The 55602-nt window shown below is 65.6% G+C and carries 57 protein-coding genes (1 of these 57 only partly in view); 23 read left to right on the top strand and 34 right to left on the bottom strand.

Annotation, left to right across the window (positions count from 1 at the left end; translation table 11 throughout):
- Window positions 1-71, top strand: partial view of an aspartate kinase gene (locus tag LJE63_08335; protein ID MCG6906618.1) — the final stretch only. The gene continues 1198 nt to the left of window position 1, outside the view; only the last 71 of its 1269 coding nucleotides appear in the window; its start codon lies beyond the left edge, outside the window; its stop codon occupies window positions 69-71.
- A gap of 49 nt (window positions 72-120) precedes the next feature.
- On the opposite strand, the gene LJE63_08330 is transcribed toward LJE63_08335, so the two are convergent.
- Window positions 121-807 (bottom strand): orotidine 5'-phosphate decarboxylase, encoded by a 687-nt coding sequence (locus LJE63_08330; protein MCG6906617.1) that lies wholly within the window; start codon window positions 805-807, stop codon window positions 121-123.
- Between the two features lie 337 nt (window positions 808-1144).
- Here LJE63_08330 and selA point away from each other — a divergent pair, with 337 nt between their 5' ends.
- The 10 genes from selA to moaA all read left to right on the top strand — a co-directional run bounded on the left by selA (window position 1145) and on the right by moaA (window position 11669).
- Entirely contained in the window at window positions 1145-2572 is a 1428-nt protein-coding gene (gene selA, locus LJE63_08325) for an L-seryl-tRNA(Sec) selenium transferase (GenBank protein MCG6906616.1), read from the top strand.
- Window positions 2569-3927: a tetratricopeptide repeat protein gene (locus LJE63_08320; GenBank protein ID MCG6906615.1), complete on the top strand. Its 1359-nt coding sequence runs from the start codon at window positions 2569-2571 to the stop codon at window positions 3925-3927. Before selA ends, LJE63_08320 begins: the two co-directional genes overlap by 4 nt.
- Before the next feature lie 22 nt (window positions 3928-3949).
- The gene (locus LJE63_08315) at window positions 3950-4537 is read left to right on the top strand and encodes a D-sedoheptulose 7-phosphate isomerase (GenBank protein ID MCG6906614.1); all 588 of its coding nucleotides are present in this window, start codon (window positions 3950-3952) and stop codon (window positions 4535-4537) included.
- 28 nt (window positions 4538-4565) lie between these two features.
- Window positions 4566-5525, top strand: coding sequence for a hypothetical protein (locus LJE63_08310; protein ID MCG6906613.1), 960 nt, complete (start codon window positions 4566-4568; stop codon window positions 5523-5525).
- Between the two features lie 149 nt (window positions 5526-5674).
- Window positions 5675-5905 (top strand): zinc ribbon domain-containing protein, encoded by a 231-nt coding sequence (locus tag LJE63_08305; protein MCG6906612.1) that lies wholly within the window; start codon window positions 5675-5677, stop codon window positions 5903-5905.
- Entirely contained in the window at window positions 5905-6837 is a 933-nt protein-coding gene (gene hemC / locus LJE63_08300) for a hydroxymethylbilane synthase (protein MCG6906611.1), read from the top strand. The genes LJE63_08305 and hemC overlap by 1 nt, the downstream gene beginning before the upstream one ends.
- Window positions 6838-6840: 3 nt before the next feature.
- Complete coding sequence (gene cobA / locus LJE63_08295; GenBank protein MCG6906610.1) at window positions 6841-8361, top strand: uroporphyrinogen-III C-methyltransferase; 1521 nt, start codon at window positions 6841-6843, stop codon at window positions 8359-8361.
- Window positions 8362-8499: 138 nt separating this feature from the next.
- On the top strand, window positions 8500-9669 hold the full coding sequence (locus LJE63_08290; GenBank protein ID MCG6906609.1) for a M20/M25/M40 family metallo-hydrolase: 1170 nt from the start codon (window positions 8500-8502) through the stop codon (window positions 9667-9669).
- Window positions 9653-10630 carry a glucosyl-3-phosphoglycerate synthase gene (locus tag LJE63_08285; protein MCG6906608.1) on the top strand — a complete coding sequence of 326 codons (978 nt, stop codon included), beginning with the start codon at window positions 9653-9655 and terminating at the stop codon, window positions 10628-10630. Before LJE63_08290 ends, LJE63_08285 begins: the two co-directional genes overlap by 17 nt.
- Before the next feature lie 46 nt (window positions 10631-10676).
- The gene (gene moaA / locus LJE63_08280) at window positions 10677-11669 is read left to right on the top strand and encodes a GTP 3',8-cyclase MoaA (GenBank protein MCG6906607.1); all 993 of its coding nucleotides are present in this window, start codon (window positions 10677-10679) and stop codon (window positions 11667-11669) included.
- A 187-nt stretch (window positions 11670-11856) separates the two neighbouring features.
- Here moaA and LJE63_08275 read toward each other — a convergent pair whose 3' ends face one another.
- Window positions 11857-12444 carry a GIY-YIG nuclease family protein gene (locus LJE63_08275; protein ID MCG6906606.1) on the bottom strand — a complete coding sequence of 196 codons (588 nt, stop codon included), beginning with the start codon at window positions 12442-12444 and terminating at the stop codon, window positions 11857-11859.
- A gap of 1 nt (window position 12445) precedes the next feature.
- On the bottom strand, window positions 12446-12916 hold the full coding sequence (locus LJE63_08270) for an ATPase P (protein ID MCG6906605.1): 471 nt from the start codon (window positions 12914-12916) through the stop codon (window positions 12446-12448).
- A 183-nt stretch (window positions 12917-13099) separates the two neighbouring features.
- On the opposite strand from LJE63_08270, the gene LJE63_08265 reads away from it, so the two are divergent.
- Complete coding sequence (locus LJE63_08265) at window positions 13100-14326, top strand: LL-diaminopimelate aminotransferase (protein MCG6906604.1); 1227 nt, start codon at window positions 13100-13102, stop codon at window positions 14324-14326.
- Window positions 14327-14354: 28 nt separating this feature from the next.
- Here the strand turns inward: LJE63_08265 and LJE63_08260 are convergent, their stop codons facing one another.
- Both LJE63_08260 and LJE63_08255 read right to left on the bottom strand, forming a co-directional pair.
- On the bottom strand, window positions 14355-15803 hold the full coding sequence (locus tag LJE63_08260) for a diadenylate cyclase (GenBank protein ID MCG6906603.1): 1449 nt from the start codon (window positions 15801-15803) through the stop codon (window positions 14355-14357).
- A gap of 6 nt (window positions 15804-15809) precedes the next feature.
- Window positions 15810-16268, bottom strand: coding sequence for a DUF2914 domain-containing protein (locus LJE63_08255; protein ID MCG6906602.1), 459 nt, complete (start codon window positions 16266-16268; stop codon window positions 15810-15812).
- 236 nt (window positions 16269-16504) lie between these two features.
- On the opposite strand from LJE63_08255, the gene LJE63_08250 reads away from it, so the two are divergent.
- The 3 genes from LJE63_08250 to acnA all read left to right on the top strand — a co-directional run bounded on the left by LJE63_08250 (window position 16505) and on the right by acnA (window position 21005).
- Window positions 16505-17482 (top strand): serine/threonine protein kinase, encoded by a 978-nt coding sequence (locus LJE63_08250; protein ID MCG6906601.1) that lies wholly within the window; start codon window positions 16505-16507, stop codon window positions 17480-17482.
- A gap of 211 nt (window positions 17483-17693) precedes the next feature.
- Complete coding sequence (locus LJE63_08245; GenBank protein ID MCG6906600.1) at window positions 17694-18149, top strand: universal stress protein; 456 nt, start codon at window positions 17694-17696, stop codon at window positions 18147-18149.
- A gap of 108 nt (window positions 18150-18257) precedes the next feature.
- Entirely contained in the window at window positions 18258-21005 is a 2748-nt protein-coding gene (acnA, locus tag LJE63_08240) for an aconitate hydratase AcnA (GenBank protein ID MCG6906599.1), read from the top strand.
- Between the two features lie 19 nt (window positions 21006-21024).
- On the opposite strand, the gene LJE63_08235 is transcribed toward acnA, so the two are convergent.
- From LJE63_08235 to LJE63_08190, 10 genes are all read right to left on the bottom strand, one after another.
- Entirely contained in the window at window positions 21025-23349 is a 2325-nt protein-coding gene (locus LJE63_08235; GenBank protein ID MCG6906598.1) for an ATP-binding protein, read from the bottom strand.
- Window positions 23339-24529 carry a hypothetical protein gene (locus LJE63_08230; protein ID MCG6906597.1) on the bottom strand — a complete coding sequence of 397 codons (1191 nt, stop codon included), beginning with the start codon at window positions 24527-24529 and terminating at the stop codon, window positions 23339-23341. Before LJE63_08230 ends, LJE63_08235 begins: the two co-directional genes overlap by 11 nt.
- 359 nt (window positions 24530-24888) lie before the next feature.
- Window positions 24889-25287 carry a fluoride efflux transporter CrcB gene (crcB, locus tag LJE63_08225; protein ID MCG6906596.1) on the bottom strand — a complete coding sequence of 133 codons (399 nt, stop codon included), beginning with the start codon at window positions 25285-25287 and terminating at the stop codon, window positions 24889-24891.
- Between the two features lie 35 nt (window positions 25288-25322).
- Entirely contained in the window at window positions 25323-26309 is a 987-nt protein-coding gene (locus LJE63_08220) for a threo-3-hydroxy-L-aspartate ammonia-lyase (protein ID MCG6906595.1), read from the bottom strand.
- A 22-nt stretch (window positions 26310-26331) separates the two neighbouring features.
- Complete coding sequence (locus LJE63_08215) at window positions 26332-26802, bottom strand: EVE domain-containing protein (GenBank protein MCG6906594.1); 471 nt, start codon at window positions 26800-26802, stop codon at window positions 26332-26334.
- 98 nt (window positions 26803-26900) lie between these two features.
- Window positions 26901-27848, bottom strand: coding sequence for a hypothetical protein (locus tag LJE63_08210; GenBank protein ID MCG6906593.1), 948 nt, complete (start codon window positions 27846-27848; stop codon window positions 26901-26903).
- Window positions 27848-28540, bottom strand: coding sequence for a hypothetical protein (locus LJE63_08205; protein ID MCG6906592.1), 693 nt, complete (start codon window positions 28538-28540; stop codon window positions 27848-27850). Before LJE63_08205 ends, LJE63_08210 begins: the two co-directional genes overlap by 1 nt.
- The gene (locus LJE63_08200; protein MCG6906591.1) at window positions 28537-29106 is read right to left on the bottom strand and encodes a cob(I)yrinic acid a,c-diamide adenosyltransferase; all 570 of its coding nucleotides are present in this window, start codon (window positions 29104-29106) and stop codon (window positions 28537-28539) included. Before LJE63_08200 ends, LJE63_08205 begins: the two co-directional genes overlap by 4 nt.
- Before the next feature lie 287 nt (window positions 29107-29393).
- On the bottom strand, window positions 29394-31031 hold the full coding sequence (locus tag LJE63_08195) for a B12-binding domain-containing radical SAM protein (protein MCG6906590.1): 1638 nt from the start codon (window positions 31029-31031) through the stop codon (window positions 29394-29396).
- A 102-nt stretch (window positions 31032-31133) separates the two neighbouring features.
- On the bottom strand, window positions 31134-31337 hold the full coding sequence (locus LJE63_08190; protein MCG6906589.1) for a DUF6485 family protein: 204 nt from the start codon (window positions 31335-31337) through the stop codon (window positions 31134-31136).
- Window positions 31338-31581: 244 nt separating this feature from the next.
- On the opposite strand from LJE63_08190, the gene LJE63_08185 reads away from it, so the two are divergent.
- Window positions 31582-32103: a DUF4124 domain-containing protein gene (locus LJE63_08185; protein MCG6906588.1), complete on the top strand. Its 522-nt coding sequence runs from the start codon at window positions 31582-31584 to the stop codon at window positions 32101-32103.
- Window positions 32104-32139: 36 nt separating this feature from the next.
- Here the strand turns inward: LJE63_08185 and LJE63_08180 are convergent, their stop codons facing one another.
- The 6 genes from LJE63_08180 to LJE63_08155 all read right to left on the bottom strand — a co-directional run bounded on the left by LJE63_08180 (window position 32140) and on the right by LJE63_08155 (window position 36992).
- Window positions 32140-32778 carry a RecX family transcriptional regulator gene (locus LJE63_08180; protein ID MCG6906587.1) on the bottom strand — a complete coding sequence of 213 codons (639 nt, stop codon included), beginning with the start codon at window positions 32776-32778 and terminating at the stop codon, window positions 32140-32142.
- Window positions 32779-32812: 34 nt separating this feature from the next.
- Entirely contained in the window at window positions 32813-33214 is a 402-nt protein-coding gene (locus LJE63_08175) for an NFACT RNA binding domain-containing protein (protein ID MCG6906586.1), read from the bottom strand.
- Window positions 33215-33220: 6 nt separating this feature from the next.
- Window positions 33221-34363: a THUMP domain-containing protein gene (locus LJE63_08170; protein MCG6906585.1), complete on the bottom strand. Its 1143-nt coding sequence runs from the start codon at window positions 34361-34363 to the stop codon at window positions 33221-33223.
- A gap of 4 nt (window positions 34364-34367) precedes the next feature.
- Complete coding sequence (locus LJE63_08165; GenBank protein MCG6906584.1) at window positions 34368-35354, bottom strand: tRNA-dihydrouridine synthase family protein; 987 nt, start codon at window positions 35352-35354, stop codon at window positions 34368-34370.
- 20 nt (window positions 35355-35374) lie between these two features.
- Entirely contained in the window at window positions 35375-36409 is a 1035-nt protein-coding gene (locus LJE63_08160) for a hypothetical protein (protein ID MCG6906583.1), read from the bottom strand.
- A gap of 94 nt (window positions 36410-36503) precedes the next feature.
- Window positions 36504-36992: a YchJ family protein gene (locus LJE63_08155; protein MCG6906582.1), complete on the bottom strand. Its 489-nt coding sequence runs from the start codon at window positions 36990-36992 to the stop codon at window positions 36504-36506.
- A gap of 157 nt (window positions 36993-37149) precedes the next feature.
- On the opposite strand from LJE63_08155, the gene murJ reads away from it, so the two are divergent.
- Window positions 37150-38718 carry a murein biosynthesis integral membrane protein MurJ gene (gene murJ / locus LJE63_08150; protein ID MCG6906581.1) on the top strand — a complete coding sequence of 523 codons (1569 nt, stop codon included), beginning with the start codon at window positions 37150-37152 and terminating at the stop codon, window positions 38716-38718.
- On the opposite strand, the gene LJE63_08145 is transcribed toward murJ, so the two are convergent.
- From LJE63_08145 to LJE63_08135, 3 genes are read right to left on the bottom strand one after another with little or no spacing between them, the layout of a single operon-like run.
- Window positions 38715-39260: a nitroreductase family protein gene (locus LJE63_08145; GenBank protein ID MCG6906580.1), complete on the bottom strand. Its 546-nt coding sequence runs from the start codon at window positions 39258-39260 to the stop codon at window positions 38715-38717. The two genes, murJ and LJE63_08145, sit on opposite strands and share 4 nt — an antisense overlap.
- Window positions 39261-39310: 50 nt before the next feature.
- Window positions 39311-39967 carry a DUF2959 domain-containing protein gene (locus LJE63_08140; GenBank protein ID MCG6906579.1) on the bottom strand — a complete coding sequence of 219 codons (657 nt, stop codon included), beginning with the start codon at window positions 39965-39967 and terminating at the stop codon, window positions 39311-39313.
- A gap of 39 nt (window positions 39968-40006) precedes the next feature.
- Entirely contained in the window at window positions 40007-40303 is a 297-nt protein-coding gene (locus tag LJE63_08135; GenBank protein ID MCG6906578.1) for a Dabb family protein, read from the bottom strand.
- A 221-nt stretch (window positions 40304-40524) separates the two neighbouring features.
- Here LJE63_08135 and LJE63_08130 point away from each other — a divergent pair, with 221 nt between their 5' ends.
- The 4 genes from LJE63_08130 (at window position 40525) to LJE63_08115 (ending at window position 42918) form a co-directional block, all read left to right on the top strand.
- A complete protein-coding gene (locus LJE63_08130) occupies window positions 40525-40920 on the top strand; it encodes a hypothetical protein (protein MCG6906577.1) in 396 nt (131 codons plus the stop codon).
- Between the two features lie 106 nt (window positions 40921-41026).
- Complete coding sequence (locus tag LJE63_08125; GenBank protein MCG6906576.1) at window positions 41027-41191, top strand: hypothetical protein; 165 nt, start codon at window positions 41027-41029, stop codon at window positions 41189-41191.
- Window positions 41192-41212: 21 nt separating this feature from the next.
- Window positions 41213-42490, top strand: a complete 1278-nt coding sequence (locus LJE63_08120) for an MFS transporter (GenBank protein ID MCG6906575.1) — start codon at window positions 41213-41215, stop codon at window positions 42488-42490.
- Complete coding sequence (locus LJE63_08115) at window positions 42487-42918, top strand: hypothetical protein (GenBank protein MCG6906574.1); 432 nt, start codon at window positions 42487-42489, stop codon at window positions 42916-42918. Before LJE63_08120 ends, LJE63_08115 begins: the two co-directional genes overlap by 4 nt.
- Here LJE63_08115 and LJE63_08110 read toward each other — a convergent pair.
- Together LJE63_08110 and tsaA are read right to left on the bottom strand one after the other, a co-directional pair.
- A complete protein-coding gene (locus LJE63_08110) occupies window positions 42896-44443 on the bottom strand; it encodes a DUF3369 domain-containing protein (protein ID MCG6906573.1) in 1548 nt (515 codons plus the stop codon). The two genes, LJE63_08115 and LJE63_08110, sit on opposite strands and share 23 nt — an antisense overlap.
- Before the next feature lie 177 nt (window positions 44444-44620).
- Window positions 44621-45367: a tRNA (N6-threonylcarbamoyladenosine(37)-N6)-methyltransferase TrmO gene (tsaA, locus tag LJE63_08105; GenBank protein MCG6906572.1), complete on the bottom strand. Its 747-nt coding sequence runs from the start codon at window positions 45365-45367 to the stop codon at window positions 44621-44623.
- A 174-nt stretch (window positions 45368-45541) separates the two neighbouring features.
- On the opposite strand from tsaA, the gene LJE63_08100 reads away from it, so the two are divergent.
- A complete protein-coding gene (locus tag LJE63_08100) occupies window positions 45542-45967 on the top strand; it encodes a hypothetical protein (protein MCG6906571.1) in 426 nt (141 codons plus the stop codon).
- A 54-nt stretch (window positions 45968-46021) separates the two neighbouring features.
- On the opposite strand, the gene LJE63_08095 is transcribed toward LJE63_08100, so the two are convergent.
- The 7 genes from LJE63_08095 to argJ all read right to left on the bottom strand — a co-directional run bounded on the left by LJE63_08095 (window position 46022) and on the right by argJ (window position 52839).
- A complete protein-coding gene (locus tag LJE63_08095; GenBank protein ID MCG6906570.1) occupies window positions 46022-46588 on the bottom strand; it encodes a DUF615 domain-containing protein in 567 nt (188 codons plus the stop codon).
- Entirely contained in the window at window positions 46585-47427 is an 843-nt protein-coding gene (locus LJE63_08090) for a DUF3786 domain-containing protein (GenBank protein MCG6906569.1), read from the bottom strand. Before LJE63_08090 ends, LJE63_08095 begins: the two co-directional genes overlap by 4 nt.
- A 114-nt stretch (window positions 47428-47541) precedes the next feature.
- Window positions 47542-48543, bottom strand: coding sequence for a YhdH/YhfP family quinone oxidoreductase (locus LJE63_08085; GenBank protein MCG6906568.1), 1002 nt, complete (start codon window positions 48541-48543; stop codon window positions 47542-47544).
- Between the two features lie 57 nt (window positions 48544-48600).
- The gene (locus LJE63_08080; protein MCG6906567.1) at window positions 48601-49290 is read right to left on the bottom strand and encodes a haloacid dehalogenase type II; all 690 of its coding nucleotides are present in this window, start codon (window positions 49288-49290) and stop codon (window positions 48601-48603) included.
- 135 nt (window positions 49291-49425) lie between these two features.
- Window positions 49426-50736 (bottom strand): nucleotide sugar dehydrogenase, encoded by a 1311-nt coding sequence (locus LJE63_08075; GenBank protein MCG6906566.1) that lies wholly within the window; start codon window positions 50734-50736, stop codon window positions 49426-49428.
- An 84-nt stretch (window positions 50737-50820) separates the two neighbouring features.
- Complete coding sequence (locus tag LJE63_08070) at window positions 50821-51582, bottom strand: rRNA pseudouridine synthase (GenBank protein ID MCG6906565.1); 762 nt, start codon at window positions 51580-51582, stop codon at window positions 50821-50823.
- Between the two features lie 60 nt (window positions 51583-51642).
- Complete coding sequence (argJ, locus tag LJE63_08065; protein ID MCG6906564.1) at window positions 51643-52839, bottom strand: bifunctional glutamate N-acetyltransferase/amino-acid acetyltransferase ArgJ; 1197 nt, start codon at window positions 52837-52839, stop codon at window positions 51643-51645.
- 505 nt (window positions 52840-53344) lie between these two features.
- Between argJ and LJE63_08060 the strand changes: the two genes are divergently transcribed.
- Window positions 53345-53695 (top strand): inorganic pyrophosphatase Ppa, encoded by a 351-nt coding sequence (locus LJE63_08060; protein ID MCG6906563.1) that lies wholly within the window; start codon window positions 53345-53347, stop codon window positions 53693-53695.
- A gap of 262 nt (window positions 53696-53957) precedes the next feature.
- Here the strand turns inward: LJE63_08060 and LJE63_08055 are convergent, their stop codons facing one another.
- Window positions 53958-54845: a hypothetical protein gene (locus LJE63_08055; protein ID MCG6906562.1), complete on the bottom strand. Its 888-nt coding sequence runs from the start codon at window positions 54843-54845 to the stop codon at window positions 53958-53960.
- Window positions 54846-55602: the final 757 nt, after the last annotated feature.

Below are 55602 nucleotides of genomic sequence, written 5' to 3'. Positions count from 1 at the left end.
TCGAGCTGGACCGGGAGCCGCCGCAGCCAGGGCAGGGGGCATCCGGCGGCGCCTCAGCTTGCTGCGCTTGAAGGCGGCTGTCTTCCCCTGTGGGAGGGGGTTTCCGGCTGGGAAGGGCGGTCACGCCCAGCCAGCTGAAGCGGGCTTAAGGGCCGACGCGATTTCCTGGTTGGTGCGCCTCAGGGCCCCTTGGATGTCTGCAGCTTCCAGCAGGGGGCGGCCGATCACCAGCAGGTGGGCGCCGGCGCGGATGGCATCGGCCGGTGTGGCGGTGCGCTGCTGGTCATCGCCCCGGGTGTACCAGGCGGGGCGGATCCCCGGGCAGATTTTTTTGATGGGCAGCTCTTGGATGGCGCCCAGATCGCGGGCCGAGCAGACCAGATAGCCGTAGCGGCCGGCGGCCTCGTGGGCCATGCGGGCGACCATGGCGGCAATGCCGGGGCCGCGGTAATAACGACTGAAGTGCTCCGGCCCGATGGAGGTCAGGACGGTGACACCGGCCAGTTTTTCCCCGCTGAGGCCCTCAGCCGCCGGGTCGTAGCCGGCCGTGCAGTGCACGGTGGTGATGTCGGCTCCGGCCGAGAGATGCTGCCGCAGCGACTCGGTCATGGCGCTGGGGATGTCGTAGAGCTTGAAGTCCAGCATCACCCGGCCGTAAGGTTTGATCTCCTCGAGGACCCCCAGCCCGCGGTCGAGAACCGCGCGCCGGAGTTTGTAGCCCCACACCTGCCCGCTGGTGCGGGTGATGATCTCACGGGCCTGGTTCCAGGGAAGATGGTCCAGCGGCAGGATGATCCGGCTGGGCATGGCGGGCTCCTTGATCGGTTTTGGATTTGGCGGACGATCGGGGGTGGGAGCGCGGAACACCGGACGGCACCCGCGGAGTCGGCCGAGAATCTTGGCCGCTGCAACCGCCGCCGGCGCTGTCCGGGCCCCCGCAGGGTTCATAGCGGAATTTACGCCGGAGGAAAACCCATTTTTCGAGAAAATGGGCAAACCCCGAGAAATCCAATGAAAAATTGGATGGCCGGGTGCTAACTAAAGCCGGGCCGGGGTATCGGCCGATTCTTTTTTTCACATACGCCGGCGCTGCTCGGAGGCCGTATCCGGTTCCGGCCGCGGCGACCGCCCACGAGGATTTCGCATGTCACCCGATGAAGGCCAACGCTCACTGCTGCGCGCGCTGCCCGGTGTGGATCGCATTCTCGCATCGCTGGAGCCGATGGCCGAAGTCGCCGATGTGCCCAAAGCCGTTCTGGCGGGCTGCGCCCGGTCGACCCTGGCGGTGTGGCGCGAGCGGATCCTGGCCGGCGGCCGGCAGGCGCCCGCGGTCGGCCCGACCCTGGAGACGATCGTCGCAGAGGTTTTGGAGCGGGTTGCCCAGGCGATGGCCCACAACCTCAAACGGGTGGTCAATGCCACTGGCATCGTCGTCCACACCAACCTCGGGCGTTCGTTGCTGGCCCCGGCGGTTTTGGCCAACCTGGTGGAAATCGCCAGCTGTTACTCCAATCTGGAATTCGATTTGGTGGCCGGCCGGCGCGGCTCCCGCTATACAGCCGTGGAGGACGTCCTCTGCGAGATCAGCGGGGCCGAGGCGGCCATGGTGGTCAACAACAACGCCGGGGCTGTTCTGCTGTGCCTGGAGACCTTGGCCCGGGGCCGCAAGGTGATCGTCTCGCGCGGGGAACTGGTGGAGATCGGCGGCGCATTCCGCATCCCGGACGTCATGGCCAGAAGCGGCGGCATTCTCTGCGAGGTGGGGACCACCAACCGCACCCATTTGCGGGATTACGCCGGCGCAATCGACGAGCAGACCGCGCTGCTGCTCAAGGTCCACAAGAGCAATTACAGCATCGTCGGGTTTTCCGCCGAGGTGTCGCTGCCTGAGCTGGCGGCCCTGGGCGCCCGGCACGGGCTGCCGGTGATGGAGGACCTGGGCAGCGGGACCTTCATCGACTTTTCCCAGTACGGGCTGGCCAAGGAGCCCACCGTCCAGGAGTCCGTGGCCGCCGGCGCTGATGTGGTCACCTTCAGCGGTGACAAGCTTCTCGGCGGTCCCCAGGCGGGGCTGATTGTGGGCAGACGGGCGATCATCGCGCGCATCCGCACGAACCCCATCACCCGGGCGTTGCGCATCGACAAGATGACCCTGGCGGCCCTGGAGAGCACCCTGCGGCTTTACCGCGACCCGCGCCGCGCCGTGGCGGCTATCCCCACCCTGCAGATGGTGACGATGCCCTTTGCGGTCACCGAGGGCCGCGCCCGTGGGCTGCGCGATGCGCTGGCGGCTCTGGGCGACGGGCGTCTGGAGGTCCTGCTGCGCGAACTGGTTTCCAAGGCCGGCGGAGGGGCCCTGCCCCTGCTGGACCTGCGCAGCCTATGCGTGGCGGTCCGCCTCCGGGGGCTTTCCGCCAGCCGCCTGGAGGCGGCCCTGCGGGCCGGAACGCCGCCGGTGGTTGCAAGGATCGAAGACGATCTGGTGATCCTGGACACCCGGACGTTGCAGGAGGGCGAGACCGTCATTATCGTCGACGCCTTCGCGAACATACTGAAAAGGGCCCCGAGATGACCCCACACGACCCCCAGATTGAGACCCGCTGCGGCTCAGACCGCGAATTTCTCTTCTCCCGCAACCAGTCCCCGGCCGGGCCGCCGGCGGCGGTGCGGGCAGCCGAACCGGCGCTGGGCGCCGCCGCGGCCAAGGCGCCGCCTTTCACCGTCGATGAAGCGGCCGAAGCGGCCTTTCTGGCGCGCGCCATGCCGCAGCTGACAAGTGCGGGCGGCTTCGGGACGCTCGCCGTCCGCATCGACCCCATGGAGGTGGTCGACGACGGGCAGGCCGAGGAGCAGCTGGAAACCGTCCGCAAGGCTCTCGCGGCGGTCGTGGACGGCCTTTGTCGGGATGAAGACGGTCTGTGGGCCGAGATCGGGGTGGATGCCATCGGTTGTTTTCTGCCCGGCCGAAACGCGCCCCAATGCCGCGAAGCCGCCCGCCGCATTCAGCAAACCTTTTGCGCCCAGCGATCGGAGAGCGTCTCCATCGGGATCGCCATGTTCCCCTGCATCAACTACCACAGACGCCAGATGCTCGCCAACGCCCGCAAGGCGGTCGACCACGCCGCTTTTTTCGGGCCCGGCAGCCGGGTGGTGTTCGACGCGGTCAGTTTGAACATCAGCGGCGACCGGTTTTATCAGGAAGGCGATTTTGCCGGGGCCGTGGAAGAGTTCCAGCGGGCGCTGCTACTGAACCCCGCCGAGGTCAACGTGCACAACAGCCTGGGGGTCTGCTACGGGCTTCTGGGGCGGCTGGACGAGGCCCTGGCGGCCTTCGAGGCCGCCGTCTTTCTGGACCCCCAAGAACCCCTGGCGCACTACAACAGCGGCCTGGTGCACATGCTCCAGGGCCGCAACGACGCGGCCCTGACCTGTTTCCGGGAAGCCGGCCGGATCGCGCCGGAGCTTTTCGAAGTGGCTTTCCAGACTGGCAAGCTCCACCTGCTCACCGGCGAGCCCACCAAGGCCCTCGCTTTTCTGGAAAAGGCGGCCGGGCTTCAACCCGCGGCCGGCCCCGTCCAGGCGTTGCTTGGGCAGTGCTACGAAGTCCTGGAGTGCCCCCGGGAGGCCGTTGCCGCCTACAAACGGGCTGTCAAGCAGAACCCCGCCGACGCCGCCTCGCTCTCGGCCATCGGGCACCTGTTCGATCTTCAGGGGGAAAATCCGGAGATTGCCACCCTCTTCTGTCGACAGAGCGTGGCGCTGGAGCCGGAGAGCGGCCTCTACCGCTATCGCCTGGGCCGGCTGCTGCTCAAGCAGGACCAGCTAGAAGCGGCCCTGGAGGCTTTCGAGGCTGCGCTCGCGCGCGGCTACGACGCCCGCGAGGAGATCGACAGCCTGCAGCGCCGCCTGACCGCCAGGGCGTCCTGAAACAGCCGGAGGCGCGACCCCCGTGGATCCCACCCACCAGATTCTGGCCATTCTCGAGGACGCCCTGGCGGTCAAGGACGCCTTTATCCGGCCGCAGGTGGACAAGATCCGCGAGACCGCGGAGCTGCTGGCCATCTCCCTGGCGGCCGGCGGCAAACTGCTGATTTTCGGAAACGGTGGCAGCGCCGCCGACGCCCAGCACATGGCCGCCGAATTTGTCAACCGCTTTCGGCTGGAGCGGCGGCCCCTGCCGGCCATCGCGCTGACCACCGACACCTCCGTCATCACCAGCATCGGCAACGACTACGGTTTCGACCAGATCTTCGCCAAGCAGGTGCAGGCCCTGGGCCGTGCCGGGGACGTGGCGCTGGGAATCAGCACCAGCGGCAACTCGCCAAACGTCCTGCGGGGGATCCAGACGGCCGCCGGGCGGGGGCTGCTAACCATCGCCCTGACCGGCGGCGGCGGCGGCGCTCTGGCCTTGGCGGCCGACCGCGTCTTCTGCGCACCCTCGGCGGTTACCGCCCGCATCCAGGAGGCGCATATCACGCTGGTGCACATCTGGTGCGATCTGGTGGAGCGGATCCTTTTCCCCCAAGCCGCCGGTTGAACCCAGAACCGTCCCGGGAGTCACTTGAATGCCCAAACAGCGATTCGCCCCGATCGTTCTCCAGGATTTGGAGACTTACTCCCTCCGGGATCGTCCCAGCAAGGTCGGTAAGGCCGATTTCGCCGCCCGTTGGCAGGCCGGAGGGAGCTTCGCGAGCTTTCTGGCGAGCCTGCCCAAGGTGCTGGCGGCCGATGACCTGCGGGCGGTGGTCGCCGCGGTGGTGGCGGCCTGCCGCGGCCGGAGGACCGTGGTGGCCGGCATGGGCGCCCACGTGATCAAGGTCGGGCTCTCCCCGGTGGTGGTGGACCTCATGCAGCGGGGGGTCTTAAGCGGAATCGCCCTCAACGGCGCCGGCATCATCCACGATTTTGAACTGGCCCTGGTGGGGCGGACCTCCGAGGATGTGGCCGCCGGTCTCGGCGCCGGCGCCTTCGGGATGGCGCGCGAAACCTGCGAGTTTCTCGGGACGGCCATTCGCCGGGCCGACCGCGAGGAGATCGGACTGGGGGAGGCGGTGGGGCGCGAGATCCTGGAGGCCCGCCTGCCCTTTGCGGATCACAGCCTTCTGGCCGCCGGGGCGCGGCTGGAGATCCCGGTGACCGTTCACGTGGCCATCGGCACCGACATCCTGCACATGCACCCGCAGTTTGACCCCCGGGCCGCCGGCGCTGCCAGCCACCGTGATTTTCGGACCTTTGCCGCCATGGTGGCCCACCTCCAGGGCGGGGTCTACCTCAACATCGGATCGGCCGTGATTCTGCCGGAAATTTTTCTCAAGGCCCTCAGCCTGGTGCGCAACCGCGGCTATCAGGTCTCCGAGTTGACCACCGTCAACCTGGACTTCATCCGTCAGTATCGGCCCCTGACCAACGTGGTCCACCGCCCCACTCTTGGGGGCGGACGGGGGATCAACCTCGTCGGTCACCACGAGATCATGCTGCCCCTGATCGCCGCCGCCATTTTGGAGCAACTGGCGGACCCCGATTGATTAAACTTCCATAAGCGTTTATAGTAATTTTTTGATATCGCCTGATGAATGCGGGGCAGGCGTCGCCGTTTGGCCCCCGCCTGTTTGTTTCTGCGCCGGCACGCAGCCCGGGCGCCAGAAGGGTTCATTTTCGTTAAGGAGAACACCCCATGCCGATCTACGAGTACCACTGTCAAAAATGCGGTCACGACTTCGAATACCTGCTCCTGGGTGCCGAGGAGCCCGAGTGCCAGGCCTGTCACAGTAAGGAAGTCTGCCGTCTGATGTCCACCTGTGGCTTCGTTTCAAAGGGCAGCGGCGGCCAGACCCTCAAAACCACCGCCGCCACCTCCTCCTGCAGCGGTTGCAGCGCCAGCAGCTGTGCCGGCTGCGGCCACTGATGGCGCAAACGATCGTCATCGGCACCCGCGGCAGCCAGCTGGCTTTGTGGCAGGCCAACTGGGTGCGCGGTGCCCTCAGCGAGCGGTTTCCCGATCTGAGGGTCGAGTTGCTGGTCATCAAGACCAAGGGGGATAAAATTCTCGACGTGGCCCTGGCCAAGGTGGGCGGCAAGGGCCTCTTCGTCAAGGAGATCGAAGAGGCATTGATCTCCGGCCGGATCGATTTGGCCGTTCACAGCATGAAGGACATGCCGGCCGCTATCCCCGAGAGGCTTTGCATCGGTGCCGTGCCCGAGCGCGAAAACCCCCTGGACGTGCTGATCACCCGCAACGGGGGGGGGCTTTCTGCGCTGCCCGAGGGGGCGCGGGTGGGCACCAGCAGCCTGCGCCGCGCAGCCCAACTCCGCGGCCGGCGGCCGGATCTTGAGATCCGCACCCTGCGGGGCAATCTCGACACCCGCCTGCGCAAGCTGGCGGAGGGCGATCTGGATGCCATCGTCCTCGCGGCGGCCGGGATGCTTCGCATGGGGCTGGCCGGGCAGGTGAGTGAATACCTCTGCGCGGATGTGATGCTGCCGGCCGTGGGGCAGGGGGCGCTGTGCATCGAAATGCGGCGGGGAGACCCCCGGGTCGCCCGGCTGGCGGCCGCCCTGGACGATCCGGCGACGCGCACGGTGGTCGCCGGTGAGCGGGCCTTTCTGAAACGGCTGGAGGGCGGCTGCCAGGTGCCCATCGCGGCCCACGGGAGGCTGGCCGGCGGGGTTTTTTCACTCACCGGGCTGGTAGCGGAGGTCGACGGCCGGACCATCATCCGCCAGAGCCGGAGTGGCGCGGCCGCCGCGTCACAAGCCGTCGGCGTCCAGCTGGCGGAGCACCTGCTGGCGCTGGGGGCAGGAGAGATCCTGGATAAACTGAAATCGGAAGGCCATTGACGCATGAAGGCTAAAGTCTACCTGATCGGCGCCGGACCCGGCGACCCCGGGCTGATAACGGTCAAGGGGCGTGCATGCATCGCCGCGGCCGACGTCGTGATCTATGACTACCTGGCCGCGCCCGTGCTGCTGGAGGCGGCGCGGGCGGACGCGGAACTGATCTACGTGGGCAAAAAGGGGGGCGACCACACCCTGCCCCAGGAGGAGATCAACGCCCTGCTGGTGGCCAAGGCCGCTGCGGGCGCCGTGGTGGCGCGCCTCAAGGGGGGCGACCCCTATATTTTCGGGCGCGGCGGCGAGGAGGCCGAAGTCCTGGTGGCGGCCGGGATCCCCTACGAGGTGGTCCCCGGGGTGACCTCGGCCATCGCCGCGCCGGCTTATGCCGGGATTCCGCTGACCCACCGGGATTTCACCTCCACCGTGGCCTTCGTTACGGGGCATGAAGACCCCACCAAAACGGCCTCCAGCATCGACTGGGGGGCCCTGGCGCGGGGCATCGGCACCCTGGTGTTCTTCATGGGGGTCAAGAACCTGCCCCACATCACGCGGCAGCTGACCGCCCACGGCATGCCGCCGGACAAGCCGGTGGCGGTGGTGCGCTGGGGGACGACGGCCGCCCAACAGACCGTCACCGGCACCCTGGAGACCATCGAGGATGCGGTTCGCGCGGCGGGGGTCAAAGCCCCGGCGATCATCGTGGTCGGCGAGGTGGTGGGCCTGCGGGAACGGCTGCAGTGGTTTGAAAAACGGCCCCTGATGGGCAGGACGGTGGTGGTCACCCGCGCCCGGGAGCAGGCCAGCGACCTGCTGCGCGCGCTCTCCGAGCTGGGCGCGGCATGCCTGGAATGCCCCACCATCCGGGTGGTGCCGGCCACCGACGGGGCCCCCCTGGAGCGGGCGATCGCCCACCTGGCATCCTATGACTGGATCGTGTTCACCAGCGTCAACGGTGTGCGCTTTTTTTTCGAGCGCCTCTTCGCCCGGGGCCGCGACGTGCGGGCCCTGGGACACCTGCGGACCGCGGCCATCGGTCCGGCCACGGCCGAAGGGCTGCGCGCCTTCGGGCTGACCACCGATATTCTGCCCGACAGCTACCGGGCCGAGGCGGTCGCGGCGGCATTTGCGCGCCAGGACGTGCGCGGGAAAAAAATTCTGCTGCCCCGGGCGCGCGAGGCCCGCTCGGTGCTGCCCGAGGCCCTGAGGGCCCAGGGGGCCGTCGTCGATGAGGTGACCGCCTATGAAACTTTGGCGGTCGGCGATGGGGCCGAAACCCTGCGGCAGCATCTGGAAGATGGCCGGATCGACCTGGTCACCTTCACCAGCTCCTCGACCGTCAAAAACTTCAAGGCGCTGCTGCCGCAGGCGGACTTTGCGCGCCTGATGGCGGGGGTGACGGTCGCCAGCATCGGCCCCATCACCAGCGAGACTGCCCGCGGGCTCGGTTTTGAGGTTCACATCAGCGCCGAGACATACACCATCGCTGGTTTGTGCGAAGCGATCCTGAGTTTCTACACCCGGCCCTGACCCGGCCCTGACCACCGCCAGGACGGGCGCCGTTTCAACGGCCGCCACCCACCCCGTCGGCGGGTGCGGGCGCAGGGCCCCGCGCGCGCAGCCCGCGGGTGCTGCCTGCGCATCCCGGCAAGGGCCGAGGAGGGCTCCATGACCCGCTACCTGGAAGAACTTCCGGCATCTGTGGAGACCATCGCCGCCCTCAAGGAATGTATTCTGGCCAACATCGTGTTGCTGGGACAGATTCCGGCGCCGACCTTCAAGGAAAAACAGCGGGCGGCCGCTTTTCTCGAGCGTCTGGCCGAATTCCAGGTGGACGAGTGCACCTTCGACGGCTACCGCAACCCCATCGGGATCATTCGCGGCGCGTCGCGCAACAAACCGCCGATTTTTATCGTCGCCCACCTGGACACCTTTTTCCCCGCCGACGTCGATCACAATTTCAGCGTCGAGCGCAACACCATTTCGGGGCCGGGGGTGTCCGACAACTCGGCCAGTGTCGGCGTGCTGGCCACCATGCCCGAAATCTTCCGGCGGCTCAACCTGCGCTTTCAGTCGGATATCGTCCTGGCGGGCGTGATCCAGTCCCTGGGCCGCGGCAATCTAAGGGGGGTTCGGCATCTGCTGAAAACCTGGTCGACACCCATCCGGGGGGCGGTGGTGGTGGAGGGCACCGAACTGGGACGTCTGAACTACACCGCCGACGGCATGATCCGCTGTGACATCACCTGCCGGGTTGCACCCGAAAACCCGGCGGTGCAGCGATTCAGGCCCAACGCCATTCTGGTGCTGAACGAGGTCATCAACCAGCTGCTGCAGCTGCGGCTGCCCCAGCGGCCCAGGGCCCGGGTGATCATCGGCAAGATCGCGGGCGGCTTCAAGCATGGGTTGATCGCCTACAACGCCACCCTCGGCTTCGAGATCCAGAGCGATGTCGATCGCATGGTGCGGCAGGTCTTGGACGATATTCAGGACATCGTGGACGGCATCGTGCACGAGCACCAGGTGGACCTGACGCTGGACACCATCAGCAACATCAAGGCCTCCCGCCTGCCCTATCGGCACCCCCTGGTCAAAAGCACGGTGGCGGTCATGAAGGCCCTCAACCTCAAGCCCCTCAGCGAACCCAGCGAGTCGGAACTCTCTATTTTTCTCTCCCGCCGAATTCCCGCCGTCACCGTGGGCCTGACCCACGGGCATAATTTCCACCGCGAGGACGCTTCCATCGAAATCGCGCCCCTGTTCACCGGTATCGCACAGGTGGTGGGGATCATCCGGGCCATCGACAGCGGAGTCTGCGACGATGAAAAGCTGGCTTGAAAGCAATACATTTCACTACTCGGCCTTCAGCGACCTCAAGCGGCTGGTGGCGCTCAAGGAGCGCAAAAATCTCTCCATCTCGCTCTGCCTGCCGACCCTCAACGAGGAAAAGACCATCGCCAAAGAGATCGTGATCCTGAAATCCGAACTCATGACCCGGCGTCCCCTGATCGACGAAATCGTCGTGGTGGATTCGGGCTCCACCGACCAGACCTTGGAGGTGGCGGCCGCCTACGGGGCGGACGTTTACAGCGCCGCTGACATCCTGCCGCACCTCGGGGCTTTTCGCGGCAAGGGCGAGAACCTCTGGAAGGCGCTTTACATCACCCGCGGCGATATTATCGTGTATCTTGATGCGGACATTAAAAATATCCACCACCGCTTTGCCTACGGCCTGTTAGGCCCCCTGCTGATGTCCGATACCATCAAGTACAGCAAGGCCTTTTACGACCGTCCGATTGCCATCGGCAAAAACAAGATCCGGCCCACCGGCGGCGGCCGGGTGACCGAACTGGTGATCCGGCCGCTTTTTTCGCTGTTTTTCCCGGAACTGACCCAGATTCTGCAGCCGCTCTCAGGCGAGTATGCCGGCTTCCGCGAAGTGTTCGAAGAGATTCCGTTCCCCATCGGCTACGCGGTGGAAACCACGATGATCCTGGATATCTACCAGCAGCGGGGGCTGGCGGTGATGGCCCAGGTGGACTTGGAAAAGCGCATTCACCGCAACCAGGACACCCGGGCGCTGGGCAAGATGGCCTTTGTAATTCTGAAAACCTTCTGCCAGCGGCTTCAGCAGATGGACCTGATGGACTGCCGCGGGGAACTCCACAACGAGATGATCCAGTACAACCTGGTACGCAACGCTTACCAGCCGGACATTTTTCGGATCGAGGGCTTGGAGCGGCCGCCGATGGTCCAGATTCCGGAATATCGTGCCAGGTTCAAGCGCGGCGCGGCCTGAAAGCGGCGCCACCTGCCGCTGATCCAACCAGAAAGGAAGCGACCCCTTGGCTGCCAGTAAACTTGTCGACCCCTACAACCGCCATCTGAACTATCTGCGGGTGTCCATCACCGATCGCTGCAACCTGCGCTGCATCTACTGCGTGCCGCCGGGAGGCATAGCCAAGCTCTCGCATTCCGAAATCCTGCGCTACGAGGAGATCCTGCGGGTGATCCGGGTGGGGGTCGGGATGGGGATCACCAAGGTGCGCGTGACCGGCGGCGAGCCCCTGGTCCGTCAGGGGGTCTACGATTTCCTCGCGGAGCTAAACCACATGGCCGGGCTGGAGGATGTGTCGCTGACCACCAACGGCGTGCTGCTCAAGGCGAACATCGAGCGCCTCCAGCAGGCCGGCGTCCGGCGTCTCAACGTCAGTCTGGACACCCTGAGCCGTGAGAAATACCGCCGGGTAACGGGCTTTGACCGCTTCGACACGGTCTGGGAGGGCATCAGGCTCGCGCTGGATGCCGGTTTTGCGCCCATCAAGATCAACGCCGTCGCCCTGATCGGGGTCAATGACGACGAGTTGCTGGACCTGGCGCGTCTCTCCCTGGCCTATCCCTTCCACGTCCGCTTCATCGAGTTCATGCCCATCGGCAAATCCCGCCTGAACACCGACCAACTGCTGTTGACCGCCGAAATCAGGCGCCGCCTCAGCGCCCTGGGCCCCCTGACCCCCGTCGACCAAGGGGTTTTCGACGGCCCGGCGCGGCGCTTCCGCTTCGCCGGCGCCCCCGGCGAAATCGGCTTCATCAGCGCCCTCAGTCATCATTTCTGCAACCACTGCAATCGTCTGCGCCTGACCGCCAGCGGGCAGCTGCGCCCCTGTTTGCTGGCCGACCACCACGAGGACGTCAAAACCGCGCTGCGGCGGGGGTGCAGCGACCGCGAGCTGGCCGAGATCTTTGCCGCGGCCGTGCGGCGCAAGCCCATCGACCACTGTCTGGCGGTCGACCGGCACCTTCCGGTGAACGGGCAGATGTGCTCCATCGGGGGGTAGCGGGGGGCAAAAGGAAGCCCGGGCCGCAGAAGTGGAGGCAACGTTTTCTCGCACAAATCCTGTGGCGGCCCGGGCTGATGGCCGTCCGCGCGCGGAACAGACGGGTCGACAGCAGGTGTCGCCCTAACGGTTCCTACCATGCGGTGGCTGGACTTTCGCTTATCAGGTCGCGCCCCGCGAATCAAGCTTAATCAGACGGCAGCCAGCGCAGCAGACGCGTCTCCGAAAAAAGCGGTCTCAGGCGTTGGGCAAACCAATTGGCCCCCGCCTTTCGCCGGATACGGAACAGATGCGTGCAGTCCCGGCTGTCGGAGGCCCCGAACCCGGCGACCGGGCTGAAGTGGGTCCGGTGATCGTCCAAGATCTTTGCGAAAAGCGTCTCCAGGCGGCGGTCGCCGGCTGCGAACCAGACCGCCGCCACCCCAGCGGCCGCTCTGAGATGATCGATGTGCCAGTGCGGCCGCGCCGCCGCCCGCAGGTGATGGCCGATGCGCGCCCGCAGTCCCCCCGGCCCGCAGGCGCTGCCGACGTAAGCGTAGCGGCCGCTGGCAAATCGCAAGAGCCCCAGGCGGCCGATCCTGATCCGCTGCGGGTGGATCAGACGCAGTATCAGGATGTAGGCCCCGGGAACGGCCGGAATGCCAAGGGCCGCGGTCGGTGTCAGCCCGCCAAGACTGTTTCGGCGACCGCGCCCGGCGGCTTGCGGCGCACCGGGTGCTGTCAGCGGCGGCGGCCGCTGCCCTGTCCGGCCTCCGCCGGGCGGGGTCCCGGGCATCTCACGAACGCAGGCTGGCGGTCAGCCGCAAAGGGTGGGTCAGCAGGGCCAGGGCATCGCGGATATCGGTGCAGACGATATCCGCGGCCAGCAGGCTTTCGACCGCCGCCCCTTCCCCTAAAATGACGGCGATCCCCAGGGCGGCGGAACGAAGCATGCGGCGGTCGTTGCGGCCGTTGCCGATGCAGGCGGTCTGCCCCGCGCCCAGCTGCTGCACGTAGCGGTCTTTGGCCAGGTCCTGGTCTCCCTCGGGAAGGGCCGAAAAGCGGCAGGCGGCCCCCTCCAGCTGGCTGCGGGCGGTGCCGAAAGTGTCGGCGGTGAGGACATGCACGGTCAGCTTGCGGGCCAAGTCGCCGAGCAGCGCCTTGACCCCGGCAAGCAGCTCCCCGTCCACGGCCAGGGTGCCGTTAAAATCCAGCACCAGATGGGCGATCTCCAGTTGGCCAAAGCCTGGGATGGCGGTTCGAATCATGGAGGCTCCTGTTCTCCAAAGGGTTTGGCGGCGGGACCCGAGGGGGTTTTCCCCCTGCCAGGTGCCACCGACGGGTGCCATTCAGGGGCGATTGACAGCCCGGGGGCTTTCCTCTATAGTCCCCGGCCAAAAACGGGCCGGCCCGCCGGCTGCGACCGCAAACGTCTTTGCCAGAGGTGGTGCATGATCAGAATCAATGAGAATTTCCTGAAGCTGCAGTCTTCCTATCTTTTTTCGGAGATCGCCAAACGGGTGACGGCTTACCAGACGGCGCATCCCGAGCAGGAGATCATCAAGCTGGGCATCGGCGACATCACCCGCGGGCTGCCCCCGGCCTGCATCCGGGCGCTGCATGCGGCCGTGGAGGAGATGGGCGCGGACAGCACCTTCCGGGGTTACGGGCCCGAACAGGGCTACCCGTTTCTGCGGGAGAAGATCGCACGCACTGATTTCCAGGCGCGCGGGGCCGAGATCCAGCCCGATGAAATTTTCGTCAGCGACGGCGCCAAGTGCGATACCGGCAATATCCAGGAGCTGTTTGCCACCGATGCCCGGGTGGCCATTCCCGACCCGGTCTACCCCGTTTACGTGGATACCAACGTCATGGCCGGCCGCAGCGGCCGGTTCGAAGCCGATCGCTACGGGGGCATGGTCTATCTGGAAAGCACGGCTGAAAACGGCTTTATCCCCGCGCTGCCCGACGCCCCGGTGGACCTGATTTACCTGTGCTTTCCCAACAATCCTACGGGGGCCACGATCACCCGGGCGCAACTGGCCGAGTGGGTCGCTTTTGCCCGCGAGAACCGGGCCCTGATCTTGTTTGACGCCGCCTACGAGGCGTTTATCCGGGACGATGCGCTGCCCCATTCGATCTACGAGGTCGAGGGGGCCCGCCAGGTGGCCATCGAGTTTCGCAGCTTCTCCAAAACCGCCGGTTTCACCGGCACCCGCTGCGCCTACACCGTGGTGCCCCGGGATTGCGTGGGCTATGACCGCGGGGGGCACGCCCACAGCCTGCACGCCCTCTGGAATCGACGCCACACGACCAAATTCAACGGCGTTTCCTATCCGGTGCAGCGCGCGGCCGAGGCGGTTTACTCCCCCGAGGGCCAACGCGAGATCCGGGCCCTGATCGATGGTTATCTCCAAAACGCGGCCCTTATCCGCCAGGAGATGGACGCCCTGGGCTACCGCAGCGTGGGCGGCGAAAACGCCCCCTACATCTGGGTCGCCGGCCGGACGGACTCGTGGGGTTTTTTTGACCTCCTGCTGGAAAAAGCCGGGGTGGTCACCACCCCGGGCGCCGGCTTCGGCAGGTGCGGCCAGGGCTATGTTCGCATCAGCGCCTTCAACAGCTTGGACAACGTCAAAAAGGCCATGGGGCGCATCCGGACGGTGCTGAGCCCGTGAGTCGGCTGAGAACCCCTGCGGCCCGTCTTCAAGGTTCTTCTGGCGCGCTCCTGCGCTTCACCACGTAGGCGACGGCGACGCGCTCGCGGCTGTCGGGTGCCAGGCGCAGGGAGGGCGGGGAGAGGACCAGGTTGGCCGTGAGGCTGCCGCTTTTGCGGATGTCGTCCAGGGGCAGCGGCTCGGTGTAGATCGTGCCGATATCCTGGACCATCAGGCTGCCGCCGTATACCCGGACGGTGGCCGGAGTGACCGTCGCCGACACCATGATCAGGTCGGGCGGCAGGCTTCCCACCCAGTCGACCTGCACCGGCAGCTCTTTTTCCATCAGCGCATCCAGGACGACCGTGACCGTGGTAGGCTCCACGCGTTCGATCACGATGCCGGGCGGCAGGCGGATATCGTTCTGGGCGATGGCGAAGGTGTTGCGGCCGATCTGGCCGTTGGCCAGATTGATGCGCACCGCCACATGCTCGGGGCGGATGGTCCGGATCAAGGCGTCGGCCCCGGTGAGGTTCAGGCGCACGTTGTCCGATGAGGTGTTCACAATCTCCATTTCGGGGGAACGGTTGTAGTACTGGATCGGGACCTCCAGGGTGAACAGGGCCTCCTGCCCGCGCGAGAAGCTAAACCAGATCCCCAGCACGAAAAGAAAAGAGACCAGGGCCGCGATCACCAGCTCCCGCTTTTCCCCCCGGGGAGGCCGGTCCTTGCCTTGGGCGCCGCCCAAATGGTTTTGGAGCACTTCGCCCAGCTCCGCCATTTTCTGGATTTCCACCAAACGCCCGCCTCTGGCGACGGTCACGTTGCCGCGCTCCTCGGATACGATAATGGCCATCGCATCGGTCTGCTCGCTCAACCCCAGACCGGCCCGGTGACGGGTGCCGTAGTAGGAGGGCAGACTCTTGTTGCGTGACAGCGGAAGGATCGCGCCCACCTCCCGGACCCTGCTGCCCTGGAGGATTGCGGCCCCGTCGTGCACCGGGTTGTCGGGCCAGAAGATGCTGAGGAGCATCTCCTTGGAAACCTGGCCGTTCCACGGGATGCCGGCATGCACCACCTCCTCGAGGCTGTCGCGCGCCGGCAGGACGATCAGCGCACCGGTGTGGGTGCGGCTCAGTTCATAGACGGCCTCCAGCAGGACCGCCACCGGGGTGTCGGCCGTTTTGCGGGCGAAATCCCACAGCAGCGTCTTGACCGTTTTGGCCTGCAGGACGCTGCCGATTTCGTTGCGGAAGACCACGATGATGATGATCGCCGCCACCGCGGTGATAGCCTGGATCGCCCAGCTGGTCACGATCAGACCGGCATAGACCGCGATGCGCTGGCTGAACCACAGCACGACGATGGCAATCAGGACGCGAAAGGCGTTGGTTCCCCGGAAAATGACATAGAAGCGGAAGAGAATGTAGCTGTTCAGGATGATGTCGATGATGTCCTGCCAGCGGATGCTGGTGAGCGGCAAGAGGAGATTTTTCATGGGCGATCAGTCGGTGATGCTGAACCGCAGGCTTTGGAGGACCTTGCCGTCCGAGGCGGTGATGTTCACGTGCCAGGGGCCCTTGTCCTCCTCCCGCAGCTGAATGCTGCTGTAGGTCGACCAGCGTGGCGGCTGGAGGTCCAGCTTGACCCTTTTGCAGAGCTTGTCGCGGCAGTACCAGTCGTGATGGATGAAGGTTTTCGCGGCGACCGGATCGAAGGTCGTGAAACAGAATATTTTGCCGATGGTGATGGGAAAGACCACCGCTGGGTTGACGGGGGCGAAGTTCTCGATGCCATCGCACATGACCGCCCGGACCAGCGTCGCGGTCCCTTTGGTGGTCTCGGACCCGTTTTCGGCGGCCGCCGGGGGCGGGGTTGCCAGCACAGCCCAAAGCACCAGCAGCAGGATGGCGCCTGCGGACGGCGTTGGGGCCGCTGATGATGGGGGGTGGCGGGCAACCACGGGATTCTAAAACCTCCAAAAGAGGTTGCGCCGCCCGCTGGGGGCAGGGGTGACGGGGGTGTCCGGGCCGACTGCCGCGCGGGGGGCGCGACCGTTGCTGTGTTTAAACAAGATATCCGATTCGGGCTTTTTTTCAAGAGTTTTATAATTGACATCCACGGCGCCTTTATCTATCCTTTCCGATACTTTCCAAGCCTGCTGCGCTTTTGCAGCTCAGACCTCGTCCGGGGGGCTGCATGACCACCACCACCCAACCCTTTTCTCAGGAAGAGCTTCTGACGATGGCTGGCCGCTGGGTGAAAGCCGATGCGCTTCCCCCTCGCCTGAACATCATCACGGACACCTCCGACTACTACCGGGTCGACTACAACGACGTCGTGCTGCTGGACGGTGTCCCCTATCTGGTCCGAACCAACGCCAAGGAAGGGCGCTTCGGGATCGACGAACAGGAGAAATACTGGGTCAAACGGGCGGTGAGGCTCGCCGACGGGGAAAAGAAAATTATCAAGCTGGTGTTTTACGAGCGCTTCACGGCCACCGTCGGGGGGATCGCCTTCGAGTGTTTCCGCAGCCCGCGCAAGGAGGCGCGCATCCTGGCGCTGGTCAAAGGCCTGCCCAATTTCATGCAGGGCGTGTCGATCACCGATGAGCGCGGCAACGTCGTCCGGATTCTGGACCTGATCCAGGGGAAAACCCTCGACCACTTTATCACGGGGCTGCCCGACAGCCATGAGGATTACTTCACCAAGGTCTTTCCGGAAGTCCTGGACCAGTTCATCGACTGCGTCGCCGCCATCCTGCTGCTGCACGACAACGGGGAGAAACACGGCGACATCCGGCGCGACCACATCCTGATCGATTCCCACGACGGCCGCTACCGCTGGATCGATTTTGACTTCAACTACCGCCACCGCGAAAACATCTACGGTTACGATCTTTTCGGCCTGGGCAACGTCCTGGCGTTTATCGTCGGCAAGGGCGACATCCTGGTCAAGGACGTGATGGCGGGGGTTCACGGGGCGGCGGAGTTGACCGGCGGGGACATCAATATCGTTTTCCGCAACCGGGTCGTGAACCTTCGCAAGATTTTTCCCTACCTCCCCAAGCCGCTCAACCGGATCCTGATGCATTTTTCCGAAACCACCAACCGCTTTTATCTCAACACAAGGGAGCTGCTGGAGGATCTGCGGGAGGTGCGCGCGGCCCTGGCCTGAAGGCTCTCGGCCAGGCGCGTGCTGGGCGGGCCACGGGCATGCCGCTTGTCCACCGACTTCGGCACCCATGCTGGACCGGGCTTTGCGCGTCATGTGGTTTGTGTGCTGCAGCCCTTTGGCAGCCGCAGTCTGCCGGTGGCCGCCCCGCTTCGACGCCAGCGCCGGCAGCCGCCGCGGTTCAATCGCGGAACATTTTTGAAAGGGGGTAGCTGTGAAGGGTCCCAATCGCAACATCCTGATAGCCGTCGACGACTCCGACAACTCCCGCCGGGCGGTGGAATACGTGGCCGAGCTGCTGGGCGGCACGCCGGGTTTCAAGGTGACCGTGCTGCACGTGATTGCGGAGCCGGAGGAAGACTTTTTCCCGACCGCAGCCGAAAGGGATGCCTGGATGGAACGCGAAGGCGAGCGCATCACCCAGCTGCTCGCCGCCTACCGCGAGATCCTGCTGAGCGCCGGTTTCTCCGAGGAGGCGGTCAAGACCCGCAGCACCATCAAATACTGCCCCTCCCTGGCCGAGTGCATCCTGCAGGAGCGGCCCGACGACTTTGGCACCCTGGTGGTGGGGCGCAAGGGGCGCACGCGCACCGAGGAGTTTCTCTTCGGCAGCGTCTCCTCGAAAATCGTGGACCACACCAAGGAAGCCACGGTCTGGGTGGTCAGCTGAAACCGCCGCACCTATAGAGGATCGCGCGGGAGGCTTGCCGGGACCGATTTCAACGACGCCACCGCATCACGCTCACGTTCCCATCATCCATCCACAGGGGAGGACCGCATGCAGAGAGAAGATTTTATCCGGAAGGTTAACGTTGGCGGAAAAAGCTTCCGGATCTACGACATAAAAAAGCTTGAAAAGGACGGGATCGCACCCATTGGCCGGCTGCCCTTCGCCATCCGCATCCTGGTGGAGAACCTGCTGCGCAAACTCGACGGCAGGGTGGTCCGCGAGCAGGACCTGCGCCAGATCGCCGGCTGGCAGAAATCCTACGACACCCCGGTGGAGATTCCCTACCATCCCGCCCGGGTTCTGATGCAGGATTTCACCGGGGTGCCGGCGGTGGTGGACCTGGCCGCCATGCGGGATGCGGTCAAAACCCTGGGTGGCGATCCCAAAAAAATCAATCCGCTGGTGCCGGTGGAGCTGATCGTCGACCACTCGGTTCAGGTGGATTATTTCGGCACCGTAAACGCCCTGCGCGACAACGTCGCCCGGGAATACGACCGCAACGGGGAACGCTACGGCCTGCTCAAGTGGGCCCAGAAGAGTTTTCGCAACTTCAACGTGGTTCCCCCCAACTCCGGCATCTGCCACCAGGTCAACCTGGAGTATCTGGGCCGCGTGATCATCGCCGAGGAAGCCGAAAGGGCGGCCCTGGCCTACCCGGACACCCTGGTGGGGACCGACTCCCACACCCCCATGATCAACGGCATCGGGGTCATGGGATGGGGAGTTGGCGGCATCGAGGCCGAGGCCGTGATGCTGGGGCAGCCCTACTACATGTCGATCCCCGAGGTGATCGGGGTGCGCATCCACGGCGTCCTGCAGGCGGGGGTGACGGCCACCGATCTGGTCCTGGCGGTAACCCAAATGCTGCGCGCCGAGGGGGTGGTGGAGAAGTTCGTGGAGTTTTTCGGCCCCGGAATGAAGAATTTGACGGTCACCGATCGTGCGACGATCTCCAACATGACCCCGGAATACGGCGCCACCCTGGGCTATTTTCCCATCGACGAAAAGACCATCGCCTACCTGCACACCACCAACCGCTCCCGACGGGCCGAGCGCGTGGAGGCCTGCGCCAAGGCCCTGGGACTGTTTTACACCGACGCCGAGACGCCCGAGTACACCAAGGTGCTGGAGCTCGATCTCGGCGCGGTGCAGCCCGCCGTGGCCGGTCCGGCGCGGCCCCAGGACCGCATTCTGCTCGGCGATCTCAAGGCGTCCTTCGCCAAGGTTCTGGGCTGCCGCTACGACCGGGACACCGAAATTGCCGATATCTCCACCTTTCACAACGAATCCGGCAGCCGCACCGCCCGCCAGGAGGGCTGTCAGCCCGGCGAAAAAAAGTGGTTCGATGTGGGCCTCAACCGCAACCACTACCGCATCGGCGACGGCAGTATCGTGATCGCCGCCATCACCTCGTGCACCAACACCTCCAACCCCTCCGTGATGCTGGGTGCCGGCCTGGTGGCCAAGAAGGCCGTGGCGCGCGGCATCCGCGTCCCGCCCTACGTCAAAACCTCTCTGGCCCCGGGGTCCAAGGTGGTGGTCCGCTACCTGCAGGACGCCGGCCTCAGCCCCTACCTCGATGCCCTGGGGTTCCATTTGGCGGGCTTCGGCTGCACCACCTGCATCGGCAACAGCGGGCCGCTGCACCCCGCCATCGAGAAGATCATCGCGGAAAACGATCTGACCGTGGCCGCAGTGCTCTCGGGCAACCGCAACTTCGAGGCCCGCATCCACCAGAGCATCAAGGCCAACTTTCTGGCCTCGCCGATGCTGGTGGTGGCCTTCGCCCTGGCCGGCCGGATCGACATCGACCTCACCGCCGAACCGCTTTCCCTGGACCCCAACGGTCAGCCGGTCTATCTCGAGGATATCTGGCCCAGTGCCGAGGAAATCGCCGCGCTGGCTGGCCAGCACGTCAAGCAGGCCTTTTACGCCGAGGAGTACGGTCGGATTTTCGAGGGCGACGAGTTCTGGCAGGCCCTGCCGGTGACCGAAAGCACGACCTTCGCCTGGGACCCTGACTCCACCTACATCAAGAACCCGCCGTACTTCCAGGGGTTCGACCTGGAGCTCAAAAAGCCCGGTGATATCCGCGCCGCCCGGGCCCTGCTGGTTTTGGGCGACAGCGTCACCACCGACCATATTTCACCCGCCGGGGCGATCCCCGAGTCCTACCCCGCCGGCCAGTACCTGCGCGCCCAGGGCGTGGCCGTCGACGATTTCAACTCCTACGGCTCCCGCCGCGGAAATCACGAGGTCATGATGCGCGGGACGTTTGGCAACATCCGGATCAAAAACCAGCTGGTGTCCCCCCGGGAGGGCAGCTTCACGCGAAAATTCCCGGATGGCGAGGAAGTCGCCGTTTACGAGGCGGCCAGCGCCTACCAAGCCGAAGGGGTCCCGCTGGTGGTACTGGGGGGCAAGGAGTACGGCACCGGCTCCTCCCGCGACTGGGCCGCCAAGGGGACCACGCTGCTGGGCGTGCGGGCGGTGATTGCCGAATCCTACGAGCGCATTCACCGCAGCAACCTGGTGGGCATGGGGGTTTTGCCGCTGATGTTCTCAAACGGCGACAGCTGGCAATCGCTGGGCCTGGACGGCTCCGAGACCTTCACCATCAGCGGGGTGGAGGAGATGCAGCCCCGCAAGCAGCTGGCGGTCAAGGCCGTCCGCGGCGACGGCCGCGAGGTGGAGTTCCAGGTGCGCGTGCGGCTGGACACCGACGTGGACGTCGACTACTTCGAAAACGGCGGCATCCTGCCCTACGTCTTGCGCAAGCTGATGAAAGGCGCCTGAGGCCTGGGGGCGGTGGGCTTCAGGGGGCCGCAGGGGCGGCGGCCGCATCGGCCGTTTCGTCCGCGGCCCTTTTTTGCCCGGTGTCTCCGGCGCTGCGCCGCATCCGCTGAAGCAGTTCCAGGTCCCGCCGGGTCCTGGCCGCCATGCGAAGCTCCACCGCCTCGCGTTTCAGCCCCATGAGGACCGTGTAGGCGTGGTACTTGGTCCGGCAGAAGAAGATGTCGAACGGCGCCTGGCGGTCCTTTTGGCGGAAGATGCGGATCCCCGGGATCTCCTCCAGTTGGGTGTATTCGAACTGCGCGTTGATCAGCAGGGGTTCGATGTCGTGCTTGTTCTGCCAGGGAATGCAGGCCCCCAGCATTCCCAGGTCGGGATCCATGATGGCGCGCAGCTTCTCGGTGACCCCGCCCACCGCTAGGATGATGTCGCCGGTCAGGGAACCGGTCACCCCGTAGGTCTGGTTGACCGGCTGTTGGATGAAGTCCGAAATCAGGGCCACGTCCATGGCCACCGACGCGCTGTCGCCCTCCACGCCGCCGTGGGCCTGGATGTATTCCACATGCATCTCGTAGCCCACATAGGGCGCACCGATGGTTTTGAGCACCTTCTTGATGGAGGCGCGCACATTCTGGGCGGCGGCCTTGGCGATGTCGCCGGTTTTGCCGGGGGCGATGACGGTGTCGGAGGTGCCGGCGTTGATCTGGCAGTGGATTGGCAGCGGCTGGCCGTACATCTGGCCGCTGGCGCGGGAGTGGATCACGGCCAGGCCCACCACGTAGCCGACGGCGTCGGTCATGGCGCTGATGTACTTCTTGAGGTCCTTCTTGTGCTCCTGGATTTCGCGGTTGAGGGCCCCCTCCAGACTCAGGTGCAGCGCCAGCGCCCGGCGCACGTGGGCGGCCTCCACCCGCGGGGCGTTTTCCAGGATGGCCTCATGCTCGGCCGTCCGGAGGATGCCGTTGATCGGCCGCAGGATGGCGCTCAACTTGCCGTCGGCCGCCCGGCAGCGAAGCTCGCGGATGATCTCCAGCACCGCCCCGCGGGAAAATTCGCGGGCCGTCAAGCTGTATTCCCGGGGGAGGCTGCGGCCGAAGATCTTTTCGCTGCGGCGGCGGACCCCCGCGTGCCCCTCCCGTGAGATGATCTCCCCCCAGACCCGGCTAAACTCCTTTGCCAGGCCGTCGATCTCCTGCTTGATGTACTGCGCTACCTGGCGGACCGTGTCCGAGCTTTCGGCAACCGCGCTTTCCATCTGGATGATTTCCCCGCGGTCCTCGATTCGGCTGAGGAACGCCCCGTCGCCTTCCGCCTGGAGGTAGGCCAGGGTGTCGTGGTTGCAGCAGGCGATGATGATGTTGTCGGCCTTGAGGTGGTTTTCCGAGCGGTCGGCCGCGCCGCTGCCGGCATTGCGGCCCCCCTCGAGGACATAGCGCTGGTTCTGCATGATCTCCAGCAGGTCGGCCATGTAGCCGACCTTGACGAGGGTCTTGAGTTCGTCGATGTAGATGATCGGCGCGCGCGCATGCGCCCCGAGGTAGGTGCGCTTGTGGGCCGGGGTCTGCAGGTCGCCGGACTGGTAGGGATCGTGGCGAAAACCGCCTTTCATGCTGCGAGCGTCGGGTTCCGAGACCCGCGCCATCAACTCGCGGTCGCGGCGCGGGTCGTAGAGCACCTCGGGCAGCTGGTCGGTGAGCTGTTTGGCCAGCAGGCGCCGGCCGCCCATGCCCTGACGCTGGATCTGCTCCTGGGCGCGGTGGCTGTTTTCCTGCATGAAAAGGAAGATCGCGCCCATGGCGCAGAGGCCGGCGGCGATCAGGGCCGGGGGGAAAAACAGGCCGGCCAGGGCACCGGCTGCGGTGCCCCAGACCAGACCGGTCTTGACCTTGCGGACGGCATCGATCTGCTCGCCCAGGCTGAAATCCTCGCCATGCTGGGCCGCCGCCTCGATCTCGCGGCCGATGCTCTCCAGGCGCTGGTCGAGTTTTTCGGGAAGCTCGTAGGCGAAGCGGACATGGTTTCTGTCCTTGCCGGGATACGCCGCAATGGCCTTTTGCGGCCGCAGGTAGTCGCCCATGGAGCGCTCCAGAACCTCGCGGAACATGTCGGCCAGCAGAGACTTGCCGGTTCCCGGGCGGCCGACCATCAGGATGTGGCCCTTGTTGTGGGCGATTTTGCGGATGGCCGCCTTGGCCCGGTCCTGAAAGATGACCCGTTCCACCGGGTCTTCCGGCAGGCGGATATCGGCGGTGTCCTCGAAAAAGGAGAGGCGCCTTTCCAGTTTTTCCGGATAGCTCATCAACTCCTGGATCCAGCGGTAGTCGTTGGCCGAGTAGTTACGGCTCATGCTTGCTCCCCTTGATGGCGTCCAGCAGGTAGTAGCGCCCGGCTTCGGAGGCCCACGCGCGTTTGTTGATCTCGGAGTAGACCAGCGGCAGTTCCTTCCGCAGGGGGTCCAGGGCCCGCAGGTCGTGCATCACGGCGATGTGGGTGAAGAGCTTCGGCGCCCCGGGGCCGGAGTCGGGCAGGTAGTTGAAGGCGATCCCGTACTGCCGCTGGTTGAGGGAGTCGATGAGCGCCCGGCGAGCCTCGGAGTTCAGGGGGTGGGCGTCGATGACGCTCTGGTAAAGGGCCGGGAGTCCCGCCTTGGCATAGTCGATGGCGAGGCGCTGGTTGAAGTAGAGCTTGAATGCCTTGGCCCCGCCCAGGGTGCAGGCTTCGAGGGCCTCCCGAAAGGTCGCGGTGGCGTCGATGGCTTGCTGGAAAAGCTGAAGGTGCTGCAACAGGCGGATATCCGCCACCTGAAAGGCGATGCTGCCGTCGCTGTTCAGAACCCAGGCTTGTCCCTTGGACGGCCCCAGGAAACGGATCAGGCGGTGGTGCCTGCGGGGATCAAAGGCTTTGAAATCAAAGCCTTGCAATTCAAACAGACCGTCGGTCAGATGGGCTTTTTCGATGACCACCCTCACCGTCCGGTTCAAGTGCTTGGCGATGTAGTCGCGCTTTTCCGTCAGGCTGCCGCGCAGGTTGAGGCGGGAGCGCTGGCCGCCGGCGTCCGTGCAAACCCCCTTGAGATCGACCACCCGTTGCGACTCCAGGTTCTCCAAGCGGGCCAGAACGGGGTTGTAGGCTTTGAGCGCCGTTTCAAGCTTTGCCAGGTGCGCCTCCAGATCCGGGTCCTGGAGCGCGGGGGTGCCGCTGGCGCTCTCCGCTATCAGCACCTCCGAGGGGGCCAGGGGGCCCGCGGCGGTCGCGCCGCCGCGTCCGGGCAGAAGCCGGCGCAGGCGGTAGGCCGCCGACTGGCGCCAGCCGGGTGGAAACACCACCTCGCAGCCCACCAGCCGCTTTTCGATCTCAATCGGGTGGGGGCAGAGCAGGTAGCGGCCGAGATCGGAGATGCGGTATTCCCGCATCGGTCCCCGGGTGCTCTCCGACCCCGGCGCGTCTTGCTGCCGCTTCAGAAAACGGCCATCGGCGATGATCCAGGCGCCGGCTTGCACGGTGGGCGCTGAGGTGGTTGGCTGCATGGTGCTTTCCCGGTTTGGGGTTGATTTGAATGCTTGCGGGCCCAAGCGCTGCCGACGGTTGCGCCAAAAACCCACGGATCGGACCCGGCTGCTCCTCTCCGGGCGGGTGTTACGTGCCGGCGGCGAAAACCCGGCGAGACCCCCCGTGGGGTTTCACCGGCCGCTGTTGTTTTCCCCAGGCCTTGGAACAAGCAATTTGAGTGCCTGCCCCAGGAAAAAAAAATTAATGTGAAATCAATGGGTTGATGGGTTGCGCCGGGGTGGGGGAAGGGGAGGTGCGGGAAAGGATGGCGGAAAATAGGAAGAAAATTACATAGTTTGTCGAGCTGAAACTTCCTGAGGCCGCTGCCGGCTGGCGTTTACTTCCCCCTGAAAACGGTCGTGACCACGCCCATCCCCGCCAAAACCAGCAGCAGGCCGCCGAGGTTGTTGAGCGCCACGTTGGCGGCGGCCATAAAACCCCCGGTGCTGCCGCTGCCGGTCACCGTTTCCAGGGCGTAGGTGGAAAAGGTGGTCAGCCCACCCAGAAAGCCGGTCATCAGAAACAGGCGGGCGGGCGGGGGGAAAAACCGGACCCGGGCCGAGAGCGCCACGGCCACCCCGATCAGCAGGCAGCCGGTCATGTTGGCCGCCAGCGTGCCCAAAGGAAAGCGGGTTCCCAAGAGGCCGGCGGCTGCGAGGCCCAACAGATAGCGGCAGACGGCGCCCAGGCCGCCGCCCAGCATCACCAGCCCAATATTGCTCATCACAGGCGGCATCTCGCTTGACCCCTCAACAGACTGCGCCGGGCAACTCAAGTACCGGCTGGTGCCGGTGGGTGCGGCTCTTCGGCGTCTCCGGAGCGCAAAATCCGGATCATGGTGGCCGCATCGATGTTGCCGCCACTTAAGATGACGCCGGTGCGGCCCCGGGGCCTGACGACGCCGCTCAGCAGGGCCGCGGCACCCAGGGCGCCGGAGGGCTCCACCACCAGTTTCATCCGGTGGAAGAGAAAGCGCACGGCCGCCATGATGGCCTCTTCCGAAACGGTCCGCATATCGTCGACGTACTGCTTGAGCAGCGGGAAGGTCAGGCGCCCTAAAGACGCTGTGCGGGTGCCGTCGGCAATGGTTGCGGGATTGTGAACGCTCTGCAGACGGCCGCTGTGAAAGGAGCGGGTGGCGTCGTCGGCCAGCGCCGGTTCGATGCCCACCACCCGGCAGGCGGGGTGGAGGGCCTTGGCGGCGATCGCAGAGCCGCTCAAAAGCCCGCCGCCGCCGCAGGGCACCAGCAGCAGGTCCAGTTCTCCCAGTGATTGGAGCAGTTCAAGGGCGGCCGTGCCCTGGCCGGCGATGACGTCCGGATGGTCAAAGGGCGGGATCAGGCTAAATCCCCGGGTGGCCACCAGGCGGCGGGCGATTGCCTCGCGGTCGTCGCGGCGGGGGTCGTATTCGATCACGCTGGCACCGTAGCCTTCGCTGGCGGCGCGCTTGATGGCCGGCGCGTCGGCCGGCATCACGACGGTGGCGGCCACCCCCAGCAGGCGTCCGCTCAGGGCCACCGCCTGGGCGTGATTGCCCGAGGAAAAGGCCACCACCCCGCGGGCTTTCTCTGCGGCCGACAACCGTGCCATGGCGTTGAATGCCCCGCGGAATTTGAAGGCCCCGCAGCGCTGGAGGTTTTCGCACTTGAAGTGGACCGCCGCCCCCACCCGCTGGTCGAGGGTGCGGCAGGTCATGATGGGCGTGATGTGGGCACGTCCCCGCAAACGCCGGGCGGCCTTCTGGATTTGGGCAAACATGCCGGTCCTTCCGGGGCGGGCTTCAGCCGGGCGCGCCCGCTGCGACGATGATCGCGTATTCCTCGGCGCTGACCGGCATCACGGACAGCCGGTTGCCCCGGCGCAGCAGGGTCATCTGGGCCAATTCGGGGATGCGCCGCAGCTCGGCCAGGGGCACGGGCCGCTTGAAGCGGGTGGCGAGGCGGATGTCCACCATGAACCAGACCGGGTTTTGCGGCGTGCTCCTTACGTCGAAGTGCTTGCTGCGGGGGTCCCAGGCGGTGTGATCGGGGTAGCCGGCGCGCACCACCGCGGCCGTGCCCACCACGGCCGGTTTGGACCCGCTGTGATAAAAGAGGACGCCGTCGCCCACCTGCATTTGGTCGCGCATGAAATTGCGGGCCTGGAAGTTGCGCACGCCGTCCCAGTGGTCGGTCTGGTCGGGCTGGCGCGCCAGATCGTCGATGGCGTACTCCGTGGGCTCCGATTTGACCAGCCAGTGGCGTTGGGTCATAGCTCCTCGCTTTCGGGCGGGGCCGCGTCCTCGCAGGCCTCTTGCGCCCGCGGCCCACCCTGCTTCAAAGCCGAACGATAACGCGCGGCGCTGCCCTGTTATGGGCTGCCGGCGGGCGCCGCCGGTGCCTGGGCGGGTTTTCCCAGGCCGGCCCTTTGCAGCACCGCATCCAGGTCTTCCCTGAGTTCCCGGCGCTTCTGCAGGCCGAAAAGGTGGCGTGCGATCAGCCGGGTGGCCCAGAGGAAAAAAATGAAAAGGGCCAGCGGGAAGACCACACAGTCGAAAAGGTAGCCGGCGATCAGCTTGAGTCCCATGACCATCAGGGCGGAAGCCTTCTCCCTGACGCCCGCCGCCAATCGCTCGATCTGTTTGCCGGTCTCCCCCCAGCGGGCCAAAAACCCCTTGTCAGGGTCCCCATCCCCGGGGAAGAGCTCGGCCCGCAGGGCCTCCAGGCCGGTTTCGGCCTCGGTCATCACCGGTTCCGTGATTTGCGCCGACAGCATCGCCCCGCCGCTGACCGAAAGCGGCAGGACGACGTAGAAGGCCGCGGCCAGAATCGCCAGCAGCAGGCTGGCGTCGCGCAGCGTCCGCTGCAGTCCGGTTGCGCGTGGGAGCCACCAGCGCAGCGGCAGGCTCAGCAGCACTCCCGCCAGGCTCGCGGCCAGCAGCCAGCTGTCCACCAAACGGGCGGCCTCCAGCAGAAAGCGTGTGCCCACCAGGATGACCCCGGCGCCCAGTACCGTGCGCCAGGCGATATCCACGAAGTCGTAGGCCGCTTGGACGACGTCGCCGATCTGGAGGCCGAAGCCCACGCCCACCTCGGTGCCCTCCACCACCGCCAGCCCCACCTTGAGGCCGGAGAGGACGGTAAAGGTATTGAGCGACTGGTCCAGAGCGTTTTCCAGGTAGCGTGCATTGCCGTTGGCAACCGCCTGGAGGCCGCAGAGGTTGATGGCCCGCTCCAGGCTTCCGTCGAGAGCCAGCAGCAGTGAAAGCCCCAGCAAGGCCAGGACCGCTGCCCGGGCGATGGGGTGGTGCACCGTCATCAGAAAAAAATTTCCGAGCGGACCAGGGAGGCCGGAAAGCGCCGGTCCGCCAGCAGGGTGACGTCGCGGACCATTTCGCTGCGACCGCAAAGATAGAAGTCATAGGCCCCGGGCGCCAGGTGGGCAGCCAGGTAGGCCGTCACCCGGCCCGCGAAAGCCTCCGGAAGCACCCCGGCGGCCGCTGCGGCCCCGGAGAGGCAGGCGACATAGCGCCCCGCGGCGGCGCGCAGCTCGGCCTGGTAGTAAAGGCCATCGGCCGCGCGGGCGCCGTGGAGCAGGGTGAACCCCCGGACACCCGATCGGGCCATGGCCACGAAGGGGGCGATGCCGGTGCCGGAGGCCACGAAAACCGTCGGGCGTTCGGCCGGCTGGTAGATGAAATAGCCGTGGGGCCCTGAAATATCGAAGCGGCTGTGGATGGCGGCGTGCGCCAGGCGTGGGCTGAAATGCCCGTCGGGCACGACTCGCACGCACAGCTGCAGCTCGGCTGCGGCCTGGCCGTTGATCAGGGAATAGTCGCGTTCCCCGCCGGGGTGTTCGAACCGGATGCGTTGGCCGGCCCGGAAGCTGAAGCCATCGGGGCGGCTGAGGGTGAACTCAAAAGTGCCCTCGTCCAGCCGTTGGCGTTTGAGCAGCCGGACCGCATACACCTGCGCCATGCCATGGGTGGGGGAAGGGGCGCCGGATGTCATGTTTTCCAGATGCGCTCGGAGATGCCGGTGACATGGTTGAGGTGGCGGGCCAGCACGAACAGGTAATCGGACAGCCGATTGAGGTAGACCAGCAGCCCGGCGTAATGGCCCTGCCGGGCAGGGTCGGCGTCAGCGCCGTTCAGTCCGACCACCCTACGTTCGGCGCGGCGGCAGACGGTGCGGGCGATGTGGGCCCAGGCCGCGGCGGGGTGTCCGCCCGGCAGGATAAAGCTGCGCAGGGTCGGCAGGCTCGCATCCAGGTGGTCGATGGCGGCTTCCAGGGCCGCGGCATCCGCCGTCGTCAGGGCCTCGATCTGCGCCAGCGCCGGTGACTCCGGGGAGGTGGCCAGCCAGGCGCCGACCTTCATCAGGTCGGCCTGCAGGCGGGCGATCACCGTGCCGATCTCGGCGGCCTGGACCGGCAGGGCGGCCGCCAGGGCCCCCAGCACGGAGTTCAGTTCGTCGACATCGCCGTATGCGTCGATGCGCGCATGGGCCTTGAAGACCCGCTCGCCGCTGAACAGACTGGTTTTCCCCTGATCGCCCCCGCCGGTGTATATCTTCATCGGTCATCCCGTGTGAATGGCTACTGGTTTGCGGCCGCCTGCGGCCGGCGGATAGGGGCCTGCGCCGCGCAAGCGGCGCTTTTTGCCCGACCCCCACGGTTTTAAAAGAGAGCGCCCGGCGCCGTCAACCTAAATCTTGATGAAGCGGTAAAAAGTAAAAAAACCAGGCGATTTCGAAAAAAGTTCAAGCTACGGCGCGAAAATCGCGAGGAGTGAGGCGCACTTATTTACGCCGCAGCGACTTCGAGATGCGGCGCAACGCAGAGATTTATCTTTTTGCGGAACCGTCAATCTTGGCGCCGCTCGTTGGCGGGCCTGATTCGAAGGGTCGGCAAAAGCCCGGCAAAGCGTTCGGCCAGGGTGCGGTCGACGCGGTGCGCGTAGACCGCACCCTCGGGGGTTACCCCCCGCAGTCGCCCGTCGTGGCGAAACCAGGCCACCAAGCGGCGCCCCAGCTCGCGGCGGTCGGTGCCCGTCGGCAGGCGCGATTCACTCCGGGCGGCTTGCGGCAGGGGCTCCCCGTCTGCCGCCAGGGCTTTGAGGAAGTTGAGCAGGCGGCCCAAGCGCAGCAGGGTGACGGCCTCCAAGCGGGTGGTGGTGGCCGACAGGGGCAGGGCGGTGGCTCGAAAAAGCGAGAGGTGAGCCGGTAGCAGACCCTCCTGGCGGCAGCGCTCGAAGTCCAGACTGCCCGGAGCGGGGTAAAAGAGCGAAACACCGGCCAGGACCCGGCGCTCGGCCAGGTAGCAGAGGTCGGCCAGGCTCTCCGCCGCCCGCTGGCCGGGCGCGCCCACGATGATGTAGCCCACGGCCTCGAGGCGGTTCGCGGCGGCCTGTAAAAGGGCGCTGTCAAAGGCGCGGCGCACATCCGGGCGCCGAAAACGCGCCAGCTGCTCGCGGTGGGTTGTGGCCAGGGCCAGGTTGAGGCTTCGGAAGCCGGCCGCGCACATGGCCGCAACGATTTCGGCATCCAGCGAAGGCGGAAAGAGGCCGTTCATGGCCCGCAGCTCCAGCCCCTGGCGGCCGAAGCGCCGCCGAATGCCCTCCAGCAGGGCCATCAGCCAGGGCTTGTCCAGAGCCAGGTTTTCATCCTCGAAGTCAATGAAGCGTGCATCGTGGGCATTCACCGCCGTGTCGATCTCCGCCAGAACCGAGGCCACCGAACGGCGGCGGTAGGGAATCCCCGAGAAGCGGCCGAGGCTGCAATAGCTGCAGGCCATCGGGCAGTCCCGGCTGGCCACCACCACGGTGCTGCCGCGCCGCCGGCGGCGGTAGAAGCGCGCGTCGATCAGGTCCCGGGCGGGGTGCGGGCAGCTGTCGAGGTCTGTCACCACAGCGGGCGGGCTGAGGTGCAGGCTGCCGTCGGGGCGGCGAAAGACGATCCCCGGCACGCGCTCCAAGTCGCCGCCGCTGCGCAGGGCGCGGGCCAACTGTGGCAGGGCATCTTCGCCCTCGCCCCGGATGACGAAATCCACTGCGGGGCAGGCCATGGCCTCTGCGGGCAGCGTCGTGGGGTGGTGGCCGCCGAGAACCACCCGGCAGCCGGGCAGCAAAGACTTGACGCTGCGGGCGGTTGCCAGTGCCTCCTGGCTGTAGGCAGTGAAGAGCGAGGCGATTCCCACCAGGAAGGCGTCGGATTCAGCAGCCTTGCGGCCTATATGTTCGACACTGCGGCCGAAGTGGCGAAAGCGGTGAAAAAGGGCCAGGGGCGAGGCATCGGGCCTTCCGTAATAGGCGTTCAGGTGGGCCATTTCCGAGGGCAGGGGGGTGGGTCGGGCTTTGGCGCTGGCCAGGCCGTCCAGGATCCCGACCGTGAAACCCGCCTGACGGACGGCTGCCGCCATGGATGCCAGGCCATAGGGGACGGTGCGTTTGGCGGTCAGGTAAAAATCGCGGATGGGCGGCTGAATCAGGAGGATGTCGGGCATGCGGTCTCATCCGGCCGTCGCCGGGTTTATCCGTGGCCCGGGGCGGCAGGCCCCTGCGGCCGCCCAGGCGGTGCTTTTCGGGCGGCCGGGCGATGGGGCGCTTCAGACCTGGCCGGCCTGGACCAGACGGGCAAAGTGTTCAAATGAGCGGTCGAAGGTCGCCTCGGCCTCCTTGGGAAAGCAGCAACCCGGCAGCTGGCGCAGCTTGAGGTGATAGCGCAGGCAATCGCAGCAGAGGCCCTTACGGCTGCAAGGGTCGTAAGTGCAGTTGCAGCCTTCGAGATTCTTTTCTTTTTTGCAGTCCATGGGGTGCTCCAGCGGTGTCTAACGGCCGGAAGGTTAGGCCGGGGGTTTGATTGAAAGGGGACGGCGTTCATTCACATTCTCTTAAAATTTTTTGCCGCTGCAGTCAACCGTGTGGGTGCCGTCGCCAACCGCCGGTTCGGGGCCTCCCGCGGGGGGGGACCGGGTGCCTGCAACCCGCATCAAGATCGGTCCACGCCCGGCCGATAAAGGACAGACACCAAACACGATAAGGAAAGGGAACGACGTGAAACGGATCGTGAAAACCGCTTGGCCGCTTTTGCTGGCCCTGATGCTGTGCGGACCGTCGTGGGCCGATGTGTTTGTCTGGGTGGACGCCCAGGGGGTCAAACATTACGGTGATGCGCCGCCCCAGGCGCTGGAGGAGCAGAACAGCCTGGAGGTCCGGCGCGCTTACCGCAGGCAGCTGGAAACCCGGCAGCGGGAGGCCGTGGTCGCAAATGTCAGCCGGCGCAGCGACTTCTTCACCGGCGGCGGCACCCCCAACGGGACCCGGCCCGCGGACGGCCCCCGGGTGGTGATGTTCTCGGCCCCCGGCTGCGGCTACTGTGTCAAAGCCAAAGAGTATTTCAACCGGAAAGGGGTGGCCTTCGAGGAGCTTGATGTCAGCGCCTCGGAGGATGCCCGGCGCCGGTTCCAGGGTCTGGGGGGTCGCGGGGTGCCCTTGATTCTGATCGGAGAGCGTCAAATCAGCGGCTTTGACCCACAGGCGATTCAGGCGGCCCTGGCCAAGGAGGGGGGCCGATAGAGCGTTTTTTTCCGCCTTTCGTTGGCCGGGGCCGCGTCATTCCGCTGCCGCCGGTCTCTCCCGTTCCTCCCAGGCCGTTTCAAAGGCCGCTTCGGCGATCTCGTAGCTGAAGCCGCGCCGTCCCAAGAAGCCGAAAACCTTCGCCTTGAAATCCTGCCGCGCCAGCCCCTGCCAGCGGGTGAGGCGCCCGCGAAGGGCCGCCCGGGCCGAGGCGGCTTCATCCAAACCGCCTATCGCCCGATCGATCTCGCCGCTGCCGACCCCTTTTTGGCGCAGTTCCCAGCGCAGCGCCCGACCGCTGCGCGGACGGAAGCGTTCCCGCTCCGCCACCCACTGCCGCGCGAATTCAGCGTCGTCCAGGTAACGGTGCGCGCGCAGACGCGCGATGACCGCGTCCACCACGGCGGCCGGGTAACCGCCGCGCCGCAGATGGCTTCTGGTTTCGTGGATGCTGCGCCGGCGCCGGGCCAGGAAGCGCAGGGCGCGGTCATAGGCGGCGGCGGGCTGATCGGCGGCTTTGAGACGGGCGATCTCGCCGGCGCTCAGGGTCTGTCCCTGGGAAAGCCCCTGGGCGGTATTCAGGCTGAGGGCGAAGGCGTAGCGCCCGTCCAGATGGACGTTGACCCGCTCGGGGTTGCGGACCTGGATCTTAAGGGCCGTAATGGTTCGGGTCACAGAATCGGCCTCCCGGGGTGAAGGCGGCCCGGGCCTATTCGTCGGGCAGGGCCGGGCGGACCTTGAAAATGGTTTCCCGGCGGATGGCGACCGTCCCCGGCTTGGCCCCCGGCGGTTTGGTCACGAAGCGGGCGCGGGTGCCCGATACCGCCACCACCCCGCCCGTGCGCGCCTTGCTGTGATAGGCGGCGATGGCCGCGGCCCGTTTCAGCACCGCGCGCTGGGGTTCGGCTCCCGGCGGCACCCGCAGCAGCACGTGGCTGCCGGGCATGCCGCGCACGTGGAACCACCAGTCGTTGGGGCCAGCCAGCTTCAGACTCAAGCGGTCGTTGGCGCTGTCGGTTTTGCCGGCTAAAACCGTCCAGCCGCCGGGCAGGTTGAAGACCCGCAGGTCGCCGGGCGCTTCATAGGGGGCTGTGGGCTCGGACGGCTTCATGGCAGTTTAGTAAAGCTCGTATTTCACCAGGCGCCCGTCCAGGCCGCCGCTTTTGATGGGCTGGCGCAGGCTGGGCTTGAGGCCGACGTATTTGAGCAGCTCACGGTCGCCCACGAAAATATAGGCCCGGGAGCCCTTGCAGCGCTGCTTGAGAAAATCCCCCAGGGCCCGGTAGAGGGGCGCCATCTCCTGCGGTCGGCCCAGGCGGATGCCGTAGGGCGGGTTGCAGACGATGGTCTGGTTTTCCAGACCGCGCAGCGTTTCGAAGGCGGCGGTCTTCAGACGGACCCGCTGGCGGTAGGGCAGGTTGGCGAGGTTGGCACGGGCCGCAGATACCGCCTGGCCGGAGATGTCGCTGCCGCCGATCAGGCCTTCGGGTAGGGGCCGGACCGCGGCCTGGGCCGTTTCACGGATCGTCTGCCAAAGCTGCGGATCGAAGTCGGGCATGCGCTCGAAACCGAAGCGCTTGCGCAGCATCCCTGCCGGCAGGCGGCAGTAGCGCATCAGGGCCTCGCTTAGGAGGGTCCCGGAGCCGCACATGGGGTCGTAGAGCGGGGAGTCGCCGTCCCAGCCCGAAATCCGGATGACGGCGGCCGCCACGGTCTCCTGCATGGGCGCCGGCACCGATTCGGTCCGGTAGCCGCGCCGGTGGAGGGAGCTGCCCGAGGTGTCGAAATGCAGGATCGCGCGGCTGCCCCGCAGGTTGAGATTGATCCAGACATCCGGCCGGAGAGTGTCCACGTTGGGGCGGATGCCCAGCGCCTGGCTGAAACAATCGGCGATGGCGTCCTTGACCACTAGGGCGGCAAAGCCGGCGTGATTGAGTTGCGGGTTGTCGCTGACCTGGGCGAAGACCGCAAAGGTGTTTTTGGGTCCGAGGAACTGGGACCAGGGCAGGGCCTTAGCCACCCGGTAGAGGGCCGCGCGGTCCGGGCAGGTGAAGGTTTTAAGGGGGGCGAGGACACGGGTGAGCAGCCGGCTTTCGTAGTTCACCCGGTAGAGAACCGCGGGAGTGGCGCTGAAATAGGCCCCGCGAAAGGCCGGCGTGACCTCCGCGGCCCCCAGCTCGGTCAATTCCTGCAGCGCCCAGGCCTCCAGTCCCTCGGGGATCTGGGCGAAGAAGCGCCCGTTTTTCTGGTATTCGAACACGCTCTCACCCTTCTTCGAAGGTCACCGCCGACGGGTTCCAGCGGGCCTCGGCGGCGAAAAACCGATCCACCACGGCGCGGTAGTGGTCAGGCCGCCTGAGCCGGTGGATTTTTTTCATGATCCGACGGCTGTTATCAAACGTCCGGGCAAAATAATACCAGAATCCCTTCATGCGGTCCAGCAGGTGGCCCGGTCCGGCAAAAACCTGCTGGTAGCCGCTGAAAAGGTCGTCATGAAAGCGTTGCAGGCGGGTGATTTGATCGCCGGCGGCGTCTGCCCCGGTCTTGATCATCGCCGGCAGAAAGGGGTTGGCCACCACTCCCCGGCCCAGCATCCAGCGCTTCAGCGTCGGAAAGTGCTGTGAAATCCGGCGGTAGCCATCCAGGGTGTGCAGGTCCCCATTGTAGACCACGGGGTGGGCGCAGCGCGCCAGGCACTCGGTAAAGGCCGCGAGGTCGGGCTGTCCGGCGTAGCGCTGGCTGCCCAGACGGGGGTGAATGATCACCTCCGCCAGGGGAAAGCGGTTGAAAATCGGCATCAGGCCATGGAGCTCGGCCGCACTGTGCAGGCCCAGGCGCGTCTTGATGGACAGGCGGGCGGGGATCCGCGGCACCACCCGTTCCAGAAAGGCCTCGATCCGTTCGGGGTGCGCCAGAAGGCCACAGCCACGCGTTTTTTTGACGACCATGGGAAAGGGGCAGCCCAGGTTCCAGTTGATCACGGCATGCCCCAGATCGGCCAGCACCCGGGCCAGGGCGATGAAATCGTCCGGATCGTTGCCCATGATCTGGGGTACCACCGGCAGGCCGGGGTTGTTTTGCGGCAGCAGCCCCGAGAGCTGGGAAGCCCTGATGCGCCGTTCGCGGCGGGTGGAGATGAACGGGGCCACGGCCGCGTCCAGGGCGTCAAAATGGCGGGCGAGGGTGTTGCGGAAAATTCGGTCGGTAACCCCCTTCAAGGGGGCCAGCATCAGCCTGGCCGGTATAGGCACGGAAGTTCCGGCGGCGTCCCTCAAGGCCCGTTCTCGAAACGCGGTTTGAGCCGCTGGTTGATCTCCTCCGGAAAGGCCATGCAGACCCCTTCGCGGTAGAGCTGCTGCAGGGCCCCCACATCCGGTGTGCCCAGGGCCTGGTTGAAGTAGGCCCGCGGTGAAAGCACCAGGTGCAGGCGATAGTGGTCGTCTCCGGCGGCACCGGTGAAAAAGTTCATGTTGAAGCTGAAAATCCCCATTCCGTCGTAGACTGCCAGGGCCTGCGTCAGCCCCAGGGCCAGGTCGGCCAGGTCCGCGGTGGTCAGCTCCAGGGTGCAGTGGACATCGTCCACCACGGCGACCACGTCCCCGGCGATCCCCATCGGCGCGAAGGCGCTCAGCCAGCTGGTGCGCCCGATGCGGCCCAGGTAGCGGTCGTTTGTCGCGCGTTCCGCGGCCACCAGATCGTCCCAATAATTGGTGCCGTGGGCCTCGCCGTAGGTCCGCGCGGCCGCAAGCTCCTGCCGCATGAGGTGTGGCGCGAAGCTGCCGGCAAAGACCTGCAGATGGGGGTGGATGATGGAGCTGCCCGAGGGCGGCATGTAGTTCCAGTTGATCATGTGATAGACCGACTCCGGGTGTTTGGTGCGCTGCAGGGCCCGGAAAAAGGTCAGGCAGAGCGCGAAGCTGGCGGCAATCCGTTCGGGGGCAAGACCCGTCATCGGGATGAAATGCTCCGCCCCCATGACCGCCACGGCGCTGATGGCCTCGTAGGGAGCCAGGTTGGGAAAAAGGACCCGGTCCTCGGAAACCAGGCGACCTTCGGGCAGAATTTCGGGCGGAAAGCAGGGGGTGATCGCCGTCACCCGCTCAGGGCAGAAGGGACAGCCGGCGGCGGTGGTCTCCGCCAGCTGGACCAAATCCGGTTTTTGCCACGCAAGCCTCATGAAGTGGCAGATCCGGGAGCTGCGGCCGGTGAGCGGGTCCAGCCGGATTTCGCTGGCGACCCGGCGGCGCTTCATGTCCTGGAGCGGGTTGAGCAGCACGGTTTCCTTGGCAATGGTGGTGAACTCCATCAATCGGTTCTCCTTTGCGGTGTAATCCCGCTGTCAGGCTGGACGCCCTCGGCCTGTGGCAGCCGAAGCTGCGGCAGTTCAGGGCACCGGCGGTTCAGAGGCCGCAGCATTTTTTGTATTTTTTGCCGCTGCCGCAGGGGCAGAGGGTGTTGCGTCCGATTTTGGGGCCCTGACGCACCACCTGTTTGGGTTTGGGCGCCTTGGCATCGTAGAAAAACCAGGTGTCGTTTTCCCTGCGGAACTCGGCGATCTCGTGGTGCTCCTTTTTCTCCCCCTTTTCGCTGTATTTGGCGATGAATTCCACGAACCCCTGCCGATCGTCGGCGCCGCCCTGCTGGCAGTCGATGACCGTCAGGCCTTGCCAGGCGGCATCCTTCGCCCAGCGGCGGACCGTCTTCTCATCCTCCGGACGGCGCTGGGAGGGGTGGGTCGTCTGAAGAATGTAATCCACCGCCGAGCGGGTGTAGGCGGTGTAGCGCGAGCGCAGGAGGGCCTCGGCGGTGGGTGCTTGGCTGCTGCCGTATAAATAGGGTTCGCAACACTCGGCGAAAGGTTTTGCCGACCCGCAGGGGCAGAGTTCCATGGTGGGGGCTCCTTCTGGATTGAGGTGGGGGTGGCCGCCGCTGCTGCCCGCCACCCCATTCGGCCGGCGGCAGCGCCGGGGGCACGGTGGTGTTCTCCTACCTTTTCTGCTACAAGCAGACCCTGTTTCGGGCAACTTTTAAAGGGTTCAGCGGGTGATGTCCAGCGCTTTGTCCAAAAAAGTGGGAGTGGCCGCGTTGATCATGACGGTCTCCATTTTCCTCAGTCGCCTGATGGGGCTGGCACGCGAGATGGTGATCGCGCATGCCGGTGGGGCCGGCGAGGCGGTGGACGCCTACCAGGTGGCTTTCATGATCCCCGAGGTCCTCAACCATGTGGCGGCCAGCGGGTTTCTCTCGGTGACCTTCATTCCGATCTTCGCGCGCTACCTGACCGCCCACCAGGAGGAAGAAGGCTGGGCGGTGTTTTCCCTGATCATGACCGTTTTCGGCCTGGGCCTGGCGGCGGCCATCGGGGTGGCCTGCCTGTTTGCCCCCCAACTGGTGGCCCTGCTGGCCCCGGGGCTGCCCCAAGGGGCCGTTTTCCAAAAAGCCGTGCGCATGACCCGGATCATCATCCCGGCCCAGTTTTTCTTTTTCAGCGGCGGCCTGTTGATGGCCGTGCAGTTTGCCCGGGAGCGCTTCCTGATCCCGGCCCTGGCGCCGCTGCTCTACAATCTCGGCATCATTCTGGGGGGGCTTCTCCTGGGGCCGCGTCTGGGAATTGAGGGTTTCGCCTGGGGCGTCCTGGGCGGGGCTTTCCTGGGCAACTTCGCGGCCCAATACCACGGCGCTCGGCAGATCGGCATGCGCTGGGGGTTTCTGTTCAATCTGGGCCACCCGGATCTGAAGCGTTACATCCTGCTGACCCTGCCGCTGATGGTGGGGCTTTCGATGACGTTTTCAACCGAGATTTTCATGCGCTTTTTCGGGTCGTTTCTGCCCCCCGGCAGCATCGCCGGGCTCAACTACGGTCTGCGGATCATGCTGCTGCTGGTGGCTTTCTTCGGGCAGGCGGTGGGGGTCGCGGCCTTCCCCTTTCTGGCGCGGCTGGCGGCCCAGCGCCAGATCGACGAGATGAACCGACTGCTCAACGGCACCCTGCGCTACCTGGCCCTGGTGGTGCCCTTTTCGGTGCTGCTGATGGTGCTGCGCAGCGAGGTCGTGCGGGTCTTGTTCCAGCGCGGGCAGTTCGACGCCGCGGCCACCGCGCTGACCGCCCAGGTGTTGGCCTGCCTGCTGCCCGGGGCCTTCGCTTTTGCCGCCCAAACCGTGGTGGTGCGGGGCTATTACGCTATCCAGAACACGCTTTACCCGGCCCTCTTCGGGACCGCGGCGGTTCTGGCGAGCATTCCGCTCTACCGGGTGGGCATGCAGCGTCTGGGGGTGCAGGGGGTGGCCCTGGCGATTTCGCTCTCGGTCATCCTGCAGGTGGTGGTGCTCTACGCCCTCTGGAACAGGCGGACCGTCAACCTCGGTAGCCGGCAGGTCTACCGTTTCTACCTCAAGATCATGGCGCTTAGCCTTCCTTTGGGCCTCCTGCTGGCGGGCGGCCGGCAGGCGCTGCGGGCGCTGCTGCCGGCCCCCGACAGCTTTGCGGGCAGCCTGGGGGTCGTTCTGGGTACCGCCGGGCTCTGCGTCGCGGTCCTGACCCTCCTCGGGCGCCGTTTGGGCATTCGGGAGATCGACGATTTGATGGTCCGCGTCCGGGCCCGGCTGCGGCGCTAACCTGTCCTTTGCCAGGGGGTGCCGTAGGTCTCGCGGTGCACCTTGTCGTAGGCCAGGCTGGCGGGCGGGTGGGGGGGCTTCTCCTCCGCCGGGTAGCCGATGGCCATGATCGCCGCGACCTCCATGCCGGCCGGCAGCCCCAGCAAATCGGCGGCGTAGGCGCCCGCCGACTGGGCCTCGGTGTGCATCCGTTTGCGGATCTGGACCCAGCAGCTGCCGAGCCCCAGGGAGGCCGCCGCCAGGTGCAGAAAAATGGCAGCGATGGCGGCGTCCTCGACCCACACATCCGAGCGCTGGGGGTCGGCGCAAACCACGATCCCCAGCGGCGCGTCTTTCAGGAAGCCCGCGCCGTGGGGCTTGCTGCGCGAGAGGCTGGCCAGCCGCTCGCGGTCCTCGACCACCACGAACTGCCAGGGGTTGAAGCCGCGGGATGAGGGGGCCCGCAGCGCCGCTTCGACCAGCTGGGCGACCGCCTCGGGGGCCACCGGCTTTTGGAGGAAGCGGCGGATGCTGCGCCGTCGGGTAACCAAATCAAGGAACATGGGGGACCTCCCACCGCCAACCAGGCGCTTTTAGCGACGCCGGGTTGGGCTCATTCAAAATTTTTGAGGAAATCGTCGGCCTCCTGGACCGATTGGGCGATGGCGGCGATCAGCGATTGGACCTCGATCTCAATCTCGCCCGCTTCCCGCTGCAGCGCGCCGACTGCCTGGGCGTTGAGGTTGTGCTTGAGGTAGAGCACGTAGTCGCGCAGTTGGCGCAGCACCGGTTCCATCCGCGCCTCGGCCTGGGTCATGGCGCGCTGCAGCCGCGCCCAGCGGGTCCGGGTGTCGCGGAGCTGCCGGCGGCTCTGGTCGCGAAGGCTGGGGGTGGAGATCTCGCTGATTTCGCGCTCCCATTCCACAAAAAGATCCGCGGCGATCCGCTCCACATTCCCGATGCGCTCCCGCACGGCCTCGGCGCGCGTTTCACAGGCTTCGAGGTCCCGGCTGAGCCGGCGGTAGAATTTTTCCAGATCGCCGCCTTCAAACCCATAGATCTCCTGGATGCGGGTCAGCGCGTCCTTGAACTGCGCGGAGGCCTTCTGCTGTTCGCTGCTGGCCTTGTCCACCTGGTCGCGCAGCAGGTGCCGCTTTTCCTTTCCCACCTGCTCCCACATGGCGTAATAGGCCCGCTGGCATCCGGCCGCCGTCAACCAGACGGCCGCAAGGACCAGCAGGGCGCGGCGCAGGCTCGAACGGATTCTCATGGCATTCTCCCGCTGGCGGGCCAAAGGGGGGGCTTGCGCCTACCCTCTGGCGACAAAGTCCACCGCGATGATCTGCTCCGCGAAGGCCTTCAGGCTTTTGAGGACCTCCTGATGTTCGGGGTGTTCCTGATAGCGTTTGAGGGCCTCCAGGTCCTTGAAGCCGGCCAGCAGACCGAAATCGTAGGAGCGTTCCGAGCGCACCACATCCAGCCCGAAGTCCAGGCTTTGGATCTCCGCGATCTGGCGGGGCAGATCCGCCAGCCGCTGCTCCAGTTCAGCGAAGGCCGCCTCGCTGACATCCGCCTTGAGTTTGAACATCACCATGTGCTGGATCATGCCGTTTCCCTTTCGTCCGTTGAGTGGCTTTTATCCTGGTTTTCAGGTGGGTTGAACGCAGCATGGCAGAAAAAGCGGCTGGCATCAAGCCTCTTTTGGGCGCTTGCCCCACCAGCTGCCGCCGAACTTTCGCTGTGCCCCCGATTGTGTTAAACAGAGATCGCCCCGCGCTCCCTGCGGGGCGCGACGCTTAAGTCCCTTTCCGAGCGGAGAGCCGCACCATGCCTAACCTTCTGCACGCCGCCGACATCCATCTGATCAGCCCGCTGCAGCGTTTAGAGCGCTACGCTGGCGCTCCCCTTGCGGCCGCCCGGCAGGCCAGCCGGTGGGCCTTTGAAAACATCATCACCCGGCACCTGCGGCTGCCCGAAAATGTGCACCGCTTCGCCACCCGCCACCCCGAAACCTTGGTGCGCGAGGATCTCGCGGTGGCTCAGCACGTCCAGAGATTTGCTGCGCGGGCGGTCACCCGCGATCTTTCGGCGGACTACCCCCGGGCCGTGGCGGGCGCCTGCAACATCGGCCTGCTGCACACCTGCGCCGGCGGCCGCGAAGGGCACGCGCCTTACGCCCCCTGCACCCTGGGCGGGCTGTGCACGGGATTGCGCCGGCCCTGATGCGCCTGGGCGAGGAGGCCGCCCGTCAGGACCGGGAGAAGTCGGAGTTGGACCAGACCATCGGGCGCGAGCAAAACGAACTCAACTGCTCATCGTCGACGATATCATGATCAAGTTCGACGACGGGCGCTCGGCGGCCACCCTGAAATGCCTGGGAGAGCTGGCCCGCCGAACCCAGGTGATCTTTTTCACCCACCATCGCCACCTGGTGGCGCTGGCCCGCCAGAATCTGCCGGCCGACCAGCTGTTCTTGCACATGCTGGCCGGCTGACGGCGTCCCGGAGGAGGCGCGATGACCCGCGAGGAAATCAGCTGGATTCTTTACGACGTGGCCAACTCGGCCTTTGTCCTGATCGTGGTGACGGCCGTGATGCCGATTTTCTTCAAGGACATCGCCGCCGTCGGTCTCGATCCCGCCGTCTCAACGGCCCACTGGGGTTTTGCCAACTCTTTCGCCTCGCTGCTGCTGGCCCTGCTGGCGCCGGTGCTGGGCAGCATCGCCGATTACCGCTTTTTCAAGAAACGGTTTCTGCTGGCCTTTTTCGGGCTCGGGGTGGCCGCCACCCTGATGCTGACCACTATCCAGCCGGGCGACTGGCGCCTCTGTCTGGCGATCTTTGTACTGGCCAAGGTGGGCTATGCCGGCGCCAATCTCTTCTACGACGCCTTCCTGGTGGATGTCGCCCCACCCGAGCGGATGGACTGGGTCTCGGCGATGGGCTACGCCGCCGGCTACATCGGCAGCGTGGTGCCCTTCCTCTGGGTGCTGCATCTCATTAGCCGGGCAAGTGCCGCTAACCCCGGCGCCGCGCTGCCGGAAGGCGCGGCGCGCCTTGGTTTCGCCGGCGTGGCCGTCTGGTGGTTGATCTTCACCATTCCCCTGGCGCTGTTCCTGCAGCAGAAGCACTTCCTGCCGCCGTCCCGCCGGCCGGTGGCTGACAGCTTCAGGCGGCTGTGGCGGACCCTGGGGGAGATTCGGCGTTACCGCAACGTCTTCCTCTTTCTGGTGGCCTATTTTTTTTACATCGACGGGGTGGATACGATCATCGTCATGGCCACCGCCTACGGCCGGGATATCGGTCTGGGGGTGGATGTCCTGATTCTGGCGATTTTGACCATCCAGCTGGTGGCCTTTCCCTTCACCCTGCTCTACGGCCGCCTGGCCAGGGCCTTCCCAGGGAAGACCATGCTCTACGTCGGCATCGGGGTTTACATGGCCATCGTGCTGCTGGCCTTCTTCCTGCCGGACGCGGGCTCCATGCGCGCCAAGACGATTCTTTTCTGGGTCCTGGCCGTTCTGGTGGCCACCTCGATGGGCGGCATTCAAGCCCTGAGTCGCTCATACTTCGGGCGTCTGATTCCCGCCCAGCGCTCGGCCGCATTTTTCGGATTCTACAATATCTTCGGGAAATTCGCCGCCATCGTGGGGCCATTTCTGATGGGTGCCGTCAGCCGCGCCAGCGGCAGCTCGCGTTTCGGGGTATTGAGCATCCTGGTGCTTTTTGTTATTGGGGGGATCGTTTTGAAGCGTGTGCGGACCGATACATTGCGGGAGGAGGCGGCGGCATGACGGCGAAGTTGATCCGAACCGAAAAACTGAGCAACGGCCTGACGCTGGAGCTGCTGGACCTTTCGCGGCCGCTGGCCGGCGACCGGTGGGTGGTGGCCGTCGTGGCCCGCGCGGCGGTGCCGGTCACCGCCCAGAGCGCCGGCGCGGCGGCCGACAGCTGGACCGCGGTCCGTGATCTGTTGGGCCCGGAGGTGGTCTACGAGAAGAAGATGGGGCGCAGTTTCGTTGACGGGGCCGAAAAGGACGCCGTGGTGGCCGCGATGGTGGCCTCCTTCTGCCAACAGGTCCTGCCCTACATCGCCCGCCCGCTGTTCGTCCCCCGCTTTATCGGCCAACGCTACCGCGAAGCGCTCGCCAAACGGGGCTGGTATCCGGCTGAAAACATCTCCGGGAAGACCCCCCCGGCTACTCCGGGAAGCGCGCGTTGATCTCCATGAAGGCATCGATGTCGGCCAGGAGCAGATCCACCAGGCCGGGGTCGAACTGACGGCCGCGTTCGGCGCGGATATAGTCGCGCACTTTGTCCAGCTCCCAGGCATCCTTGTAGACCCGGCTGTGCAGCAGGGCGTCGAAGACGTCGATCAGCCCGATGATGCGGCCGAAAATATGGATCTCGGTGCCCTTCAGGCGCCGCGGATAGCCGGAGCCGTCCCAGCGTTCGTGGTGCTGCTGGGCGCCGATGACCGCGGCCGCCATCACCTCGCGACGGGCGTTTTTCAGAATATCGAAACCGATCTCGGTGTGGCGGCGGATTTTTTCGAGTTCCTCTGCGCTCAACCGTTCGGGCTTGAACAGGATCGCATCGGGGATGCCGACCTTGCCGATGTCGTGCATGGGCGCCGACAGCCGCAGCAGCTTGACCTGGGAGCGCGACAAACCGGCCTTCTGCCCCAGAAGGCCGGCCATTTGGGCCACCCGGCGCCCATGGTTGCCGGTTTCCTGGGAGCGGTTGGCGATCAAGCCCCCCAAGGTGGTCAGGACGTCTTCCTGGGTCTCCCGGATTTCGCGTTCGAGGTGGAGATTCTCCAGCGCCTGAGTCACGCTGCCGTAAAGTAGCCCCACCAGTTCGCGGTCCAGGCGGTCCAGCGGCCGTCCCGCATCCAGGTATAGCAGGTGGCGCACGCCGCTGCGGGTGCAGTAGTAGCCATAGTAGGCGCTGCCGGCGAAAAAGGAGCTGCGCTTGCTCTCGGCCCGCGCCAGGTGTTTCAGCGGGGGGCCTTCCAGGGCGGCCTGCGGCGACTGACCGAGCATGCCCTCGAAGCATCCGGTGGCGGCCCAGATCATGAATTCGCCCTCCTGCTCGGTGGCCGTGAAACCTGAACCCTGCAAGGGCAGCGGGTTGGCGTTTAGCTGTAGGACGGCGTGCAGCTGCCGCAGCACCTCGCGGGCGAACTTGCGCAGCGGCTGGGGCGCCATCAGCTGACTGGACGCGTCGGCCAGGCGCACCAGACCCAGCCGGCCGCGGCTGATGGTGCGGTGGCTGCGGAAGGCGTCCACGGCCGCGTTGAACAGCAGCACCAAGCGCTCAGGGGTCAGGTCCGCCGAGGTCCGGCAGTCGGTGATGTCCAGTTTAAGCAGGGTTTCAGGCGGCGGGAGCGACCCTGCGTTTTCGCAGCGCAAAATCAACCGCAGGTCTGCGTTGCGGCTGTCACCGCGGATGGCAGCGGCGATCGAAAGCCAATCGCTGCCGGAGGTCGGGTCGGCCTGCAGCAGCAAGACGGCGGCTTCCGGGTTCTGGGCCAGCAGGGAAAGGGCCTGCCGGCCGCCGGCGGCACTCAGAATCCGCAGCGGGCGACCCAGCAGAAGATGCCGCCCCAGGGCCTGGTGGATGCGGTGGTGGATGCGTGGATCGCCGTCTGCCACCAGAACGGTCCAGGTGGGCTCGGCAGCGGCGTACCCCGAACCTTGGTCCAACAGCCGGTCACTGTCGTATTCGCTTTTACCATCCAGCATGAAAATCCAGTTTTGTGCAGCCTGCAGGGGCGGCTTTGGCAGGGGTGGACGGAGCCGCGCTCAAAACACGGCAAGGAACGGTATAATTATGCCGCCGGCGCCGGATGTCAACTCCGGCTTTTGCAAAGCGCTGCCGGTGGCCGGGAAGCCTTTCGCGGCAATTCGCCCCGGCGGCCCTCACACCTCCGGCCGTCGCGCCGGATCGCGGCCCTCAACGGGCGCCTTTACAACCGCCTCGACTACGATGGTGGTCTCCTGCAGGCGCCAGTGCACATCCAGATCAAAAATGCGGAAGCCGTAAACCCGGCCCCAAGGGCTTTTGCGGTGGTAGGCCGGCCGCGGGTCGGCTTGCAGCAGCGCGGTTATCAGGGCCTGCAGATCGGTTCCGTCGGCCGGCCGGTGGCGGCGGCAGGCGGCCTGGGCGCGGGAGCTGAAAATGACCGGCAGCCGTACGTCCGTCGGGGCTGGCGCGTAGCCTGCGCAGGCCCCGGGGCGGCTGTCGGCGTAAGGCAGATAGGGCTTGATGTCCACCACCGGCGTCCCGTCCAGGAGATCGCCGCCGCGGATATCCAGCACCACCCGGTTGTCGGGGAAACGCAGCGCGGCCAGTTCGACCACGGAAATGCCCAGCGGGTTGGGGCGAAAGCCGGAGCGGCTGGCAAAAACACCCATGCGGCGGTTGCCCCCCAGGCGAGGCGGCCGCACGGTGGGCTTCCAGCTTTGGCGGCAATTGGCGTGGAAAATGAAGACGATCCAGATGTGGGAGAAGCTCTCCAGGCCCCTTACGGCTTCGGGGCGGTCGAAAGGCGGCAGCAGCTCGAGTGTTGCCCGGGCTTCGCGAACCAGTCCGGCCTGGCGTGGAATGCCGAATTTCTCCTTGTAACAGGAGTGGACGATGCCGATGGGTTCCAGGGCTACGGGCATCAAACGGCTGCTCCGGGAAACCCCCGGCGCTGCTTGCGGGGCGGCGGAAAATCGCTATCCCCTTGCTTTCCGGGGATGAAAAAGATAACCTGGCAGCGCCGGTTTGTCCCCCGGCGGCAGATGGCACACCGGGGGGGCCGCTGCCGCGAGTCTCGAATCTTAACGCGAGGGTTCATGGACCGCAGTCCCCGCTACCGGATGATGTGTGAGCAGGCCCGGGATATCCAGGCGCGCTGGAAGCCGGCCTACGGGGATTTTTTCGTGCATACCGACGGCCGCATCGACTGCTGGATCCCGGCCACCTGCAGCGGGCGGAGCCTGCGGCGGGGTTTTGAGGTCCAGAACGACGGCAAGGTCATCCGTCTGATCAAGCATGTTTGGCTGCCCCGCCAGGATCAGCTCATCGAAATGGCCCAAACGCCGGGGCAGCGATTCGACAGCACCACCCAAGCTTTCTACCGCTGGACGAAAACCCCCTATCAGCGGTTGCCCGGCTACCCCAACCAGATTTTCACCACTATGGAGCAGATCTGGCTGGCTTTTGTGATGGAAGTCAAGTTCCACCGCAAATGGACCGGCACCCGCTGGGCTGCGATTTAAAAGGGGTTACGGCGCCGCCTTCCGCTACCCTCCCCCACCGATGAGTTCTGGGCCTCAATCCGGATCGGCTTCCGCGCTCTGCCCGGAGGCCTCTGCGCCTGCTGCCGGGGGACTCAAAAGTGAGAACAGAAAACGAAAAAGCTGCCTGCCGGCCCCGGCGCCGCCCCGGCGGGCATTGCCCACCAGCTGCTCCAGGCGGCGCTGGTCGGCCCGGGGGAAACGCGCGCGAAGCTCGTGGAGCGGGGCGTCGCTGCCGCTCACCAGCGAGTCGCGCCACGCCTCGGCGGTTTTGAAGGCCTGGGCAGCCCGGCTGCTGCACCGATGACGGTCGGCCAAAAACCGGCGAATGGGCGCCGGGTCCACCGCGCGCATCAGCCGGCCGATAAACTGCAGCTGGCGCCTGCGGGCCCCGCGCCGGGACATCCCCCGAGCGGCCGTGAGGGCCGCCACCAAATCCGGCGGCAGCCCCATGGCACCCAGGGTCTCCGGCGGCAGATGGATCAACTCTTCCCCCAAGGCCTGCAGGGCTTCCACTTCCCGCTTGATCCGGGTCCTGCTCTTTTTTACGGGGGGGGCCACCCCTGTCGTGGCGTCACATCCGCCCTCAAAATCCCGTTTCACCTGTCGTCCCCCTCGTCGCAGAGCAGCTGCCGCAGACGCTCGCTGAGAAACAGGATCGATTCGATGTCCAGATGCTCGGTGATGGTGGCGTCGAAGAGCAGCTTGACCCCGGCTGCGAGACCGTCGGCCGGTGCTTCTTCCCAGAAGAGGAGCAGCAGCGGGATGCGGGGCAGGGGCTGGAATCGAAAGGCGGCGTCGGCGGACCCCACCTGGCCGGTGACGTCTTTGGCCCCCAGGGCGCGGGCCGCCCGGCCAAGCGCCTCCAGGTGCCCCCGGAAGCGGGCCACCAGGGGTGTCTCCACGTGGCGCTGCATGGACTTGATTTTGGAAACGGTGTTGGGGATCTGCTCCAACCCCCGCCAGTCCTCAGCGGGTAGGGCGCTGCCGCCCTGGGCGAGGTGGTTGTAAATGAAGACCTGCTCCCAGCGGTTGAGGGCCGTTCCGTTCTTTTTGTGGATCCCCTGCGGTCGGATCACAACCGTGTCGGTGAAGTAGGGCAGTTCCAGCGCCGGTTGACCGTCCGCGGTGTGCAGCAGCCGGCCCCCGATGCGCGCCGGGAGATCTTCCAGACGCATGCCGGCCGAGCGCTCCCGGGCCCACTGGAGGGCGTCGGCGGCCAGGTCCCTTTTGGTCCATTTGCCCTGGGCGTGCTGGGCGTCCAGGATCGGCTGATAGCGGGCCACCGTTTGCGCGGAAAGATGCGGGCACTTCGCCAGCGGCAGCTGCTCGGAAACCACCATGCTGGCGAACGCCAGGCAGGTGGGGTGGCCGCAGTCGCGGCAGTTGGTGCGGGGCAGCACTTTGGTATAGAGATCCACCACCGATAACGGCATCATCATCTCCACTGGTCGGGGGCCGGACCGGCATCGGCGGGCCGTGTTGCCGGTGCGTCGGCCGCGGTGCGCCCCTGGGGGCGCTGCGGCTGACCCGGATGGCGGTCGCGGCTGCGCCGCTCAGGGGTTCAGGTTGACCACCACCCGCCCCGTGAGGCCGCCGGTGAGGATTTGGTCGATTTTGGGGTCGAGCCTTTCCAGGTCGACCTCCTCGGCCATTGAGTGCAGGGCCTCCGGGCGCCAGGCGGCGGCGAGTTTTTGCCAGACCTGCTGCCGCTGGTTCATGGGGCAGTTCTGGGAGTCGATCCCCAGCAGGCCGACGCCCCGCAGAATGAAGGGAAATACGGTGGTGTTGAGGGCCGGGCCGCCCACGTTGCCGCAGCAGGTCAGGGTGCCGTTTAGGTCCGTCGATTTGAGGGCGGTGGCCAGCATCTCGCCGCCGACGGTGTCCACCACCCCGGCCCAGCGGGTGCGCAGCAGCGGACGGCCGCTGCTGTCGATGGCCGCCTCGCGCGAGATCGTTTCCTTGGCCCCCAGGCTGGCCAGAAAGTCGGCTCCCCGGGGTTTGCCGCTGACCCCCACGACGCTGAAACCCAGATGGGCCAGGATCGCCACCGCCAGGCTGCCCACGCCGCCGCTGGCCCCGGTGACCAGCACCTCGCCGGCCGCCGGGGTGAGGCCGGCCGCCGTCAGCTTGAGGATCGCAAGCCCGGCCGTGAACCCGGCCGTGCCGAAGATCATGCTCTCGCGCAGGGAGAGGCCCTGGGGGCGTTTGACGACCCATTCCGCCGGTACCCGGATATACTGACCGAATCCGCCGGCGGTGTTCATGCCGAGGTCGTAGCTGGTGACGATGACCTCCTCGCCGGGCGCAAAGTCCGGGCTGCTGCTGGCGGCCACGACACCGGCCGCATCGATTCCGGGGGTGTGGGGGTAGCGGCGCGTGACCCCCTTGTTGCCGGTGGCGGAAAGCGCGTCCTTGTAGTTCAGGGAGGAGTAGTGCACCCGCACGAGCACCGCGCCGTCGGGCAACTGGTCGATGGATCGTTCCTGGATGCAGCGCTGAAAGGTTTTTTCGGGGGTTTCGGTAACAATCATCGCCTTGAAGGTTTCAGCGGCCATGAGGGGTCTCCTTTCGCTGGGAGTCGGTCTGGTTAGCGGTGAACGGGTGGTGCGGCCTCAAGCAGCCAGCAGATCGGGCAGCGCCGCCAGGGAGATGATTTGCGCATCGGGATGGCCCGGCAGATGCTCGGGTTGCTGCGCAAAACGGTTGACCCAGGCGACGCGCAGGCCGAAGGCGGCTGCGCCGGCGGCATCCCAGGCGTTGGCGGAGAGAAAAACGATCGCCTCGGCCGGCAGCTGCAGGCTGTCCACGGCCAACTGATAGACCCGCGGATCGGGCTTGTAGACCTTGACGGCCTCCACCGACAGGACGGCGTCGATCCGCTTTTCGAGATCGCTGTTGGCCACCGCGGCCGCGAGCATTTTGGGGGTGCCGTTTGAAAGGATCGCAGTTCGCATGTCGCGCGCCTTGAGCTGGTCCAGGGTGGCGGGTACTTCCGGATAGCAGTCCAGCTCCAGGTAGGCGGCCATTAAATCGGCCCTGAGGGGCGCATCATGGATGTTGTGGGCGGCCAGGGCAAAATCCAGGGCCTCCCCGGTGACCTGCCAGAAGTCGGCGTGGCGGCCCATCAGGCTGCGCAGCCAGGTGTACTCCAACTGCCGATTGCGCCAGAGGGCCGAAACTTCGTCGGCCTGCCGGCCCAATCGCGGGCGGTGGCGGCCGACGGCCGAATGGACGTCAAAGAGGGTGCCGTAGGCGTCGAAAACGCAGGCGGAAATGCCGCTGATGGTTTTGGGCTGTGACATGGCTGGTTCCTTTCTTGGCGGTCGGCGATCCTGTGAAAGGGTTTGGGGCTGATCGCCTTTTGGCGGGGGTGGCAATAGGCCCGCCATTTTTGGTCCTTTGGACCGGCAGCCCGGTCCATGAGCGCCCGCCGCAGGTCAGATGCGCCAATAGGCGATCCCTAAAGATTGGGCCTCGGCCGGGGTGAAAGCGCCCTTGACGTCGATCACTATAGGTTTTCCATTTTGACACAGTCCGGCCACGCACGCCAGCCCCAGTTCACAGTAGCTGCGATGCAGCACCGCAAGAACCACGGCGTCGACGCCCTGCAGCGCTTCCAACGGCTGGAGCTCCAGGCCGCAGTAGCGGCGGGCCTCGTCGGCGCTGGCCATGGGGTCGTGGACCACCGCCTGCACGCCGTAATCGGCGAGCTCCGTTATGATGTCGATCACCCGGGTGTTGCGTAGGTCAGGGACATCCTCCTTGAAGGTCAACCCCAGCACCGCCACCCGGGCGTTGCGCACTTGTTTGCCGGCGCCGATGAGCATCTTGACCACGCGTTCGGCCACGTATTTGCCCATATTGTCGTTGATCCGGCGTCCGGCCAGTATCATTTCGGGGTGGTAGCCCAGGGCTTCGGCCTTGAAGGTCAGATAGTAGGGGTCGACCCCGATGCAGTGGCCGCCCACCAGCCCCGGGCGGAAGGGCAGAAAATTCCACTTGGTGCCGGCGGCCTCCAGGACCTCGGTGGTGTCGATGCCCATACGGTGAAAGATCATGGCAAGCTCGTTCATCAGGGCGATGTTGATGTCGCGCTGGGTGTTTTCAATGACCTTGGCGGCCTCGGCCACTCGGATGGATGACGCGCGGTGGATGCCCGCGGAGACGATCAGGCCGTAGACCCGGGCCAGCAGCTCCAGGGTGGCGGCATCGGAGCCGGAAACGATCTTGACGATCTTGTCGACGGTATGGACCCTGTCGCCGGGGTTGATGCGTTCGGGCGAATACCCCACGCTGAATCCCGTTCCCAGCGCGAGCCCGCTCTCGCGCTGCAGGATCGGGACGCAGACCTCTTCGGTCACCCCCGGGTAGACGGTGGATTCAAACACCACGCAGGCCCCGGGGGCGAGGTTGCGCCCCACGGCTGTGGAAGCCCCGCGGACCGGTCCCAAATCGGGAATGCGGTGGTCGTCGATGGGTGTGGGGACGGCCACGATGACCAGCCCGCAGCCGGAAAGAGCTGCGGGGTCGTCGGTGAACCGGATGGCGGCCTTGCGCAGGTCGGTTTCTGAAACCTCCAGGGTGCGGTCCCTGCCCGCCTGGAGCTCCGCGATGCGCTCGGCCTTCAGGTCGTAGCCGACGACCGTAAAATGCGCCGCCAGGTGGACCGCCAAGGGCAGGCCCACGTAACCTAGACCGACGACGGCAATTTTTTCCTGACCCGAGAGCAGACTTTCGAACGTGACCATCCTGGTTCCTTTCGAGGGTGTGAAAGTGTGTACGGCGGTTGGCGGCGCGAACGGGTCATTTCAAGTGCAATCACCGGCCCGGGTTCAGTCCGGCCGGTTTTGGGTTGGCGGCTTCTGGGAAGGCGCGTCGGGTTCTGCGGCGGGCAGGGTGCGGTTCAGCAGGGTGGTTACCTCCGCTTGGCTCAGGTGGCGCCAGGTGCCCTCCGCCAACCGCCCCAGGCTCAAATTCGCCAGACGGATGCGTTTGAGATCGATGACCTTGTGGCCCAACTTGCCCACCATGCGCCGAATCTGGCGGTTGCGGCCCTCCTGCAGGACGATGCGGAAGCGCCTGGCCGTGAGCCGCCGGATCGCTGCCGGCCGGGTGCGGGTACCCATCAGGGGCATGCCCCGGGCCATTTTCATCAGCGCCCCGTCGGCGATCGGGGCCGCCACCGTCACCTCGTATTCCTTTTCGTGGTCGAAGGACGGGTGTGCGAGCCGGTGGTGGATCCGGCCGTCATTGGTCAAAAGCAGCAGCCCGCGGGAATCCTTGTCCAGCCGACCCACGGGAAAGACCCGCTGGGGGACGCTGACCAGATCCAGGACGACCCGCTCACCGGGGTGCCGGCAGCTGGTCACATACCCGGTGGGCTTGTTGAGCAGAATGTAGACGCTCTTTTCTTGGAGCGTTACCCTCTGGCCGTCCACCGCCACCGTGTCCCGGTCGGGGTCCACCTTGGTGCCCAGCGCCGTCACCGTCCGATCGTTGACTGTCACGCCCCCCCGACGGATATGTGCCTCACCGCTGCGGCGCGAGCAGAAGCCGGCCGCGGAGAGGTATTTTTGCAGGCGCATGAGGGCCATGGGTCACCGTGTCTATCGCTGGCGGACCGGGCGCCGGGGGGCGCGCCCCCGGCGGTTGGGTCAGGAACGGTAATCGGCATTTATCTTGACGTAATCAAGGGAAAAATCGCAGGTCCAAACCGCAGCCCGTCCCGAGCCCAGCTTGAGATCCAGGGTAATGGTGAATTCCGCTGTTTTGAGAACACGGGTGGCCTCGGCTTCAACGGCCTTGCCGCAGCCCTGACCGTTTTGGCAAATGCGGACCGCGTCGAAAAAAACGTCGATCCGCTCGGGTGCCAGCTCCGCCCCGGACCGGCCGGCGGCGGCCAGGATGCGCCCCCAGTTGGCATCCTCACCGAAAAGGGCGGTTTTCACCAGGCTCGAATTGGCCACCGTATCGGCCACCCGGCGGGCTTCGGCGTCGCTGGCGGCGCCTTTCACGACGATCTCCACCAGCTTGGTGGCGCCTTCGGCGTCGCGCACCAGCATCTGGGCCAGCGCCGTCAGGATATCGTCCAGCATTTCCTGAAATGTGGCCTGGGCGTCGGCTTCGGTCAGCGAAGCGCCGGAAAGGCCGTTGGCCAGGAGCAGCAGGGTGTCGTTGGTGCTGGTGTCGCCGTCCACCGTGATGCGGTTGAAGCTTCTTTCGCAGGCCCTTGACAGACATCTCCGCAGCACCGCCGGTTGGCCGTCGGCATCCGTGCAGACAAAGCAGAGCATGGTGGCCATGTCCGGTCGGATCATCCCCGCCCCCTTGGCAACCCCGACCACGGTGACGGTTTTGCCGTTGATGGCGGCCCGGCGCGAAACGGTTTTGGGAACGTTGTCGGTGGTCATGATGGCCTCGGCCAGATCGGCGAACCCCTCGGCGGAGAGGGCCTGCACCAGCCGCGGGGCGGCAGCCACGATCTTTTCAACCGGCAACGGTTCGCCGATCACCCCGGTGGAGGCCGCCAGAACCAGGTTTTCGGCGATGCCCAGACCTGCGGCCGCGGCCCGGCACATGGCAATCGCGGCCGAAAGTCCTTTTTCGCCGACGCAGCAATTGGCGTTGCCGCTGTTGACGATGACGGCCTGGGCCTTGCCGCCGGCAACCCGCTCCATGTCCAGGCGCACCGGAGCGGCCTTGACACGATTGGTGGTGAACATCCCGGCGACGCTGGCCGGGACCTCGGAAAAAATCAGGCCGAGGTCTTTCTTGTCGTTTTTTTTGAGGCCGGCGGCCAGGCCGGCCGCTGTGAATCCCGGGCATTGGATGCCGTCGTGGGGCTGGGTCATGGGGGAGTTTCTCTCACTAAGGGGTTGTTGGATCGGGTCGCGGGTGCAGGTCGGGCTGGCGGCGCCCATCGCCGGCAAGCGGTATCCGGGGCGCACCGTCGGCGAGGTTTCCAGCCCCTTTCTTTGCCAGAACAGCTCACCAATGTCAAACGCGATTGAGACTTCGGCGGCGGTCTATGCGCCATTTGGAAAGGGCCTTAAAACCGGCAAAAGCCCTTGACAACATAAGGGATATTTCTTAAGTAGGGCGCATGGAACGCAAACCCGTTGCCTGTCTGAAGTGCGGCCGCCCCATGCGCTTTGAGCGCGCCTGACGGAAGATATTTTTTGTCTGCAGGTCCTGCAGCATCCGTTACCCGCTGGAAGCGCTGGTGGATAGATTCGATGAGGCCCTGGAGGGCTTTCTGGCCGAAATTCCCTGCGACCGGCTGTGAGGTCGCAACAGACGGTGGCTGCTTCAAAGCACCGGGATGTATTCGGAAAACAGCTGCAAGGGGGGATTCGCATGTCGCGTTTTCCAGTGGAAACCGGAAAAACCAACAAATTTGAAATTCAGGCTTACAAAAAACCCCGTGATCCCAAGGCGATTCGCGATACCCATGTCGCGTTTTCGGGTGCACCGCGCAAGCACCCCTACGATTCCCAAAAGATCATTCTGGTGCCGGACCCATACAGCACCAACACCTTCTACTACGAGTTCATGACGGATGATATCGCCTACGTCGAGGAACTCCCCAGCCTAGTGGATATGGACGGGCAGACCGTCACCATGGCCCGTATCTGGGTCAAAAAAATGAGTGTCGGCATGCGCTGCACCCCGTTTTTCGTCGAGGATATGCGCCGCTTCGGCGGCTGAATCAGCCCCAAAATGCCAGATCAGCCGGGGAGTCCGGGATCGGGAACCGTTAACTCGCGAGGTTGCTGCCCCAAGAGTCGGGAAAACCCGCCGGTGGACTGGTTGGAAGGCATTTTTTGCACAAAATAGCACACAGGGGCCACCATCCGGTCTCCCCCCTTTTTCACCCCCAGCGGAATTTGGCGGTTGCCGTGCGCTGTGCCGCCGGAAAACAGTCGCAAACCGCGGGCCTAGCGGACCAAGAGCTGGCCGTAAAAACGCGTTAGCGCGGGGTCCGCGCGGTCGAGGTACCCCGGTTGACGGTCTGGCCACCCTCATCGTCCTGGGGGTTCCAGCCCGCTATTCTCGCCAGAAGCCACCAAAAGGCGCGCGCTTTGAGGTCGCAGTTGAGGGGTTTGCTGGTCGGGCAGTCGTAGATCATGCAGGCCTCCGGGTGTGTCCGGCACCATTCCTCAGCCCAGTTGTTGACCCTGCCGTTGCCGTCGCGGTAGTAGCAGCCGAAATCGCCGCCCCTGGCCAGATAGTCCACCCCGTCGGGATCGAAGCGCTCGATGTCGGCGAAATCATATAGCATCTTGTTGTGATCGCGGCAGAAACGGCGGATCTGCTGATTGCGGCGGTGAACGTTGCCCCCTTCGCCGCTGCCGTCCAGCGGTGCGGTCATGTAAACAAAAGCGACCTCGAAAAACTGCTCCTCCAGCGCCGCCATCTGGTGAAGATAGCGGTCCACCTCATCCGCAGCATAGCGGGTGAGCTGGTCTCCCCAGCTCCAGGCGACGACGTTGACGTCCCCCCATCCCTTCTCCAGCAGAAAGCGCGTGCGCTCGGCCCATCGGTAGGCGTCCGGCGTTCCCAGATCTCCCTGAAGCTCGTCGGTGAAAAGTGCCAGTCCTCCGCTGCCGCCCAGGCGGTCGATGGAAAAGCGCCGATCCCGCAGTTCGAGGTTTTCCAGGCCGGCCAGGATCTGACCTCCGGTCTGGCTGGACCCATAGGCAACCCGGCATTCCGTCCGGGCTTTGGCGATCCAGAAATGGGGGATCCGATCGATTCCGGTGCAGCCATGATCGGCCACGATGGGCGCCTCTCGGGTGCCGGCCCCCGCCATGGCTGCCGGCCGGGTGGGAGCGGCGCAGCCTGAGACTGCGGACAAAAGAAAAACCGCAAGCAAAATGCCGCGGAAACCCCGTCCCATCGGGGGCCGGGCCAAGGCACCCTTTGGGTGGGTGCTGCCACGCTCTGAAATCGATCGGCACCAGAGGATCATCGCCCGCCTCGCTGACAAACCGCTCGCTATTCACCTGACTGCACGAAATCCTTCTCGATTTTTTTAGCCCCGCCCATTTTCCCCGTCAAGCGATCTTTTGACGGCGGGCCAATAGCCCGGATTCTACCCTGCGCGGCCTCCGGTGCGCCAGATTTAAACAGTTGGCCGGTGCCAAAAAGCCGGGCAGGCTGTATTTTTTTTTATAACAAAGCATGGGGTGCAGCCTTAAAAATCTCCACGAAAGCCTCCGAGATCGCCGGGTTTGGAAATATATCCGATGGGTTCAAGTTTGCGCGTAAACCTGCGGCGGTCGCCTGCCGGCGCATGGGGCGCTCGAGACCGGGAGACCGAAGATCATGTTTTTGGCACATTCGGTGCTTACGGCTGTCAAAAAAACACTTTTTGACCAAAACCCTCTGATTCATTGGACGAGCCACACCCCGACGATGGTGAGCGGGGGTGCCAACGGAAAGGAATGTGGGGTAATGAAAAAGCACTATTTTCAATTGTTTTTGATTCTGGCGATTTTGGCTTTTCTGCCGCTGAGTTCGATGGCCGGCAGCGCCACTTTGAACTGGCAGCCGAATCCCGAAAACGACCTTGACGGCTACCGCGTGTACTACGGCACCTCCTCCCGCACCTA

The organism is Desulfobacteraceae bacterium, assembly GCA_022340425.1.
Lineage (GTDB): Bacteria > Desulfobacterota > Desulfobacteria > Desulfobacterales > JAABRJ01 > JAABRJ01.
The sequence above is the reverse complement of the archived record's forward strand: the minus strand, read 5'-3'. Positions and strand labels throughout refer to the sequence as shown.

Bases quoted from the DNA above. Each gene is read 5' to 3' on its own strand.
- acnA (MCG6906599.1), top strand. From the start codon at position 18,258: ATGCAGAGAGAAGATTTTATCCGGAAGGTTAACGTTGGCGGAAAAAGC.
- LJE63_08265 (MCG6906604.1), top strand. From the start codon at position 13,100: ATGATCAGAATCAATGAGAATTTCCTGAAGCTGCAGTCTTCCTATCTT.
- LJE63_08110 (MCG6906573.1), bottom strand. From the start codon at position 44,443: ATGCTGGATGGTAAAAGCGAATACGACAGTGACCGGCTGTTGGACCAA.
- LJE63_08305 (MCG6906612.1), top strand. From the start codon at position 5,675: ATGCCGATCTACGAGTACCACTGTCAAAAATGCGGTCACGACTTCGAA.
- LJE63_08085 (MCG6906568.1), bottom strand. From the start codon at position 48,543: ATGGCCGCTGAAACCTTCAAGGCGATGATTGTTACCGAAACCCCCGAA.
- LJE63_08210 (MCG6906593.1), bottom strand. From the start codon at position 27,848: ATGACGGTGCACCACCCCATCGCCCGGGCAGCGGTCCTGGCCTTGCTG.
- LJE63_08120 (MCG6906575.1), top strand. From the start codon at position 41,213: ATGACCCGCGAGGAAATCAGCTGGATTCTTTACGACGTGGCCAACTCG.
- hemC (MCG6906611.1), top strand. From the start codon at position 5,905: ATGGCGCAAACGATCGTCATCGGCACCCGCGGCAGCCAGCTGGCTTTG.
- LJE63_08230 (MCG6906597.1), bottom strand. From the start codon at position 24,529: ATGCAGCCAACCACCTCAGCGCCCACCGTGCAAGCCGGCGCCTGGATC.
- LJE63_08260 (MCG6906603.1), bottom strand. From the start codon at position 15,803: ATGAAAAATCTCCTCTTGCCGCTCACCAGCATCCGCTGGCAGGACATC.
- LJE63_08140 (MCG6906579.1), bottom strand. From the start codon at position 39,967: ATGAGAATCCGTTCGAGCCTGCGCCGCGCCCTGCTGGTCCTTGCGGCC.
- LJE63_08215 (MCG6906594.1), bottom strand. From the start codon at position 26,802: ATGACCCAACGCCACTGGCTGGTCAAATCGGAGCCCACGGAGTACGCC.
- LJE63_08250 (MCG6906601.1), top strand. From the start codon at position 16,505: ATGACCACCACCACCCAACCCTTTTCTCAGGAAGAGCTTCTGACGATG.
- LJE63_08080 (MCG6906567.1), bottom strand. From the start codon at position 49,290: ATGTCACAGCCCAAAACCATCAGCGGCATTTCCGCCTGCGTTTTCGAC.
- LJE63_08275 (MCG6906606.1), bottom strand. From the start codon at position 12,444: ATGCCCGGGACCCCGCCCGGCGGAGGCCGGACAGGGCAGCGGCCGCCG.
- LJE63_08235 (MCG6906598.1), bottom strand. From the start codon at position 23,349: ATGAGCCGTAACTACTCGGCCAACGACTACCGCTGGATCCAGGAGTTG.
- LJE63_08060 (MCG6906563.1), top strand. From the start codon at position 53,345: ATGTCGCGTTTTCCAGTGGAAACCGGAAAAACCAACAAATTTGAAATT.
- LJE63_08310 (MCG6906613.1), top strand. From the start codon at position 4,566: ATGCCCAAACAGCGATTCGCCCCGATCGTTCTCCAGGATTTGGAGACT.
- LJE63_08130 (MCG6906577.1), top strand. From the start codon at position 40,525: ATGCCTAACCTTCTGCACGCCGCCGACATCCATCTGATCAGCCCGCTG.
- LJE63_08125 (MCG6906576.1), top strand. From the start codon at position 41,027: ATGATCAAGTTCGACGACGGGCGCTCGGCGGCCACCCTGAAATGCCTG.
- LJE63_08220 (MCG6906595.1), bottom strand. From the start codon at position 26,309: ATGTTTGCCCAAATCCAGAAGGCCGCCCGGCGTTTGCGGGGACGTGCC.
- argJ (MCG6906564.1), bottom strand. From the start codon at position 52,839: ATGACCCAGCCCCACGACGGCATCCAATGCCCGGGATTCACAGCGGCC.
- LJE63_08075 (MCG6906566.1), bottom strand. From the start codon at position 50,736: ATGGTCACGTTCGAAAGTCTGCTCTCGGGTCAGGAAAAAATTGCCGTC.
- LJE63_08100 (MCG6906571.1), top strand. From the start codon at position 45,542: ATGGACCGCAGTCCCCGCTACCGGATGATGTGTGAGCAGGCCCGGGAT.
- LJE63_08190 (MCG6906589.1), bottom strand. From the start codon at position 31,337: ATGGACTGCAAAAAAGAAAAGAATCTCGAAGGCTGCAACTGCACTTAC.
- tsaA (MCG6906572.1), bottom strand. From the start codon at position 45,367: ATGCCCGTAGCCCTGGAACCCATCGGCATCGTCCACTCCTGTTACAAG.
- cobA (MCG6906610.1), top strand. From the start codon at position 6,841: ATGAAGGCTAAAGTCTACCTGATCGGCGCCGGACCCGGCGACCCCGGG.
- LJE63_08145 (MCG6906580.1), bottom strand. From the start codon at position 39,260: ATGTTCCTTGATTTGGTTACCCGACGGCGCAGCATCCGCCGCTTCCTC.
- murJ (MCG6906581.1), top strand. From the start codon at position 37,150: ATGTCCAGCGCTTTGTCCAAAAAAGTGGGAGTGGCCGCGTTGATCATG.
- LJE63_08135 (MCG6906578.1), bottom strand. From the start codon at position 40,303: ATGATCCAGCACATGGTGATGTTCAAACTCAAGGCGGATGTCAGCGAG.
- LJE63_08155 (MCG6906582.1), bottom strand. From the start codon at position 36,992: ATGGAACTCTGCCCCTGCGGGTCGGCAAAACCTTTCGCCGAGTGTTGC.
- LJE63_08090 (MCG6906569.1), bottom strand. From the start codon at position 47,427: ATGATGATGCCGTTATCGGTGGTGGATCTCTATACCAAAGTGCTGCCC.
- LJE63_08200 (MCG6906591.1), bottom strand. From the start codon at position 29,106: ATGAAGATATACACCGGCGGGGGCGATCAGGGGAAAACCAGTCTGTTC.
- LJE63_08270 (MCG6906605.1), bottom strand. From the start codon at position 12,916: ATGATTCGAACCGCCATCCCAGGCTTTGGCCAACTGGAGATCGCCCAT.
- LJE63_08070 (MCG6906565.1), bottom strand. From the start codon at position 51,582: ATGGCCCTCATGCGCCTGCAAAAATACCTCTCCGCGGCCGGCTTCTGC.
- crcB (MCG6906596.1), bottom strand. From the start codon at position 25,287: ATGCCGCCTGTGATGAGCAATATTGGGCTGGTGATGCTGGGCGGCGGC.
- LJE63_08205 (MCG6906592.1), bottom strand. From the start codon at position 28,540: ATGACATCCGGCGCCCCTTCCCCCACCCATGGCATGGCGCAGGTGTAT.
- LJE63_08160 (MCG6906583.1), bottom strand. From the start codon at position 36,409: ATGGAGTTCACCACCATTGCCAAGGAAACCGTGCTGCTCAACCCGCTC.
- LJE63_08115 (MCG6906574.1), top strand. From the start codon at position 42,487: ATGACGGCGAAGTTGATCCGAACCGAAAAACTGAGCAACGGCCTGACG.
- LJE63_08330 (MCG6906617.1), bottom strand. From the start codon at position 807: ATGCCCAGCCGGATCATCCTGCCGCTGGACCATCTTCCCTGGAACCAG.
- selA (MCG6906616.1), top strand. From the start codon at position 1,145: ATGTCACCCGATGAAGGCCAACGCTCACTGCTGCGCGCGCTGCCCGGT.
- LJE63_08285 (MCG6906608.1), top strand. From the start codon at position 9,653: ATGAAAAGCTGGCTTGAAAGCAATACATTTCACTACTCGGCCTTCAGC.
- LJE63_08320 (MCG6906615.1), top strand. From the start codon at position 2,569: ATGACCCCACACGACCCCCAGATTGAGACCCGCTGCGGCTCAGACCGC.
- LJE63_08195 (MCG6906590.1), bottom strand. From the start codon at position 31,031: ATGCCCGACATCCTCCTGATTCAGCCGCCCATCCGCGATTTTTACCTG.
- LJE63_08175 (MCG6906586.1), bottom strand. From the start codon at position 33,214: ATGAAGCCGTCCGAGCCCACAGCCCCCTATGAAGCGCCCGGCGACCTG.
- LJE63_08290 (MCG6906609.1), top strand. From the start codon at position 8,500: ATGACCCGCTACCTGGAAGAACTTCCGGCATCTGTGGAGACCATCGCC.